This window comes from Fructilactobacillus fructivorans, from assembly GCF_000814735.1.
Classification (GTDB): domain Bacteria; phylum Bacillota; class Bacilli; order Lactobacillales; family Lactobacillaceae; genus Fructilactobacillus; species Fructilactobacillus fructivorans.
Genome location: NZ_JOJZ01000021.1, coordinates 1 through 57671, shown reverse-complemented (window position 1 = coordinate 57671; position 57671 = coordinate 1). Strand labels below are relative to the sequence as shown.

The following is a 57671-nucleotide window of genomic DNA, read 5'->3' as shown; positions in this document are numbered from 1 at the left end:
CACCATTAATTCCGATATGGCTGAATTTAAGATGGCGATTGTTGATGGCAATGAAATGAATGACGTTGATATTTTTTCAAATGATAAACATTTAGAAGAACGGGATCAATTCAATTTTATTATGCAAAATATGATCTTAAGGAAGGTTTTTCGAAGGGTTTAAGAAGAGCCGAAGGTTGCATGAACCTTATTTAATAGAGTAAGATAGTAAATACTGGAATTGCGACCTTCAAATCGTAGATTTTCAGAATCTAAAGAATGATGGTGATGTTATGCAAGATAACAGTAAAACACGTGTTGTTGTTGGAATGAGTGGTGGAGTTGATTCTTCTGTCGCTGCCTACTTACTCAAACAACAAGGATACGATGTTATTGGCGTCTTTATGAAGAACTGGGATGATACCGATGCTGACGGTGTCTGTACCGCTACTGAAGACTACAAAGATGTTGCTCATGTTGCTAACGAAATCGGCATCCCATATTATTCTGTCAACTTTGAACATGAGTATTGGGATCGTGTCTTTAAGTATTTCCTTGCGGAATACAAACGAGGACGAACTCCTAATCCTGATGTAATTTGTAATACTGAGATTAAGTACAAAGCTTTTCTCGAGTATGCCATGGATTTAGGTGCCGATTATATTGCAATGGGGCATTATGCTCAATTGAAGCGTGATAAAGATGGTCATAATCATCTTTTACGTTCCACTGATCTTAATAAGGATCAGACGTATTTCCTAAGTCAGCTTTCAGCAGACCAATTGGATCGAGTAATGTTTCCGGTTGGTGGGATGACTAAACCAGATGTCCGAAGAATTGCAAAAAAAGCAAACCTTTGGGTAGCAGACAAAAAAGACTCAATGGGAGTTTGTTTCATTGGTCCTAATAATTTTAATAATTTTCTTAGTCATTATTTGCCAGCTAAGCCCGGCAAAATGATGACCTTTGATGGCGAAGTTAAGGGTCAGCATAATGGCTTGATGTATTATACAATTGGTCAAAGAAAGGGCCTAGGTATCGGTGGAGATGGCTACGATAATCTTCCGTGGTTTGTGGTTGGAAAAGATCTTTCCAAAAACATTTTGTATGTTGGAAAGGGTTATCATAACGAACACTTATATGCAGATTATCTAACGGCTTCCGGACTATCTTGGATTGATTCCAATACGCGCGGAAATGATTTTCACTGTACCGCCAAGTTTAGGTACCGTCAAAAAGACACTGGTGTTACCGTTCATGTTGAAGATAACGATCACGTTAAGGTGGTTTTTGATGAACCGGTTCGTTCGATTACTCCTGGACAGGCCGTAGTTTTCTACGATGGTCAAGAGTGTCTAGGTACCGCTACGATTGATGCAGCATTTAAAAATGATCATCAGTTACAGTACGTATAATCAAATAAAAAGTTCGACTCATTAGGGGTCGGACTTTTTTTGATAATTTAATTCTAAACTGGCATAATAAGGCTAGATTAATGTGTGAGAGGGTTTATCATGAAACTTTATTTTGTAAGGCATGGAAAAACAGAATGGAATCTAGAAAGTCGTTATCAAGGTGCCGGCGGAGATTCCCCGTTGTTAGACGATAGCTACCATGAGATGGATCAGGCTGGAAAGTATCTGTCAGGGATTCATTTTGCGCATATTTACGCGAGTCCGATTAAGCGAGCTCGTACGACTGCATTTCGAATTCAGGATTGGTTAAAATATCCGTCTTCTATTTCACTGGATAGTCGGCTTGAGGAATTTCATTTAGGTAAGATGGAAGGAATGAAATTTACTGACGTGCAAAGGAAATTTCCAGCAGAATTCGATGCTTTTCGAAATCATCCTGAAAAATATCAGCCTGAGGCCATTGGTGGCGAAACTTTCCCAGCCTTAATCAAAAGAATGCGTAGCAAAATCGATGAAATTGCTCAAAATTACGACCGTGACGATAATATTTTAATTGTGAGTCATGGGGCAGCCCTTAACGCATTAATTAATTCACTATTAGGGATTCCCTTAAAGGATCTCAGAAAACGTGGTGGATTAGCTAATACTAGTACCACCATTATCGAGACTAATGATAGCGGTAAAACTTATCAGTTAATTGATTGGAATGATACTAGTTATTTAGATAAAAAGATTGAAAAGTCAGATTTAGTATAATAGGAGTCAAAATATGACAGATAACGAACGTAAGCAACAACCAACCGAAGATCCGCGACAAAAACAAGCTGAAGTGACCCTTCATAAGTTGGTTAAGGATATTGATGATCATCCGAAAGATTATCGAACCTACTACGATTTAAGTGTTTTTTTGGTTGAATTGAAGAGTTATACGCAGGCCGAAGAATTGTTGATGAAAGCCTTAGGATTGTTTGGTGATTCAAGTAAGAAAGCAAAAAGTACATTGTTATATGGATTAGGTAACGTATATTATTCTGCGGGTGAATTTGAAAAAGCAATTCATCAGTTTCAACAAGTTGATGATCCAGGGCTTAAAAAAGATGCCTACGTGATGCTTGCACAGAGTTACATGGGTAAAAAAGACTATAAACGTGCATTAGTGTTCTTATTAACAGCCCAAGAATTAGCGAAACAGGACCCTGAAATTAATAAAATGATGGGTGAATGTTTAATGGCCCTTGGTGACTTTGATCAAGCAGCTGATTTTTATGACCGGGTTTTAAAAAATGATCCTCATGATGGCAAGGCTAATTTTGATCGTGGTTTGATTGCAATGGTTCTTGGGGAGCCATTTGAGGATTACTTTAAAAAGGCGGAAAAGTACGATAAGAAAAACTTTGATGCCAAGCAAAGTCAGATTAAAGACATTGAGAAAGTAGTGCAATTAAATAAACAAAAAAAGGATCATCCAGATGACCCCAAACGTAATGATCCGAAATAGGAGAAGATAATTGTCTGAATCAATGGATTTGTTTCAAACCAATGAAAAATTGAATAATTCAGCTCAAGATGAACATCCCTATGTCAAAGGACAAGTTCAGACAACTTTTTTTGAGAGTTCTGATAGCTTTTATAAGGTTTTATTGGTAAAGGTTAGTGAAACTAACTTAGACTGGCACGAAGATGAAATTGTTATAACCGGGAACTTTGCGGATATTAGTGATGATGTTACTTACCGTTTTGTTGGGAAATTAGTTGATCATCCTAAATATGGAAAGCAGTTTCAAGCAGAAAATTATGAACGTGTGGGTCAAAACTCCAAAAAAGGCTTAATTAATTACTTATCTGGAAGTGAATTTACTGGAATTGGCCCCAAGACGGCTGAAAAGGTTGTTAACCATCTTGGAACTAGTTTAATTGAAAAGATTTTGGAAAATCCAGCTGTGTTAAATTCAGTTGGATTAACAAAAAAGCAAAAAGATGTGATTAGTCAAACTGTCCATGAAAATAATGGGGTTGAACAGACAATTGTTGGACTAAATAGTTATGGATTTGGTAGTAATTTAGCGTCTGCAATTTTTAAGAAGTACAAGGAACAAGCTTTAGAAGTTATTAAAACGAATCCTTATCAACTAGTTGAAGATATTTCTGGAATTAGTTTTAAACGGGCTGATCGGATTGCTAACAAAGTGGGGGTAGATTACAATGCCAAAGGTCGTCTCCGTGCTGGCTTGCTGACGGCCTTAGACTCACTTTCAATTAAAAGTGGGAACACTTACTCTGATACTAGAGAATTGATGCAAGAGAGTACCCGTATTCTGGAAACAGATCGAACCCAACAAATTGATAATAAAAAGCTTGGAGAAGAGCTGTACGATTTAGCTAAAGATCAAAAAATTGTTGTTGACGAAGATAAAATCTATCTAAAAAATCTGTATGATGATGAATTACGAATTGCTGAAAATATGAAGAGAATTGAGCAAAGTGGACAGGATAAACAACAATCTCATGATTTTTCAAAAATAATTCAAAAAGTCGAAAAAGAAGTTGGAATTGAGTACGATGAATCGCAAAAGAAAGCCATCAATGAGGCCATGATTAATCCGGCTTTCTTACTCACTGGTGGACCAGGAACCGGGAAAACTACCATTATTAATGGAATTGTACGAACGTTTGCGAAAGCTAATGACTTGTCCTTAGATATTAATGATTATAAGGAACAAGCTTACCCGGTCTTACTTGCTGCTCCAACTGGACGTGCTGCTAAAAAAATGAGTGACTCCACTAAGATTCCAGCTAGTACCATCCATCGATTGCTGGGTTTAACTGGTCACGGTGATGAAGAGGCCGCTAATGATTTAGAGGGTGGTTTATTAATTGTTGATGAGATGTCGATGGTTGATACGGACTTATTTAAGATTTTAAGCCAAGCCATTCCTAATGGGATGAAAGTTATTTTTGTCGGTGATAAAGATCAACTGCCATCAGTTGGACCAGGACAAGTTTTTTATGATTTGCTTCGATCGCATACTATTCCAAGTGTTGAGCTTAATCAGATTCATAGACAGAATGATGGATCGACGATTGTGGAATTGGCCCATGACATTAAAAATGGAGTGATGCCCCAAACACTTTTAGTAAATCAACGGGATCGCAGCTTTATTAATTGTAATACGCAACAAGTTGAATCAGTAATTAAACAAGTGGTTAATAAAGCAAAGGTTAAAGGATTCAGTTCGACTGATGTCCAAGTTCTTGCACCAATGTATCGAGGATCGGCTGGAATTGATCGTCTCAACGTAGAGATTCAGAATATTATGAATCCACCAACTTCAGAAGCACAAAAGGAAGTTGATTATCGAGGAACTAAGTATCGAATTGGCGATAAGGTCCTTCAATTGGTTAACGTACCTGAAAACAACATTTTTAACGGTGATATTGGTAAGGTTGTTGGAATTGAAATTAATAAAGAAAATAAGCATTATCTTGATAAATTGACGATCGCATTTGATCAAAATGAAGTTACTTATACGAGAAATGATTGGAACCAGCTTACGCTTGCTTACTGTACTTCAATTCATAAAGCACAGGGAAGTGAATTTAAAATGGTGATTCTTCCGATTGTTCCACAGTACCGAAGAATGCTTAAAAGGAACTTATTGTATACTGCAGTTACTCGGGCATCTAAAATGTTGATTATGTTGGGTGATCCAAATTCGTTTGAGGAATGCATTGAAAATGAATCCGTTAATCGAAAAACAACGTTGAAGCAGCGTTTACAATATGTAATTAATGAAGAATATCAGCCTAAAGTAATTGGTGCAAAAAAAGAAATGTCAACAAATTCCAAGGACAATAATCCGGCTGACTTTATTTTGTCGGAAGAGAAGATTTTGGGTAATGATATTGATCCAATGATTGGAATGCAGGGAATTACCCCTCAAAATTTTAATAATGATAAATAGTGAGATTTCGATTATAATGTACTTAGTAATTAGTTGGTTATGAGGGGAAAATTCGATGGTGAAAACTAAAAAAGAAGATAGATCAGCAAAGATCTTTGCGTTAAATTCAAATCGTCCGCTAGCAGAAAAGATTTCTGAAGCTAGTGGAATGGATATTGGTAAAGCCACCATCAATCACTTTAGTGATGGTGAAATTCAAATTACGATTAATGAAAGCATTCGTGGTGATGATGTATATATTGTCCAATCACTTTCTGATCCGGTTAATGATAATTTAATGGAACTAATGATTATGATTGATGCCGTTCGAAGAACCAGTCCGAATACAATTAATGTGGTGATTCCGTACTATGGTTACTCAAGATCGGATCGTAAAGCACGTTCGAGGGAACCAATCACTGCTAAGCTAATTGCTACTTTTCTTGAATCTAGCGCAGTTGATCGGGTCGTTACCCTTGATTTACATGCTGCTCAAATCCAGGGATTCTTTGATATTCCTGTTGACCATTTAAGGTCACTTGAATTGATGGGAAATTACTTAAAAGAGCACGATGTAAGTGATGATGCTGTTGTTGTTTCACCAGATTACAATAGTGTTGCTAAAGCACGGGGAATGGCTGGATACTTGAATCTTCCAATTGCCATCGTTGATAATCGAGATCCTGAGGACTACAGTAAAGTGCCTAGCACGATCATTGGTGATGTGAAGGGTAAGAACGCAATTGTAGTTGATGACATGATTGTGACAGGTGATAAGATGAAGATTACAGCTAAAGCAATTATGAATGCTGGGGCTAAAGCAGTCTATGTGGTTGCAACTCATCCAGTTCTTACTGAAGACGCCAAAAAGAATCTTTCGGATCCAGCAATTAAGCAAGTAATTGTTTCTGACTCAATTGTTGTTCCGCAAGACAAGAAAATTGATAAAATGGTGATCGTTTCAGTTGGCAAGCTGATTGGTAATGCCTTAAAATTAATTGAGAACGAACAATCAACAAGTAAATTGTTTGATTAATAAAAATTTGGAGGGATTCTAATGGTATTTAAAGCAAATGATAATCGTTACGATAATATGAAAGTAAGACGTGCAGGAACTACTGGATTGCAATTACCTGCATTATCATTCGGTATGTGGCATAGTTTTGGCGATGACGCTAATTTTGAAGATAGTGAAAAAGTAATGCTTCATGCCTTTAACAAGGGGATCTTTAGTTTTGATTTAGCTAATAATTATGGTCCTGGTTCTGGTGCAGCTGAAAGGATGTTTGGTCAAGTTTATCGTCGTGACTTAAAGCCATATCGTGATGAATTAATCATTACAACTAAGGCCGGTTTTCATATGTGGCCTGGAGTTTACGGAAATTATTCTTCCAAGAAAACTTTAGTTACTGCCTTAGATCAAAGTCTCCAAAGAATGGGTCTTGATTACGTAGACATTTATTACACTCATCGATTTGATCCTAATACCAGACTTGAAGAAACTGCCGAAGCCCTTGACGGTTTAGTTCGAGCAGGAAAGGCATTGTATATTGGAATTTCAAATTACGATGGTCACCAAACTGCTGAGATGATTAAATTATTTAAAGAGTTAAAGACACCATTTGTAGTTAACCAAAGTTCTTATAACATGCTTAATAGGGAACCAGAAGACGACGGAACCCTTAAAACTTTAGCCGATAACCATGATGGATTTATTGCTTACGGTCCTCTAGCAGAGGGATTATTAACTAGTAAATATCTGAAAGGAATTCCTGAAGACATTAAACTCCACAAGACAAACAAGTTTATTTTAGCTAACGGTGATGAAAGTGCTGTTAACAAATTAAACAAGTTAAATGGTATTGCTAAGAACCGTGACCAGACGCTTGCTCAGATGTCACTTGCATGGTTATTACACGATCCAACTGTAGCCAGTGTTGTTACTGGTGCTTCAAAGGTTGATCACTTAGATGATAACTTGAAGGCCTTAGATAATCTTGATTTTACCCAAGATGAGTTAGATGAAATTGATAAAATTGTTAAATACAAGTAAATAAAAAAACATGACGAAATCGTCATGTTTTTTTGTGCTTTCTACAAGAATAAATTAAAAAAGGGTGAATCCTAAGTGGATTCACCCTTTTGTGGTTTAATCATTCATAATTAACATTGGTAAAATTAGTGGACTTCTTTGAGTCTTTTCATACAAAAAGTTAGATAAATCATTGACAATGGCTTTACTAATCGATTTTTCGTCGGCGTTTTTATTTTTCATAGCACGTCGAATGGTTCGAAAGACTAACTTACGGCCTTCATCTAATAATTCACCAGACTCACGCATGTAGACAAACCCACGAGAAAGGAGATCAGGACCAGATTGAATTTCTTGGTTCTTTAAGTTGATGGTTGCGACAACCACAACAAGTCCTTCTTCAGAAAGAAGTTGACGATCTTGGAGAACTTTATCTCCAATGTTACCAACACCGTTTCCGTCAATGTAAACGTCCCCAGCATTAAAGTAACCAGCTATATGGGCACTATCCTTAGTAAGGGCTAACACTTCACCATTTTTCAAAATGAAACAATGATCAGCTGGAACCCCACATTCTTGTGCCAGTTTGGTATGAATCTTTAACATTCGGTATTCACCATGAATGGGGACAAAAAACTTGGGCTTCATCAATCGAAGCATCAATTTTTCTTCTTCTTGGCCACCATGTCCAGATGTATGAATATTATTGATCTTACCATGAATGACAGTGGCGCCGTCTTCTTCAAGCTCATTAATAACTCGGTTAACACTCAGTGTGTTTCCAGGAATTGGATTACTTGAAAAGACAACGGTATCTCCAGGTTGAATAGAAATTTGACGGTGGGTTCCGTTGGCAATTCGAGCTAAGGCTGCCATCGGTTCACCTTGTGATCCGGTACATAGGATCATGATTTTATCAGCGGGGAGGTGCTTTAGTTCTTGAGCATCGACAAAGGCACTATCGGGTACATCCAGGTATCCAAGTTTTCTCCCGTTAACAATGGCAGCTTCCATGCTTCGACCGAATACAGCAATTTTACGGTCGTGAGCAAGGGCAGTGTCAATGGCAGTCTTGATTCTCGATAGGTTAGAAGCAAAGGTAGCGAAGATAATTCGGCCCTTTACTTCATCAAAAATGTGTCTAACTGATTTTCCGACCCATTTTTCTGATTTAGTCCAGACCGGCTTTTCAGCGTTCGTACTGTCAGCCATTAAACAGAGGACACCTTCTTCACCCAACTTTGCCATTGCTTGCAAATCAGGCGGCTGGTTAGTAACAGGGGTTAGATCAAATTTATAATCGCCTGTTTCGACAATGACACCATCTGGTGTATGAACTGCTACTCCCATTGTATCTGGAATTGAATGAGTGGTTCTAAAAAATGAAACACTCGTTTTTTTGAATTTTAAAACTGATTTATCGTTAATCTCATGAAGTTCCGCCTGTTTTAGCAAGCCGTGTTCTTCCAATTTATTTTTGATTAACGCTAATGCTAGTGGACCAGCGTAGATTGGAACATTTAAGACCTTTAAAAGAAAGGGCACACCACCAATATGGTCCTCATGACCATGAGTGATAACAAGTGCCTTAATTTTATCTTTATTATCAATTAAGTACTGATAATCTGGGATGACATAATCAATTCCCAATTGATCATCTTCAGGGAACTTGATTCCAGCATCAATCAAGATGATTTCATCCTGAAACTGTACCCCATAAGTATTTTTACCAATTTCTCCGAGTCCACCAACACCATAAATAGCAGTTTCGTTATTTTTGATGTTTAATTTCTTCATAACTATTTAAACTCCGTAATTTTAAATCCGGGATCATTTTCTTCAAATTCAAGGTGCTTCCCTTCAAGCGGTTCAATGAATTCGATGTTGTGTTTCGTGTGTTTTTCCAGCATAGTTCTAACATCAGCGACCGTTTTTGCCTCTAAATAAAGGGTTTTAGTTGCTTCACGTTTAGGGTTAGAATTATTTTCGTCTTGATACAAAACTTTATAAATCAATATAATTACTCCTTTTTTGATGATTTAATGTTCTTTTTCGTACATTAGGTTGCAATAACGCAACAATTGACCACATTTTAGCATATTATGACAAATAAGTATAGAATCATGTGAATCGACAAACATGATTCATGTTAAAATAAAACTATAAATTGGATTAATTGGAGAAGAAAATTGAAAATATTTTTAGAGCTAGTTGTTGGTGTAGTAGTGGCTTTTCTAATCTATAATTGTCTCCACTATTTTTTTGTTACTTTACCAACGCGAAGGTATCAATTAAAAATGAAACATGAAGTTGATGCTGAAATTTATAAGGTAGTCAAATACTTTGAAGTTGAAGATCAACGAGAAATTATTCAAAGTTACGTCGGTTCTCAGGTTCTATCAGATTTTTGGGGAAGAGGCGTAATGGTTTTTGAGTACCGTTGTGTGGTTAAAGACGGGTATGAGGATGCCGATTTATTACGATCTTTGTTGAACCAAAAATTAGCTGAGTATGCCGTTCCTGATGGTTTCGTGGATGCCCATGAAAAGAAAACTTTGATTGTAACTGATTGTTGGCTAAACAAACGGGTATTGATATTTGATGTTGCTAATGTGGTTAATCCGGCTACGCATGAATATTTAAGTGACATTGATAAATTAAATGAAAAAGAAAGGGAAACGTAAGAACGTTTCCCTTTCGAAATAAAATCAAGTTCATTAGTCAAAAAATACTTCGTCTTCTGTTTTTGAAAATGGATCATTTTTATTGATGTGATCATAAAATAACATCCCATGAAGATGATCAATTTCATGTTGTGCAATAATGGCAGGGTAATGTTTCAATCTGATTTTGTGTTCCTTACCCTCTAAGTCCTGATATTTAACCGTAATTCGATCGGCTCTGGGAACAAATCCAGGAACATCTCGATCAACCGAGAGGCATCCTTCACCCTCGGTCAACGCACCACGTTGAACGGAATTGGAAATGATTACCGGATTAATCATAATGGCCTTAAATGGTGACTTTTGATCTTCACCTTCGGGTGGGGTTAAAACTGCTGCCATTGACTTCGATTGGCCGACTTGTGGGGCGGCCAAACCAACACCAGCTCGTAGATGATATTTTTTACATAGTTCTGGGTCTTGGCTCACTTCTAGGTATTTCATCATTTTTTCACCAAGCTCTCGATCTTCGTCACTAAGTGGAAACTTTACGGGCTTGGTTTGGTTTCTAAGGACCGGATTGCCTTCTCGTGTTATGTCTTTCATTAGGTACATAACGTTTTACCTCCTAATTCATGTCAATTACTACTAATTTATTCTATCATAAAACTTAAAACCAGTGAATTTCATGGCATAGAAGCATTTGTATTATTCATATGTGCAAAATAGAATTTGAAATGGTACTTTATTAACAAGAAAAAAATTAATAAATTCTTTAGAATAAGTGGAGGAATTAGAATGCAACCAAAGTTATTAATTAAGGGAAGCATAGACAGAATCTTAGCTCTTTTAAAAGCGCTAATCGTTTGCGACTTTCCGGTTACTATTCAAGTTGATGATAGTGAACAGATTCGATCAGCCGTATTATCCAGCAAAATGTGTCATAACCTATCAATTCAAATCGCAGATAAGCCTGAATTAAACAATTTTGATGCGTTATTGTATTTACCAGATATCGAATTTTACAATCCAAAATTAACCGATGCCAATCAAATTGCTGAGGATATGAGGCCAGAAATTGATAATTTACGTAACGTGATCAATGATTGTGTTTCAAATGGTTTTCGTGGGAAAATAGTAATTAATGCTCCACACGATGAAATTTTTGCATACTTTGCGGCGGGCTTTTCTGGTCTCGATAACCAAAATATTATCGGAGTGGGAACGCTGCCACAAGAAATGCTTTTGAAGAACGAATTATTAAGGAATTTTGATGTGAGTGCTGATGATATCAATGTCAATGTGCTGGGACTCAATACCAATAATCTAGTTGCATGGAGTCGGGTTTATATTGGTCCTGCTACCTTACTGTCTTATTTAGCTGATGATAGTAATAATTATAGTAGTGATATTATTGGTCAAGTTCAGCAGGTGATTGATGATCCAGATGTTGTGACTAATCAAATGATTCAGAGTAAAGCGTTAATTCGGTTACTAATATCAATGTATGAAGGCCAATCATTAATTTGTTCAGTTGTGAGTGTTGATAAAGAAAAAGACGAACTAAAATTAGATATGAGCCCAAAATTAATTAATCGTAATGGAGCCGCGCAAGCGATCCGATTACAACTATCAGAAGATGAGCAGAAGAAATTAAATCAAGATTTAGGTTGGGCCAATGAAATTATCACAGCTGTGATTAATGGAGGAAAAGATGCCTCAAAAAACTAATGAAAGTTATTCTTATCCAATTGTGGATGATTGGAGTCGAAAAGAGTTAATTGATGTGTGTCATTTCTTTGAAAATATTGAAATGGCTTATAATAAAAGTGGAGTTAGTCGAAAGAATCTAATGGACAGTTATCATCGATTCTGTGAGATTAATCCTGCTAAAGTGGAACAGAACAATTTACAGAGAGATTTTGAGAAGCAGTCGGGGTTGGATGTATATCACGTTATTAAATTAGCGAGAGACAATCCAGGTATGAAAACCATCAAACGAAAGGGATGATTCCATCACAACAGTAGATAATTTAAAAAGGATTGATCATGATGTCTGCCAGATTTTAACCACCGCACGTGCGTTTGTTATGGAAAGGCTTAATGGTCATTTGGATGTAAATGAAAAGACAGGTCGGAAAGATTTAGTCACTAACATTGACAAAGATAATGAGAAGTTTTTTGTAAAGCAATTAAGGGCTTTAGAACCTGGGAGTAAAGTTCTAGGTGAAGAAGGCTTAGGCGATAAGATTGATAGCTTGGATGGTCAGGTTTGGATTGTCGACCCCATTGACGGAACGATGAACTTTGTAAAACAGCGGGATCATTTTGCCATGATGATTGCTTACTATGTTGATGGAGTACCAACCCTGGGATTTATTTACGATGTAATAAATGACAAACTATATCATGGTGGTCCTGATATTGGGATTTACGTTAATTCTGAATCCATGAATCCGCCAGCAAACAATTCGCTGGAAGACGGTCTGATTGGTATGAGTGGACCCCTGATTATTCGGGATGTTCATCATATGCAAGAAATCGCGGAGGCAAGTTCTGGTTATCGAATTTATGGAAGTGCTGGGATTGAAATTGCGACTGCCATTAGTGGGAAAACGATTGGCTATATTTCTCATTTAAGACCCTGGGATATTGCTGCTGGACGTGTGTTAGCTGAGACACTTGGAATGACAGTGTCTACTATTGACGGGAAGCCCATCGATATGCTATCATCAAATACAGTTTTGTTAGCGACAAAAAAGGCGCAAAAAGATATTCTGAAAATTTCGACGAAGCGTTAATTAAAAGCTGTGATTAACTCACAGCTTTTTTATCGAAGTTGAGTTCTTTAACTTATCAAATTGCAAATTTTTGAATTGCTTTTTTGAGGAGGAAACATTTTTGAAAACAAGAGACGATATTAGAAACATTGCAATTATTGCCCATGTCGATCACGGTAAGACTACCTTGGTTAATGAGTTATTGAAGCAATCTGATACTTTGAATGATCATACTGAGATTCAAGACCGGGCGCTTGATTCTAACGCGATCGAACGTGAACGTGGAATCACTATTCTTTCAAAGAATACTGCCGTTAAGTACGGTGATAAGCAGATTAACATTTTAGATACTCCTGGACATGCTGACTTTGGTGGTGAAGTTGAGCGTATCATGCGAATGGTTGATGGGGTTCTTCTAGTGGTTGATGCTGCTGAAGGAACTATGCCACAGACTCGTTTTGTTTTAAAGAAAGCTTTGGAACAACATTTGACTCCCATTGTTGTAATTAACAAGGTTGATAAGCCAGGTGCTAGACCTGAAGCTGTTGTTGATGAAGTTCTTGACTTATTTATTGAATTAGGTGCCGATGAAGAGCAACTTGAATTTCCAGTTGTTTATGCATCAGCTATGAATGGAACTTCAAGTTATGATCCTGATGTTTCAAAGCAGGAACACACTATGAAACCTGTTTTTGACACCATTATTAAGAACATCCCATCACCAATCGATAACTCAGATGACCCATTACAATTCCAAGTTGCCATGCTTGATTACAATGATTTTGTTGGTCGAATTGGAATTGGCCGTGTTTTCCGAGGCAAGATTAAAGTCGGAGATAACGTTGTTTTGATGAAACTTGATGGTAGTACCCAAAAATTCCGTGTTACTAAGTTAATGGGTTTCATTGGCCTTCAAAAGGTTGAAATTAATGAAGCTAAAGCTGGGGATTTGATTGCGGTTTCCGGAATGGAAGACATTAATGTTGGTGAAACCGTTGTTAGTCCTGATAAGCAAGAGCCACTACCAGTCTTAAGAATTGATGAACCAACTCTTAGAATGACCTTTGGTACTAACACCTCACCATTTGTTGGGAAAGATGGTAAATACCTTACTGCACGTCAGTTAGGTGATCGTCTAAAGAAGGAACTTCATACTGATGTTTCTCTTCGAGTTGAAGATACGGACGATCCTGGTGCTTGGGTTGTTTCTGGACGTGGTGAACTTCATTTGTCGATCTTGATTGAGACTTTACGTCGAGAGGGTTATGAACTTCAAGTTTCTCGTCCTGAGGTTATCTATAAGGATGTTGATGGCGTTAAGTGTGAACCATTTGAATCCGTTCAAATCGATACCCCTGAAGAATACTCTGGTTCAATCATTGATACCTTGTCACAACGTAAGGGTGAAATGAAGAACATGGAGAACGTTGGAAACGGTCAAGTTCGAATGACATTCTTGGTTCCTTCACGTGGTTTAATTGGTTACAGTACTCAATTCTTATCATTAACCCGTGGATATGGAATTATGAACCATTCATTTAGTAAGTATCTTCCTGCGATTAAGAACTGGAACCCTGGTCGTCGTAACGGAACCTTGGTTTCAATTAATCCAGGTAAAGTTACTACTTATGCAATCATGGCTGTTCAGGATCGTGGTAAGATCTTCACTGATCCAGGTACTGAGGTTTATGAAGGTATGATTGTTGGTGAAAATGCTAGAGATAATGATATCTCGGTTAATATTACCCGTGGTCGTAACCAGACGAATGTTCGTGCTGCTGGATCTGAAGATATTGCTAAGGTCAAAGAACCTGTTCATATGACTCTTGAAGAATCACTTGAATTCTTAAATGACGATGAACTTTGTGAGGTTACTCCAAATCACATTAGATTGAGAAAGCGAATCCTAAATACTAATGAACGTGAGAAAGCTGCTAAGAAGCGTCGTCACAATTAATTAGAAATAACTAAGACTATTTAACGATGTTAAATAGTCTTTTTTTATTTGTTAATACTAGTATAATGAATGTTATTAGTTCGTGGATTTTACATAATGAGTTGGAGATTAATATGATTAAATACTTAAAACAGTTAGATTGGTATATTATGGTTCCCTATTTACTACTAAGTATGATTGGAATTGTAATGGTATTTTCATCAAGTGAGGGCTTAAGTGCTCATACAGATATGGCTTTTCGTTATTTAGTTCTGCAAATTGTATTTGTGGTAGTTGGTTTTTGTGTTCTCATATTTTTTTCTGTTCTAAGAAGTAAGGCATTTGAGGGGAACTTAAAGTTTTATATCATATTAATGGTTATAATGGTCTTTGCTTTAATATTTCTAATGTTTTTTGGTGCCACTACTAATGGTGCTGCTGGATGGATTATACTTGGTCCAGTCCACATTCAGCCAGCCGAGTTTTGTAAACCATTATTTATTTTGTATTACGCAAATGTCTTAGCATACGAAAAACCATTCTTTGAAAATGATGGGTTATCCAAAGAATTTATAACAGTAGCTAGACCTAGTCTTATTCCAATTTTTATGCTCGTATTAATTCTTTTCCAACCTGATACTGGTGGCTTTGCAATTAATTTATTTATCATTTTGATGATGATTTTAGCTGCCGGAAGTAACTTTAAATCTGCAAGGATCTGGATTGTTGGGATTGGAGCCTTATTTGTAGGATTTAGACTATGGATCAAACCCTTTGAGGGTATAATATCTCACATGCACAGTTATCAAATGCAAAGAATTATCAGTTTCTCTGATCCATTCAAGTACATTCAAACTTCTGGCCATCAGTTAGTAAATTCGTATTATGCCATTAGTAATGGTGGCTGGTTTGGAGTTGGAATTGGGAATGGAATCCAAAAGATGGGTTACTTGTCAGAACCCAATACTGATTTTATAATTGCAGTTATCGGTGAAGAGCTTGGAATTGTTGGCATTTTAGTTGTTTTAGGATTGCTTCTGTATTTAATTCTAAGGATTATTGCAGTGGGGAGTCGAACTAACGATACTTTTTATAGTACGATTTGTTACGGAACGGCCGCCTATATTTTTATTCAGACATTATTTAATACTGGTGGTGCGATTGGTATGATCCCATTAACTGGGGTTGCCCTGCCATTCATTAGTTACGGTGGTTCGAGTATTATTGCTTTAACCATTTGTCTTGGATTAGTTCTTCACATTAGTAGGATTGAGAAAAAGGAACGTAATAAAAAAGCTAAGTAAGGTGAGACTATGACTAAATTAACTGATCGAACGGAATTAATTGTTTCGACATATTCGATTCGCCAGGTTAAGAACTTAAAAAAATTTGGTGATATTCAATTTGTATCTAAAAAAATGCATTATGTTATTATTTTTGTTGATAATAAGGAACTGGATACGACGATTCAAGAAATTAATAAACTAAGATTTGTAAAAAAAGTAGATGTTTCTCCAACGGTTGACTTAGCAATTGATTTTGGCGAAGTTAACGCTGAGAACGATACTGAAGAATAAAGGATCAAAAATGAGAGTAATTTCAGGAAAATTTGGGGGACGGAAACTTAAACCCGTTCCGGGAAATAAAACGCGACCAACAACTGATAAAGTCCGAGAAGCGTTATTCAATATGATTGGTCCCTACTTTAATGGTGGTAATTTTCTGGACTTATACGCTGGCTCGGGAGCGGTTTCTTTAGAAGCCGTTTCAAGGGGAATGGACCATGCAATTCTTGTCGATAAACAGTACGCGGCTTATAAGACCATCAAAGAAAACATCGCCATGGTTTCTGATCCGAACGATTTTTCCGTATGGAAGATTAATGCGGAGTCAGCTTTGACTAAACTAAAAAAAGAAGGACAATCTTTTGATTATATTTTCTTAGATCCACCGTACAAAAAGCAACAAATGATGAAGCAGTTAGACGAGATCGCTAAAGATCATTTATTGAACAATAATGGGATGGTAATCTGTGAAACTGATAATCAGACTAACATGTCAGACGACGCTGCAAATTATCGACTGATTAAACAGAAGGATTATGGTTTGACGATTATCTCAATCTATCAAATCATGAATTAAGGTGAATAGTATGAAAAAGGCCATATATCCTGGTAGTTTTGATCCAATTACCAACGGACATTTGAATATCATTAATCGAGCTACGCAGATCTTTGATGAAATTGTGGTTGCAATTGGTGATAATGCTAGTAAAAATGGGTTATTTACACCGCAAGAGCGTAAAAGGATGATTGAAGCTTGTCTTTCTGATTATTCAAACGTAACGGTGAAAATCTATTCAAATTTAACGGTTGATTTTTTAAAGCAAGAACACGCTAATATTTTGATTCGTGGAATTCGTGATACAAAAGATTTTGAAAATGAGCAGGAAATTGCCAGTTTGAATCAAATGTTAGATCCCCAAATTGAAACGGTTTTGCTGTTTGCTAACCATGATTATGAATTGATTTCATCCTCAATGGTTAAAGAAATTAATCATTTTGGGGGAGATACATCTAAATTTGTTCCTAGGGTAGTTAGTAAGGCACTTAAGGAGAAACGAAATCAGTGAAAAAGATCTGGAAATGGATTAAACACAATCGATACTTTCTGATTTTTTTAGGGATCATTGTTTTTATACTATGGTTCCTTTTTTGGCCACTTAATGCGTTGATTGAAGCTCCTGGAGAAGCGGTCAACATTCAACCAATGGTTAAAATTCAGGGAGTTAAGCCCAACAAACAAAATAAGTTTATGATCACAGCTGTTTCAATGTCGCAGGCTCGACCGATTACTTACCTTTATTCGAAGGTGAATCCCCATGTATCACTTGAAAAGACTTCTGATGTGATGGGGAACCAGAGTAATGAAGAGTATGATAATGTCCAAAATATATACATGAAGAGTGCCATTAATAATGCTATCTACGTTGGTTATCATAAAGCCCACGCTAAGGTAAAGCAGAGTTATCATGGTGTATACGTATTAAACGTGTATCCTCATTCTGATTTTTCTAATAAACTAAAACCAGGTGATTTAGTTGAATCAGTAAATGGAAAGAAATTGTATCAGGGACCTCAGTACGTTAAGTACATTCAAGGACTTCCGAAGCATGCTGAGCTTAAAATTACCTTTAAGCGAAACGGTAAAACCAAACAGGTAAAAGGGTACAAAAAACAACTTGTAAGGGGATTTTATGGAATTGGAATTGGGATGGTTGACGATGTCAGTCTGAAAACTAGTCCTAAGGCTAATATTAATCCGGGTAAAATTGGTGGTCCATCAGGTGGACTTATGTTTGCTTTACAGGTTTATAGTGAATTGAAACATACTAATTATGATTACAAACGAATTGCGGGAACCGGCACAATTGCTTCGAATGGTCAGGTTGGAGAAATTGGTGGAGTTGATAAAAAAATTATTGCAGCTAATAAGAGTGGGGCTCAGATCTTCTTCTGTCCATACGTTAAGCCAACTAAGACGATTCTTAGAATGGAAGACGGGCATCAAACCAACTATCAGGTGGCCCAGGCAACTGCAAAAAAATATGCTCCAAAGATGAAAGTCGTTCCCGTCACATCTTTTGATGATGCTTTAAAATATTTAAATCAAAAACACAGCTAAAAAGCTGTGTTTTTTTCGTATCTAGATATGAAAGGAGAGAAAGATGGATAAGTTATATGAATGGATTGAAGAATATAAGTATCGTATCATTGGTGGTCTGGTAGTTATGGTGATTGTCTTACTTGGATGTTGTGTTTTTGCTTCCCAACACGGAGAGGGTAGTCAAGTGAACCAAGCTAATTTGTCTCGCCACACTAATTTGAGACACACGAAAAGTTCCTCTAAGGTAATGACCAAAGATGATAATCAAGCTTCAAATCAAGATCATCAGCAAGTTTATGTGGACGTGAAAGGAGCGGTTAATAAACCAGGTGTATATCAGGTGGGCAAAAGTATGCGGGTTTCAGATGCAGTGGAACTGGCAGGTGGATTCAATCGATCGGCCGATGCTAAACACATTAATTTAGCACAGAAATTATCCGACCAACAAGTGGTCTATGTTCCAATTCGTGGCGAAATTAATGGATTACCCAAAACTAATCAAGTAACTAATAATTCCGATGCTAATGCTGCGGGCGGAAAAGAATCTGATAGCGGAAAGATTAATATTAATCAAGCTGATAAATCAAAATTACAACAGTTGAATGGAATCGGAGAGAAAAAAGCAGATAAAATCATTGCTTATCGGAAACAAAGTGGTCCGTTTAAGAATCCTGATGATTTAAAGAATGTTCCTGGTTTTGGAGATAAAACCGTTGCTAATTTGAAAAGTTCAATTACAGTGTAGGGTCAACTAAAGTAGGTATTATTGTTATACTAAGTTTAAATACTCTACTGAAGGTGATTAAATTATGGAAAAGAAAAGAATTCCATGGGATCAATATTTTATGCTCCAGGCCATGTTAGTGGCCTCAAGAAGTACATGTAATCGTCGGTCCGTTGGGGCAGTCCTCGTTCGAAACAAACGAGTCATTGCTTGTGGTTATAATGGATCGGTATCAGGAGATGTTCACTGTATTGACGAGGGTTGTTATTTGGTTGATGGACATTGTCAGCGAACCATTCATGCAGAAATGAACGCAATCCTACAATGTGCTAAGTTTGGTGAGTCAACTGATAACGCGGAACTTTATGTAACAGACGTGCCCTGCCTTCAATGCACTAAAATGCTACTTCAGGCAGGAATTGTTAAAATTAAGTATTTAAGGAATTACCATAATAGTGACTATGCTAAGAAGTTGCTAGACATGAAACACGTTGCTTTAGAAAAAGTTGATGTCAATAAAGACGACATTAATAATTTACCCTTTGAATCATTCTTATCCGTTGATAAATAATTAAAAAGAATTTTTTAATATTTCCGTCCATTTTATGGATGATTAGTTCGTTTGCGTTTTTTGAAAATCATGTTATTGGAATTATTTTGTTGATTTTATGGTTAATTCGGATCTTTTGTTTAAAAATACCTCATCTTCTAATTGAAAGTGTTGTGTCTTTGTTAGTGCCAATTTTATTTTTTGTGATTTGGCAAAGTGGAATTAATCAAAAAGTAAAAATTATACCAAAGACTGAAACCCCGTTAACGTTAGTAGCAAAGATTCGTCCTGATGATTTGCAGGTTAATGGAGATTCCTATAGTGGAATCGTAGAAATTCCTCGCTTAAAACAAAGGGTATTGGTTTATGGATTTTTTAAGAATAAATCGGAACGTGATACTCTCTTGCATTTAGATCGTACTAGTTTTTTTACAATTGATGGTCAACTTAAATTAATTGATTCGGCTCCTAATTTTTCTCAGTTTGATGCTAAATATTTTAATCAATCGCGTGGGATCGTTGCTGAATTTAAATGCAACCAATTTAAATATCAAACGATTTGTAAAAATCTAAGTCTGAGTAATCTAGTGCATAACCTGAGATTTCAAATGATGAAAACAAGCCAACAACTACCACGACATTTACGGATGTACGTTTTAGGGATAATTTATGGAAATCGAACCAATGATTTCAGAGAAGAACTGGCAGGAGTTCGGCAGTTAGGACTCATTCATTTGTTTACGATTTCCGGAATGCATGTTTTCTATCTTGTGGGTCTTTTTACGTGGATCTTTTCAACTCTTCGTTTTAAAAAGGAAACTATCGATTCATGGTTAATCATACTGTTGCCTGCTTATTTTGTAATTGCTGGGGCGGGTGCAAGCCTTCTACGAGCTGTCTTAATGGCTGAAGAGCGTCTGGGATTAAAGAAATTAAATCTGAGTTTTTCGGCCTTAGATGGATGGTCATGTGCAGTGATGATTAATCTATTGATTAATCCGTTATTTATTTTTCAGTTTGGATGTCAACTTTCATATTTATTATCTTTAGGTCTTATTCTGACGAAGAATTGTGGGTTTTTGAAGCGAACCATTTTACTTAACCTAATTAGTATGCCAATTATTTTATATCATGTGTACGAATGGCACATCTTATCATTATTAGCGAACATGTTATTTGTTCCTTTTTTTACTGTTTTCATATTTCCCTTGGTGTTAATTGGATACAGCTTGTCCTTTTTCAAATTAAATTTATTTGTTTCGTGGATTGATAAAGGATTGGGATTATTTGATCAATTTTTAAATTTGCTTGCGGGTCTGCCAGGTAATTTGGTAATTGGAAAGTTGAACGTATGGATTGTTTTAGTGATGGTAGTTACGGTATTATTTCTCATTGAGGAAGTTACTGTTAAACGGATTTTATTCTTATTAATGTGTTTTAGTCTTGGCTTTATCATGATTCATTTTCCACTTAGTGGTGAAGTAGATGCTTTTGATGTGGGACAAGGAGACAGTTTCCTTGTGAGAGAGCCATTTAACCGATCGATTACGTTAATTGATACTGGCGGGAAACCCAATTTTTTTGGCAAATCAAAGCGGAAGCCAATTTATCAAGCAAATAATACATCAATGAGTTACTTGAGAAGCATTGGAGTTTCTCGAATTGATAATGTATGTTTGAGTCATCAAGATGCTGATCATGTTGGGGATTTACCGGCTTTTTTAAGCAAAATGAACGTTAGTCGAGTATATGTTCCATGGGGAATGACAAATAATCAGAGTTTTTTAAGGCGAATTAAACCGTATCGGGGTCAATTTCAGTTAATTAACGCTAAAGCTGGTGATCACATTAAGAATTCACCATTTCAAGTAGTTCATCCCATGAAAAAAGGGCTAGGAGAAAATCAAGATTCACAGGTTTTATTGGGTAAAATCGGGGGATTAAATTGGATTTTTATGGGTGATTTGAATCGAGAAGAAGAGTTGAAAATTATCCAAAAATACCCGCATCTTCGTGTTGATGTAATTAAATTAGGACACCATGGAAGTAAGACTTCATCTGATCCAAAATTTATTCGGGCAATTGATCCTAAAATTGCTCTTATTTCAGCTGGAAGACACAACCGTTATCATCACCCTAATCAGGAGACAATCGATACGATGCATAGGCAACGTATCACAATTATTAGTACTCAAAAAAATGGTATGATTAGGTACAAATTTAGAAATAATAAAATTGGAAAGTTCGAAACTAAGTGGAAGGTGGCACATCAGTGAGTGTCGTAGAACAAGTTAGTCAAATTAATAAAGAGCCTCAAGCGGTGTATTTAATTTTGGGAAATGATAATTATTGGATTGATACAATTCAAAAGAAGCTTAAAGCCCTAATTCCTGAAGAAGAAAGAACCATGAACTTTGCTACGTATGATATGGAAGAAACGCCTTTATCAACAGCGTTGGATGATGCAATGTCAATTCCCTTTTTTGGTGAAAAAAGACTGGTATTTGTTAAAAATCCATATTTTTTGACGGGGGAAAGAAATAAAAGTAAGGTTGTTCATCATCCCGAGGAGTTAGTAAATTATTTAAAAAATCCGCCACAAGAAACAGTACTAGTTTTTTTCGCTCCTTATCCTAAGTTAGATGCACGAAAAAAAATTAGTAAAGAATTAAAGAAGCAGGCAGAAGTAATTGATTTAAATCAATTTTCAGAGCGTGAAACAAAACAATTGATCCAAAAAAAGATTGAAGAAAAGAAGTATGTAATTGATCAAGATGCACTTAATGAACTTCTTACCCGAACATCAGATGATTTAGCCAGTGTGATGAATGAATTGAATAAACTTTTTTTGTATAAAATTAATGATAAAAAAATAACGCTTGAGGACGTTGACTCCCTAGTATCGAAATCAATGGATCAAAACGTTTTTGATTTAGTTAATTATTTGATGAGTGGAAATACCACGAAGGCAATTGAATTTTATCATGATCTGATTGCACAAAAGCATGAACCCATTCAAATTAATGCCATTTTGGTTAGTCAATTTCGTCTTTTACTACAGGTTAAGATTTTAGAGCAGTTGGGGTACAGCCAAGGAAATTTAGCAAGTGCACTTAGAGTTCATCCTTATCGAGTGAAATTAGCAATGAGAAGTGATCGTAAGTATTCAAGAAAGTATCTGCGAAATGCTTATGTTGACCTAGTAAAAATTGAGGAACAGCTTAAAAGTACTAGTAGTAATCCAGAATTATTATTTGAGATGTTTGCGGTTAAACTAAATCAGAGTATAAAAAAAGAACCCAATTAATGGGTTCTTTTTTATTAATTATCATTTTTAGCAAGTCGATTTGCTAAATGAGATTTCTTACGGTTAGCGTTATTAGCTTTAATAAGGCCCTTTGATTTTGCATGATCGATTGCTGCAACAGCATCGCGGTATGCACTGTCTAAATCATCAGCACCAGAAGCTTCGGCTTTTTCGAATTTCTTGATTGCGCTTCTCATTTCGTTCTTTTGAGATGCGTTTTTCTTTCTAGCTTCTTCGTTAGTTCTCATACGTTCGATAGCAGATTTAATTACTGGCATTAAGTTCACCTCCACTTTGTGAAATAAATTCAATTTATTCACATCTTTTAACATTCTTAATTATACAAAATCCATTGATTAATTGCAATAGCACTAAAAACTGGACTCATTTATTAATGCTGACTTGAATAACACCTGATTTTAGGTTATATTAGTTTAGTAACTTAATCTTAGTTTTACGAGTCACTGACGTATTACTCAGATTAAGGGATTATATATAGAAAGGTGGATATAATAATGGCTTTAAGTAAAGAACGAAAAAATGACATTATTAAGAAGTTTGCTCAACATGAAGGCGACACTGGTTCAACTCAAGTACAAATTGCTGTATTAACTGCTGACATCAATGAAATCAATGGTCATATGAAGACTCATAAGAAGGATTTCCACTCACAACGTGGACTTATGAAGAAAATTGGTCACAGAAGAAACCTTCTGGCATACTTACGTAACAATGATGTACAAGGTTATCGTAAATTGATCAAAGAATTAGGATTACGTCGTTAATCTTAGTTTTGGTAGAGCGGATTTTTACCGCTCTTTTTTTATACATAAATAATTTAGTGCTTAAGATAAATATGTTACACTGTTAACAGATATAATGAGCGGTTTGAGGCAAAAGCTTCGTATAATAATAGTATGAATTAAAAGTAAAATTTTGAGGTGAACGAGTAATTATGAAAAATAACATCAAAATCATTCCATTAGGTGGAGTGAGGGAAAATGGAAAAGATTTATATGCCATTGAAATTAACGATAATAGTATTTTTATTTTAGATTGTGGGTTAAAATATCCTCAAAATGAAATGTTAGGGATTGACTTTGTGATTCCAGATTTTTCGTATCTGAGGGATAATGCTGACAAGATTGTCGGAGTTTTTCTTACCCATGGACATGCAGATGCCATTGGGGCATTACCTTATTTTCTAAGTGAATTTAATGTTCCTGTATTTGGGACCGAATTGACCATTGGATTAGCAAAGTTGGCAGTTGCAGACAATAAGAAAACCAAGAAGTTTAATGATTTTCACGTTATTAATAGTAAGAGTGAGATTGTTTTTGAAGATGGAACCGTTAGTTTCTTTGATACCACTCATTCAATTCCCGACTCAGTTGGAATTGTGATTAGTACGGAACTTGGTAACATTGTTTATACTGGTGATTTTAAGTTTGATCAGACCGCTGCAGACGGATACAAAACTGATTATGCTGCTTTAGCTGATATTGGTAAGGAACACGTTTTGGCACTGCTAAGTGATTCAAGAAATGCTGACAATCCCGAAGAGAGTACCGATGAAAAAGAAATTAGAGATTATCTATATGAAACCTTCCATTATCAAAAGGGTCGTGTAATTGTTGCATGTCTTGCCAATAATATCTTGCGAATTCAGGAAGTCTTAAATGCGGCTGCTAAAGCAGGTCGAAGAGTATACCTGACAAGCAAGGGTCTAGAAGAAGTCATTGACACCGCCCTTAAGCTTGGCAAGTTAACTTTACCTTCTGACGATTTATTTATTAAGTCCGCTAAAGAAATGGAAAAGATGGATCCGCACAACATTATTATTTTACAGACTGGTAAAAATGGGGAACCAATGGAATCGCTTCAGAGAATGGCTGACAACCGTGATCGCTACGTTGACATTCAGCCAGGTGACCTGGTTCTGATTGCTACGAGTCCTTCGCGTGCCATGGATACGCCATGGGCGAAAACCCGTGATATGATCTATAAAGCCGGTGGAGAGGTTATGAGCATTGCCGATGAAAAGAATATTTCTGGTGATGCTAGTAAGCATGATTTGCAATTGTTGCTGAACCTAATCCATCCTGATTACTTGATTCCGATTCAGGGTGAGTACCGTTTGATGGAAGCACAAAAGGAACTAGCTGAAGAAGTGGGAATGAAACCATCTCATATTATTCTACCTGCTAAGGGGGATGTAATTGAGTTTGATGGTGAAAACATGTTCCTATCGGAGGCGGTTCCTGCTTCAGATACTATGATTGATGGAATTGGTGTTGGAGATATTGGTAATATTGTTCTACGAGACCGAAAGGTATTATCTGAAGACGGTGTTTTTGTAGCAGTTGTTACCATCGACCGCAAGAAAAAGAAGATTATTTCAGAACCTAAAATCATGGCACGTGGCTTTGTTTACGTGAATTCAGATAAGTCTTTATTAGGTGAAGCGGCTGAGATTGTTACTAAAGCTGTTCAGAATAATTTGGATAATAAAGAGTTTGATTGGGGTCATTTAAAGCAAGATGTTCGAGAGGACCTTGGACAATTCTTATATAAGAAAACCGGAAGAAGACCGGTGATCCTTCCAGTTATCATGGAAGTTAATCAGCATCATAGAAGAAAAAAATCTAACAATAAAAATGATCAAGAAGATAACTAAAAGAGTTGAGCTTAGGCTCAATTTTTTTGTTTTCTAAAGTGGAGATATAATTTTGAATGATAATCAAAAAATAAGGTTTAGACGGGCTCAGAATAATTTTAAGAAGCATGCATATCAAAAGAGTTGCCAAGAGTTACTGGCTTTGTACGACGAAGTTGATGACGATCAGGTAGTTGATTTGTTAGGGCACTCCCTCTTTAATGAGAAAAAATACGTTGAATCATATCGTTTAGTTGAGGACAATTTTAACTACTTAGTTGAAAATGATATTGAGCTTGTGGTTAATATTTATTTAAAAAATCGCAAGTTTATTCCTTTACGAATCATTGTTGATACGATTAATGTCCCTAATAAGAAGGATGTAGAGCAAGAGATTGAATCCCTAGAGAAAATTAACAATGCACAACAGGTTGAATCAAATCGAGCGAACTTGAAGCACTTTATGCATATGGGCGGTGAATCAGGAATTACTCAACGTGATATTATGGAGAAAGCTGAGGAACTCCCATATAACCAGTATTTAAAGGGGGCTCAATTTAATTTAGTTGATCCTGATGTTAATCCAATATGGAGAAATCAATTACTCAATAATTTAGCTAAGTTGAAGTTCAATCAGCCCGTTAAATTTGTTTGGATGGACGGAAAGACTTATACTGTTACTCCAGAACAATTGGTAGATGAGTTAGATTCACCAGCTTATCAAGAAATGCAGAAAATTATTAATAATCGTTATGGACAAGAGGATCCCATTCGTTTTCAGCAGATTTCTCAGGCCGCTGAATATGATGCTCAAGTCTTGTATCCCTTCATTGATAAAACAATTCAAGATCCAGAAGTCTGGGTAACCGCTATTCACCGTCATATCATTAATCCCAACATGGTAGTTGATAATAATAAATTAGGACCAGTCGATCGTTGGCTAGAAAAAATCGATAAGATAATGAACTTATTATTAAAGTAATTTAAGAAATTGATGATATTTGGTTTACAAATAATTTGTCAGTGGATATAATATGAAAGTGAATTCCAAAAAAGGTGAGCATTTGGCCTTTTACGGAAAATGTAGTATAATTACTGACAAAGAGACATTGGTGTTTTTACTGATGTTTGTCTTACGAAAATGACAGGAGGGTTTCATAAATGGCAAAAGAACATTATGAAAGAACAAAGCCCCACGTTAATATTGGTACTATCGGCCATATTGACCATGGGAAGACTACTTTAACTGCAGCAATTACTAAAGTATTATCAGAAAAGGGTTTGGCTAAGGCTGAAGACTTCGCTGATATCGATGCTGCACCAGAAGAAAAAGAACGTGGTATTACTATTAATACTGCGCACGTTGAATACGAAACTGAAAAGCGTCATTATGCACATATTGACGCCCCAGGACATGCTGACTACGTTAAGAACATGATCACTGGTGCTGCCCAAATGGATGGTGCTATTCTTGTTGTTGCCGCAACCGACGGTCCTATGCCACAAACTCGTGAACACATTTTGCTTGCTCGACAGGTTGGTGTTGATCACATTGTTGTCTTCTTAAACAAGACTGACATGGTTGATGACGACGAATTGATCGACTTAGTTGAAATGGAAATTCGTGAGTTACTTTCAGAATATGGTTACAATGGTGACGATGTTCCTGTTATCCGTGGTTCAGCTTTGAAAGCACTTCAAGGTGATAAAGAACAAGAAGAAAACATCATGAAGTTAATGGATGTTGTTGATGAATATATCCCAACTCCAGAACGTGATGACAACAAACCTTTCTTGATGCCTGTTGAAGATGTATTTACTATCACTGGTCGTGGAACTGTTGCTTCTGGTCGTATTGATCGTGGTAGCATTAAAATCGGTGACGAAGTTGAAATCGTTGGTTTAGTTCCTGACGTTTTGAAGACTACTGTTACTGGTCTTGAAATGTTCAGAAAGACTCTTGACAAAGGTGAAGCTGGAGATAACATCGGTGCTTTGCTTCGTGGTATTAACCGTGACCAAGTTGTTCGTGGACAAGTTCTTGCAGCACCTGGTTCAATTCATACCCACAAGAAGTTTACTGGTCAAGTTTACATCTTAACCAAAGAAGAAGGTGGACGTCATACTCCATTCTTCTCAAACTATCGTCCTCAATTCTACTTCCATACCACCGATGTTACTGGTGTTATTGAATTAGACAAGGGAACTGAAATGGTAATGCCTGGTGACAACGTTACATTCCACGTTGACTTAACTAAGCCAGTTGCCATTGAAAAAGGTACTAAGTTCACTATTCGTGAAGGTGGACATACCGTTGGTGCCGGTGTTGTAACCGAAATCGATGATTAATTAGTATTTTATTTAGAGATTGAAGACATTGTCTTCAATCTCTTTTTTATTGATACCACTGTTTTAGCGTCGATGTTTACTTTTGATGGCGCTTAAGTTAGAATACTATTTGAATACTATTACTTGAAAAAGTGTGTAAATATTTTTCATGTTGGAGGAAATGTTATGGCAGATTGGAAGAAAAAAGGCACCAATGATGGTGAACTAACCTTTGAAATTGGTCTTGATAAGATTAAAGAAGGATTAGATCGAGCTTTCAAGAAGAATAAGAAAAACATTAAAGTTCCTGGATTTCGTAAGGGTAAGGTTTCACGACAAGTATTTAATCAAATGTACGGTGAAGAAGCCTTATATCAAGATGCTTTAAACTTATTGCTACCAGATGCTTATAGTGAAGCAATTAAAGACGCTGGAATTGAACCAGTTGGTCAACCAGATGTTAGTGTTGAATCAATTGAAAAAGGCAAGCCATGGGTTCTAAAAGCTACTGTAAGTGTTAAGCCTGACGTTAAGCTTGGCCAATACAAAGGGTTAAGTGTTCCGAAGGAAAGCACTCGTGTTTACAAAAAAGACGTCGATGCTAAGTTAGATAAAATGCGTCAATCACAGGCTGAACTTGTTTTGGTTGATCGTCCTGCTAAAAAGGGTGACACTGTTACAATTGACTTTGAGGGATTTGTTGACGACAAGCCATTTGAAGGCGGAAAAGCTAACAACTATTCTCTTGAACTTGGTTCAGGTTCATTTATTCCTGGCTTTGAAGACCAATTGATTGGTAAAAAAGCTGGCGATGATGTTGATGTAAAGGTTACTTTCCCTAAGGACTATCAAGAAAAGTCATTAGCTGGGAAAGAAGCTACTTTTAAAGTTAAGCTTCATGAAGTTAAGGAAAAACAATTACCTAAACTTGATGATGATTTTGCTAAGGATGTTGACGAAGACGTTGACACACTCTCTGAGTTAGAAGACAAAATCAAGAAAGAGCTTAAAGAACAAAAGGAATCAGCTGCTCATGATGCTAAAGAAAATGCTGCAATTGGCGAAGCTGTAGATAATGCTACTGTTAAAGATATTCCTGAAGTAATGATCAATGATGACGTTCAACGTCAAATGGATCAATACCTCGCTGGAATGCAACAACAAGGCATCAACGCTGAGACGTATTATAAGTTAACTGGTACTAAACCAGAAGACTTAAAGAAGCAGTTTGCTGATGGTGCTGATCGTCGTGTTAAGACGAACTTGGTCTTAGAAGCAATTGTTAAAGCGGAAAAGATTAATCCAAGTGAAGCAGACATTCAAAAAGAAGTTAGTGATCTTGCAAAACAATACGGAATGGAAGAAACTGCCGTTCGTAATGCATTATCTGATGACATGTTAAAGCATGATATTGGAATTCAAAAGGCTGTTGATATTGTTGTTGACAGTGCTAAAGAAGAACCAAAATCAGCTGCTAAGAAGTCTTCTGAAAAGAAGGATTCCAGTAAAGAAAACAAGAAATAATTTATACAAGATGGGATCCGCTTGTTAGGGCGGGTCTTTTTTTGTAGAGCAAATTATTTTAAAAGATTCTATTAGTATGGTATAGTTTCAAATTGCAGGCAACGAAACGAATTTAACAAAAAGGAGAGATATCATGTATGATGATTCAGATCAAAATGAGACCATTACTTGCTCCTTTTGCGGAAAGTCACAGGATCAAGTAAAGAAGATCGTGGCTGGACCAGGCGTATATATTTGTAATGAATGTATTGATTTGTGTGAACAAATCATGAGCGAGGAATTAAACAAGACTACCACTGAGGACATTAATGTTCTTACTCCAAGTGAAATTGTTAAAAAGCTTGATGAGTATGTGATTGGTCAAGATGAAGCTAAGAAAACCTTAGCGGTCGCTGTGTTTAACCATTATATGAGAATTAAAGCTTTAAATGATTCTGAAAATAGTGATGAAAATGATAATGAAGAAAGGGATCAAACTCATCATTCTTATGATGATGCTCAGATTCAAAAGAGTAATATTGCCATGATCGGACCAACTGGATCCGGTAAAACTTATTTGGCACAAACGCTTGCAAAGATTTTAAATGTACCGTTTGCAATTGCTGATGCTACTACTCTTACTGAAGCAGGATATGTTGGTGAGGATGTTGAAAATATTCTTTTAAAACTTCTTCAAAATGCGGATTATGATGTTGATAGAGCCGAAAAGGGTATTATCTATATTGATGAAATTGATAAGATCGCTAAGAAAGCTGAAAATGTCTCAATTACGCGTGATGTATCCGGTGAAGGAGTTCAGCAGGCACTTCTGAAGATCTTAGAAGGAACTACTGCAAACGTCCCACCAAAGGGTGGCAGAAAGAATCCTAGTCAGGAATTTATTAAGATTAACACCAAAAACATTCTCTTTATTGTTGGTGGTGCTTTTGATGGTATTCAGGATATTGTTAGACGACGTTTGGGTGATAAGACCATTGGTTTTGGCGTTGATAACCATGAAACCCAAGATGTTGCTGATGAGGATATTATGCAGAAAGTAATCCCTGAAGATTTAATGAATTTTGGTTTAATTCCAGAGTTTATCGGTCGTTTACCAATTTTAACTGCATTAAACAAATTAAGTGAGGATGATCTGGTTAAAATTCTTACTCAACCTAAGAATGCGTTAGTTAAGCAGTATCAAAAGCTACTTTCACTTGAGGGAGTTAACTTGACGTTTGAAGATGATGCACTCAAGGCAATGGCAAAAAAGGCAATTGCTAGAAATACTGGTGCTCGTGGACTACGTTCGATGATTGAAAGTGTTATGCGTGATATTATGTATTCACTTCCAAGTCGTGATGACGTGAAAGAAGTAATTGTTACGCCTGAATCAGTTAACGGTGGCAAAGAACCAAAAATGGTATTAAACCGTAACTAAGTAATCGAACGGAGATAATGATGGATGTAAATGATGTTGAACTAGTAATGAGTGCTGTTGATCCTAAACAGTATCCCACTACTGGTTATCCTGAAATTGGTTTTTTAGGACGTTCTAATGTTGGTAAATCTTCTCTAACAAATGTCTTAATTAATCGAAAGGACTATGCGCACACCTCTGGACAACCAGGTAAGACCCAAACCCTTAATTTTTATCGGGTTAATGATGCACTATACTTTGTGGATGTTCCTGGTTACGGATATGCTAAAGTATCAAAATCAGAGCGGGAAAAATGGGCTCAGATGATTGAAACCTATTTAACTCAGCGTGAACAACTCCGGGGTGTGGTTAATTTAATCGATGGAAGACACGCACCGAGTGATTATGATATTCAAATGCGTGATTGGTTAGATTACTATGGGATCCCGGTACTTTATGTGGCTACTAAGGTAGATAAAATTCCTAAAAGTAAACGAAAAAAGCAAGAACAGATCCTGCGTAAAGGATTAGAATTAGAAGATGATGAACCATTGGTCATGTTTTCTGCGAAGACAAAAGTGGGAGCTGATCAAGTATGGGATTGGATTGAACAACAAATTAAGTCATAAAAAAATCAGCTGTGTGAACAGCTGATTTTCTGTTTATTTGGTTTTATCTTGATCCAAAATTTTATTCTTTTTTGATTCGCGTTGGTCTTCTTTATTCTTATGATTTAAAAATTTAGCACGGTTAGGATCTTTCGGATTTTCTTTAGCGAATTTACTGAACATGGCATCAAGATCTTCATTTCTTCTAATTTTTAGTCCCATATTGATCGCTCCTTTAACTTCATCATAGCAAAAAAATCACTTAATGTCAGTTTGTTATACAAACTGTAACTAATTCATTATAATTGTAACAGTGACACTTATGGGAAAGGAGGGAGTTTTATGGCATCCGATTTAATTGAACGAAAATTAACGTTGCTTCCTGATCAACCTGGTTGTTATATTATGAAAGATAAAGATGGCAAGATTATCTACATTGGGAAAGCTAAAAATTTAAAAAATCGAGTTCGATCTTATTTTAAAAGTACTCAGTATGGTCGACGAGCAAAGTTGGTGCGAAATATTGCTGACTTTGAAACCATCATTACTTCAAATGATAAGGAAGCCTTTTTACTTGAGATTACTTTAATTCAGAAACATCGTCCCTACTATAATGTACGCTTGAAGCAGGGGCATAGTGGTTATCCATACATTAAAATTACCAACGAACGTGATCCCAGGATGCTGATTACCAATACCGTTAAAAAAGATGGCGGGTACTACTTTGGACCATATCCTAACGTTTATGCGGCGGATGAAACGTTGAATTTCTTACAGAAAATGTATCCATTAAGGCGTTGTAATGGTTATCAAAAGCGGGCTTGCTTGTATTACCACATGGGCCAGTGTTTGGGAGCTTGCTTTAAAGAGGTTCCTAAATCGGAGTATGATGCTCAAATTAAAAAGATTAAATCCTTCTTAAATGGTAGCGTTGGACCTGCCAGACAATTATTAACTAAACGAATGAATACGGCATCAAATAACATGGAATATGAACGGGCAGCCGAACTGCGTGATCAATTACATTACATTGATGCTACCGTTGAGAAACAAAAGATTATTTCCCATGATAATACTCCCCGCGATGTATTTAATTTTTATGCTGACAAGGGCTGGCTTTCAGTTCAAGTTTTCTTCATTCGTCAGGCTCGTCTAATGAAGCGTGAGAAAAAATTATTTCCAATTATTAGTACCTCTAATGAAGAAATGACTAGTTACATTGTCCAATTTTATAATGATTCTGATCGAATTCCACCAAAAGAAATTTTGGTACCAGCATCAATTGATCATGAGGTTCTTTCAAAAATGATCGGAGTGCCGGTTAGAACTCCACAACGAGGGCAGAAAAGGGCTTTACTAGATATGGCTGAGCATAACGCTCGATTAGTCTTAAATGAGAAGTTTAAGTTAATGGAGATGGATCGCAGGAAGACCACTGGTGCGATGGATGAACTCGGTAATGCTTTAGGAATCGGTCATATTGGTCGAATTGAGGCTTTTGATCATTCCCACATTTCTGGTGCCGATTTGGTTTCTGCTATGGTAGTATTTGAAGATGGTAAGCCAAATAAAAAGAAGTATCGAAAGTACAAGTTACGGACCGTTGATCATGCTGATGAAGCAGCTAGCACGCGTGAAGTTATTAGAAGACGTTATACACGTTTATTAAAAGAACACGCTGAGATGCCTGATTTAATCCTAATGGACGGTGGCGAGATTCAGATGAATGCCGTGAAGGATGTTCTGGAAAACGAACTCGACCTTCACATTCCGGTAGCTGGAATGGTCAAAAATGATAAGCACAAAACGGCTGATTTATTATTTGGTAGTAATGATCATCACATTAATTTAAATCCAAAAAGCCAAGCCTTTTATCTTGTTCAGCGGGTGCAAGATGAGGTTCACCGTTTTGCCATTAATTATCATCATCAGCTCCATAACAAGAATTCGATGACTTCAAGGTTAGATAGTATTAAAGGGGTTGGACCGAAGACAAGGAATAAATTATTGAGAAAATTTGGTTCAACTAAAAATATCGCAGATGCTAGTGTAGATGACATTCAAGCGCTTGGAATCTCAAAGAAGGTTGCTCAGACCGTTAAGTTTACTTTCGAAAATGATGTGCCAGTAGCTAAAATGATGAAAAACTAGCTAGAAAATGGAGAAATTATGTTTGTAGATCAAGTAAAGTTTAAAGTCAAAGCTGGTAAAGGTGGCGACGGAATGGTTGGCTTTCGTCGTGAAAAATATGTTCCCAATGGTGGACCATCTGGAGGAGATGGCGGACACGGTGGAAACGTTGTTTTTAAAGTTGACACTGGGATGTCCACTTTGATGGATTTTAAGTATAAAAAACAGTTTAAAGCTGAAAATGGTGGCAATGGTGCAAATAAGAAAATGACGGGTGCCAGTGCTCCGGATTTAGTCGTAAGTGTACCAGATGGAACCACGATTTATAATTCGGAAACTGGTGAACCGATTGCGGATTTGACTAAGTCCAATGATGAAGTTGTCATTGCCAAAGGTGGCCGTGGTGGAAGAGGAAACGTTCACTTTGCTACGCCGAAGAATTCAGCTCCTGAAATTGCTGAAAACGGTGAGCCAGGCCAAGAAATGGAAATTGAACTTCAGTTAAGATTGTTAGCCGACGTTGGATTAGTGGGCTTCCCATCAGCAGGGAAATCAACCTTATTGAGTGCAATTACTTCTTCGAAACCTAAAGTAGCTCAATACCATTTCACGACCATTGTTCCTAATCTTGGAATTGTAAGAAATCATGATGGAAATGATTTTGTGATTGCCGACTTACCCGGTCTAATCGAGGGAGCTTCTAAGGGAGTTGGATTAGGCTTTGAATTTTTACGACACATTCAAAGAACACGAGTCATCCTACATGTGGTTGACATGAGTGGAATTGAGGGTCGTGATCCGTACGATGATTATCAAAAGATTAATCATGAGTTAGCTAACTTCGATGAAAGTTTATTGAAGCGGCCCCAAATTATTGTGGCCTCAAAAATGGATATGCCAGACGCGAAGGCAAACTTAGAGTTATTTAAACAGGAGTTAGCCGATCACAATGACCACGTTGCAAGTGAAATTGTTCCGATTTCATCAGTAACTCACACGGGGCTAAAAGAGTTAATTAGAGAAACCAGTCAAGCCCTTGATAAATCTCCTAAATTTCCAATTATGGGAGCTGAAGAAGCTAAGGAAAACAAAGAAGTGGTTTATCATGCGGATGAGGATGAGAAGCCATTTACCTTAACTAAAGATGAAGATGGGACCTGGGTTCTATCTGGAGATAAGATTGAACGAGTGATTCAAATGGCCAATACGGAACATGAACAGGGAGTCTTAAGATTGGCTCGTAAGCTCCGTGGAATGGGAGTAGATCAGGCCCTTAGAGACGCTGGTGCTAAGAATGGTGACCTTGTTTCAATTTTAGATTTCACTTTTTCGTATGTTGAATAATTCTAATAAAAAGGATGGTCCAGTTAAGGACCATCCTTTTTTATCCAAATATCAATTGATCATTTTTTAAACGATAGCCAAATAGTTTTGGAATTTCATTGGTTTTACAGAATAAGGATAAATGATCATCTAATTGACTGGTTCTTGTGTTAAATTGACTTAATGTTAAGGGATGCTTATATTTATTTGGTACTAGTAGTATTTTTTGGTCAGAAAATTCAATATCAAAAATTGGAAAAATATCTTTGTTAATCTCAACGTAGATCTTATATGAGTTACTTAAATCTTCTGATGAAACGTAGAATTCGTTTAATCTCAAAATAGTCACCTAGATTTCAGCTTATTATTGCCAATGTGATATGCTACAATTATATGGTAGTTCTTCACGAGTGTAAAAATTTGAGTGTCAAAAAGGAACGATAGAATATGCAATTAGAGTTTTTTGGAACTGGTGCTGGAGTTCCTGGTAAGTTTCGCAACGTATCCAGTGTCGCTTTAAGGTTATTAGATGAGATTAATTCCGTATGGTTGTTTGATGCTGGTGAAGGAACCCAGCAACAAATTTTGCGATCAACCTTAAAGCCACGTAAAATCAATAAAATCTTTATTACCCATCTTCATGGTGACCATATTTATGGTCTACCAGGATTGTTATCAAGTCGTTCGTTTCAAGGTGGCGATGATCCAGTGACCATTTATGGACCTCATGGAATTAAAAACTACGTTCAGACTAGTTTGCAAGTGACTCAGACTAAGTTAGGGTATAGAATAAAATACGTTGAACTAGGTCAGCCTGGCAAAATTTTTGAGGGTAGAAAATTCACGGTTTATGCTGAAAAACTTGATCATCAAGTTCAAAGTTGGGGATTTCGAATTGTTGAACATGACCATCCCGGCGAGTTGCTTGTTAATAAACTTCGTGAAAATAATATTCCAGCAGGACCATTGTATGGCCAACTTAAGCAGGGGAAAACCGTACAGCTTAATGATGGGAGAATCATTAATGGAAGCGACTATATTGGGAAAGCTCAGAAAGGAAGGATTATTACTATTCTGGGAGATACAAGAAAAGTTGATACCATTAATGAATTAGCTCAAGATGCAGATGTTTTAGTACACGAAAGCACTTTTGGAAAGGGTGAAGCTAAATTAGCCCATAACTATTATCACTCTACTAATATTCAGGCTGCTAATACGGCCAAAGAAGCGAACGTGAAGCGGTTACTATTAACCCATATCTCGGCAAGATATACTGCTAAGATGGCACATGAATTACAGAAACAGGCACAACAGATTTTTCCAAATACTAAGGTAGTTAAAGACTTTGATTTTATTGATATTCCCTTTGATAAGGGAGAGGAGAGTACAAAATGAAAAAGCAAATTTCAATGATTCTAAGCATGGTTTTGATTGTAATTGTGGCTATTTTTGTTCTATTGAACATGTCAAGTGCTGAAATTAATTTTGGTTTTACTACGGTTAAAATGCCTTTAATTCTTGTACTCCTACTAACTTTATTAATTGGGGCATTAATTATGTTCCTGTTATCAATGATTAGTTCATTTAAAAATGGATCTCAACGGAAGAAAGAGAACCGTAATTCGCAAAAAGTTATTGACGGATTAAAGGATCAGGTTACTGATCTAAACAAGCAAGTTGATTCACTGCAAATGCAACTTAAGAATTCAATTAGTAAACAAAAAGTTAATCAAGATAATCGCAACGTAGAAGATGTAATTAATAAACAACAAAAAGACGACGAAAAATAGTGAAAAGAGGATCCTTATTTGCTTTCTTCAAAGTATAATTGGAAGTTAAAACAAAATAATATTAATGGCGATGCTGTTAATCAGTTAGCAAGTGAATTGGGTCTGGAACCATTGGTCGTTAAGTTGATGTTTGAACGTGGCTATGATGATGCTGATAAAATTAAGCACTACTTAAATCCTGATACATCCGATTTAAACGATCCATTTTTAATGCATGATATGCAAAAAGCGGTTGATCGAATTGACGCTGCGATTGAAAAGGGCGAACAAATTACTGTTTATGGCGATTACGATGCCGATGGCCTGACTAGTACGTCTATTCTTTATGAGACATTGGTAGAGATGGGAGCAGATGTGCGGTACTACATTCCCAATCGTTTTAAAGATGGCTATGGTCCAAATATTAAAGCCTTTCAAAAAATAATTGATAGTGGAACTTCTTTGATTGTAACGGTTGATAATGGAGTTGCTGGTTTTGATGCGATTGAAGAGGCCAACAAATTAGGCTGCGACGTAATTATTACGGATCATCATGAATTACCTCAAAAGTTGCCAAATGCATATGCCATTGTGCATGCTCAATTAGGGGAGCACACTTATCCCTTTCAGTACTTATCTGGTGCAGGGGTTGCCTTTAAGCTTGCTACGGCACTGATGGATGAGATCCCGCAAGATAAGCTAGATCTAGCTGCGATTGGAACCGTGGCTGATTTAGTGTCCCTTACAGGAGAGAATCGAGCACTTGTTCAGTTTGGCTTAAATGTGATTCATTTAACGGTTCGACCAGGATTAAAAGCATTAATTAAAAGAGCTGGAATTGATTTAGATCAAGTTGATGAACAAGACATTGGTTTTAATATTGCTCCACGACTAAATGCTCTTGGGAGAATGGGCGATGCTAATATGGGCGTTGACTTGTTGACAACGGTTGATGATGATCAAGCCAATGAATTAGCCAAGAAAACCGAAAAGAAGAATGATCAACGAAAGTTATTGGTTAGTTCGATTACCGACGAGGCGATTGAACAGGCTAGTTTACCTAAGAATCGTGACCGAGAAACCCTCCTAATTGTAGGCAAAAATTGGCATACCGGTGTGTTAGGAATTGCTGCTAGTCGGGTTAAGGATAAATTTCATAAGCCAACTGTGGTAGTTAGTATTGATGATAAAAATCAGACGGCTAAGGGTTCTGGACGAAGTGTAAAGGGATTTGATCTTTTTAAAGCTTTAGATGGTGAGCGTGATCTAATGGATGCGTTTGGTGGACATGCCATGGCCGTTGGATTGACGGTTCCAGCTGCTAACCTTGATAAGTTGGCTAAGCAGTTTGAACAATCAGCAGCTAACCAACAGGTTGATTTGACACAGAAGCCAACTCTTAAAATTGATTTTAAAGTTACACCGGATGAGATTGATCAAAAGTTATTTCAACAAATTCAAACTCTCAGTCCATTTGGTACTGATAATGAATGTCCCAGATTCGATGTTGAACCAGTTACGTTAACAAATGTCCAAGCCATTGGTAAATCGCAAGATCACCTTAAATTTCAGTTGGTAGGAGAGCACTCTCGAATTCCTGCCATTGATTTTGGAATGGGAGAGACCGCTTCAGAAGTATCTTTATTATCCGCTAACGTAAATGTTGCTGGGACCTTAAATGAAAATGAATGGAAGGGCCATACTAACATTCAGTTGATGGTTGATGATCTTAAGGTAGATGGAACGGTAGTATTGGATAAAAGGACTACCAGATTAACCAAGTCCATGTTTGCAAATGACGGGACGTATATTTTCTTTAACTCGAAATTATACCAGCAATTAAAAACCTATGTGGGTCCTCATTCTCAAACTCTTCTAGCATCTAGTGTCAACAAAGATATTAGCGATGGAGCTGTTTACATTGTTGATTGTCCTGAGACATTGGATGAATTCAAAAAATTAGTTAATCACCTTAAAAACCCTAAGATTATCCTATATTTATATAAAAAGAATCATATTTTGTCTTTAGGGATGCCAGAACGTTCTCAGTATGCTAAACTATTTAAGTTCGTTGAAACTAATAAAAATGTGAAGATTTCTGATAATATTAGATCTGTGGCCCAACATCTGCAGGTTCCTGCGAATATCCTTGTGTTTATGCTACAGGTTTTTAATGAACTTGGTTTTATTACCATTCAAAACGGGATTTTGAATGGGATCAGTAACCCAGACAAACAGAACTTGTCAACTTCTCCTACCTATCAATTGCGTGAAGAACAGTTAAAGGTGGAGGATGCCCTGTTCAATGTTTCTCCAAGTGATTTGGTTAAAATTGTTAATGGGATTGGGAACTGATAATAAGAAAGGAAGTATTTTTTATGGCTCTTAATTTAAAAGATTATGTAGCAAGTTATCCTAATTTTCCAGAACCAGGAGTGACTTTTCGTGATATTTCGCCGTTACTAGAAGATGGAGAAGCATATCGCCAAGCAACTGACGAGATTGTTAACTATGCTAAGGGGAAAAATGTTGACATGATTGTTGGTCCTGAAGCTCGTGGCTTTATTGTTGGATGTCCGGTTGCATATGAACTTGGGATTGGCTTCGCTCCTGCAAGAAAAAAGGGGAAGTTGCCAGGCAAGACGGTTAAAGCTACATATGGACTAGAATACGGACAGTCATCCCTTTATTTGCATGAAGACGCCATTAAACCGGGGCAACGGGTTTTAGTGACTGATGACTTGTTAGCTACTGGTGGAACCATTGAAGCAACCATTGAATTAGTGAAAGATCTTGGTGGAATTGTGGTTGGAACGGCCTTTATTGTTGAGTTAATGGACCTAAAGGGTCGCGACAAAATTAAGGATTACGATATTCTGAGTCTCATTAAATACAATTAAATTAAGGGCACTACTCGTGTTGATTGTTGTACTTTTTACGATTATACTTGAGTAGTGTTAATTATGGCGAGTTGGCAGAGTGGTAATGCACCGGACTCGAAATCCGGCGAACCGGTTTATAGCCGGCGCGCAGGTTCAAATCCTGTACTCGCCTTATATAGACAATTCGTTATCAAGGTGTTAGTTGGTAATGTAGATGTTTGGTCTTGCTGTCTTAAATAGGCAGTAGGACTTTTTATTTTGTTAGATGATTGATCAATTATTTTGTCACATAAAATGGTATTCTTATGTAAATAAGATAAAGAAGTGATAGATCATGACTAATACTTTATGGACCCCATCAATGTCACAATATTATAAGCTGTTAAATCAAATTTCACATGTTTATGGTATAAGTGAGTTTCATTGTAACAACAGTAATTTATTAATTTGTGTAAAGCCATCGTCTAAACAAGAGGGTTTGGATGATGTGGTTCTTAGAGATCATGAAGAAAATAGCAGTTTAAGTTCTGAATCAAGCACCGTTACTAAGCGATTAAAATTTACACCAAAAACCGATGCCGAAAGACAAGCGATAGCTTTTCGTAAGGGAATGGGCACGCCGAATGTGGATATGGCATATAATGTCACTACAAAAGACGTTGACTTAGGCAATGTGATTTTACAATTGAGCCAATTTTTCAAGCGACCCACTGTCAAGAAACCATGCTTTATTTACTATCATGGTGGTGATTTTGTTGGAAATGGTCCCGCGGTATCGCGTAATTTTTGTCGTAAATTAGCAGAATTAATCGGTGGTACGGTTATTAATGTTGACTATCGTTTAGCTCCTGAAGTAAATGCTGATGATTTATTGGCAGATTGCTGGCAAGGGTTGAAATTTGCTCATGATAATGCGAAAAAGCTTGGAATCGATCTTAACCATTTATATGTTGCTGGTGATAGTGCTGGTGGAAATATTGCAATTGAGATGGCTTACCTAGATTTACAGAAGGACACCCATTTAGTTAAAGGAATAGTTCCAATTTATCCGATGGTGCAAAATGACTTGGCACCTAGTTATCAAAATTTGTCAGATTTACCAAAGTCACAACAGAAATTAATTAATGATATGGACAGTGGGAATATTCAAGCTTTGGGTTATTTGGGAGGGGTTTATTCTGAACCACATTCGATGAGTGAAACATTAATTTCACCAATTAACATGGCTACTAGTGAATTAAAACAAATGCCACGTACGTTAATTGTTACTGCCGAATATGATTGCTTGAAAAGCCAAGATGACGAATTTGCTAATAAACTAGCAGTTTTTCATAACGATGTTCAATTGATACGTTACGAAGGTATGATGCATGGATTTTTAGATAAATTCGGCATTGTGCCACAATCCGAGGATGTTTGTAGGCAAATGAGCGCCTGGACATTTGAAAATGAGTGATCGGATTGCTTCATTTCATTAAATAAAAAGAGGGAATTCCATTCAATGGAATTCCCTTTTAATTAAATATTTTTATAGTTCCGATTGCATGCGAATTGCTTTCCCAATAATTTTTCCCGGATTATCTTTGTTCAAGATAATTGGTGGATATTGCTTGTTATCTGGAATTAAGACAGTCTGATCTTTTTGGGTACTAATCCGTTTAAGGGTGGCATCCTCATCGTCATTTAGTAAGACGGCTGCAATGTCTCCATTTTCAACTTCTGGTTGGTAATGGATTAGGACGTAAGCACCATTTTTAATGGTAGGATCCATTGAATCGCCGTCACATTTAAGCCAAAAATTATCCCCACTTGGAAGATCGTTTTTTAGGGTAGGAAAGTATCCTGTGACGTTTTGTTCCGCAAAAATAGGTTTCCCACAAGCAATACTACCAAGAATAGGAAGATCAACAGCTTCATTAACTTTTGATTTGTCTTTATTATCATTTGGGTAGTTCAGTTTATCAGTGTTCCCCAATAGATAGTCAATTGAAACCCCAAGGACCTTAGCCACTTTATCTAAACTCTTAGTGCTCGGTGTTTTCTTGTTCCATGTATAAATATTGTTGATCCCGATTCCGGCTTTCTGTGCCACTAGCTGAAGTGACCATCCCCGCATTCTCGCAAGGCGCTTAATTCGTTCAATTGTTGTCAAAATTGTTTCTCCTTTGTACTGAAATGGTTGGTCCAAGCGTAGACTGACGATTTTAGTTGGTCTACGTTTTTTATTTTAAATTGAGTACTGCTAATTAATTAATTTACAAGTGGTTCAATACAATTGTGTACAAATAATTTGTTAAATATGGGTCATTTTATGGTACGGAAGGGTGATTGCGTGGTAATATAAAAATGTTCACAGAGAACGACAATTTTAAATATTGAAGGAGGAAGCAGATATGAAAGTAGCTGTAATTGGATCATCACATGGTGGATTCGAAGCTGTTAGAGGAGTTTTAAAAGATTTCCCTGATGCTGACATCGAATGGTATGAAAAGGGAGATTTCGTATCATTTCTATCTTGTGGAATTGAATTATATCTTCAAAACGTTGTTAAGAACGTTAACTCTGTAAGTTATGCAACTCCAGAGGGAATGGAAAAACTAGGTGTAAATGTTCACATTAACACTGAAATTACTGATGTTGATTCAGAAGCCCATACATTAACTGCTTTAAACGTCAATGATGGTAAAGAAAGCACTGAAAAATACGACAAATTAATTTTGAGTGTTGGTGCTAACCCATTCCAACTTCCAGTTCCTGGTAAGGAATTAGGTAACATTTACGCAATGCGTGGACGTGATTGGGCCATCAAGTTGAAGGAAGCTGAAGTAACTCCTGGAATCAATAACGTTACGGTTGTTGGTTGTGGATACATTGGGATTGAAGCAGCTGAATCGTTTGCCAAAGCCGGTAAGAACGTTACTTTAGTTGATACTGGTAAATCCATTCTTCCTACTTATCTGGATCCTGAATTCACTAAGATCTTGGAAGCTGAATTTAAGAAACATGGTGTTAAATTAGCACTTAACCAAAGTGTTAAAGAATATGTTGGTGACGATGACGAAAACGTTTCATCAGTTATTTCAACTAATGGCGATCAGTGGGATGCTGATTTGATTATTGAAACAGCTGGAATTCGTCCTGCTACCGATTGGCTTAAAGGAAAAGTTGATCTTAATGAAAAGGGTATGATCAAGACTGATGAATACCAACGTACCAATCAGCCTGATATCTTCGCCATTGGTGATTCAACCGAAGTTACCTTTGCACCTACTGGCAAGAAGCAAATCATTGCCTTAGCTACTAACGCTAGACGTCAAGGACGTTCAGCTGCCATGAACCTTAATGATGAGAAACGAAAGACTACTGAAGTTTCTGGTTCATCAGGATTGCATGTTTTTGACTACAAGTTTGCTTCAACTGGTTTTAAGGACGTTACTGCTGAAAAAGCTGGCGTTGACGTCGAATCAGTCTTTGTCGTTGATACTGCCGTTCCTCCATTTGTCCACGATGATAAGTTGAACGCTGAAGTATACTTCAAGTTGACCTTTGATCCTAAGACTCGTGAAGTTGAAGGTGCTCAAATTATGTCAAAACGTGATGTAACAGCTAACATCAATACTATTTCATTAGCAATTCAACAACACATGACTGTTGATGACTTAGCATATGCTGACTTCTTCTTCCAACCTAGTTTTGATCGTCCATGGAACATCATGAACATTGCAGCTCAAAAAGCTCAAGATAAACTAGATCACAAATAAAATCAAAAAAGGCCTGTTGACTAGTCAACAGGCCTTTTTTTACATACTTTTTGTAACTAAAATATCTCCATTTGATAATTTAAACGTTTGGTCAAATCCATTTAAGTAAATCGTGGTTCCACGTTCGGGAAAATCCTCACTTGTACCGGGAAGAAATTTGATCTCAAGTGAATGTCCGTCAGGAGCTAGATTTTCTAAAGTAGTTAATTCCATGACGTATTGGTTGTTATGGTCCACTTTAATGGTTTTGGTTTCTGATTTTCCAGGTGCTGGAAATGTGACTGTAATTCGTTTCATGTTATCCCTTCTTTCTTAGTTATTATACTCCCAATTAATTTTAATTCGTTAGCAGTGTACTTACACCAGAAGTGCTAGTATATAAGGTAAATCTTAAAGAAAATGGTGTGATAATAATGAAATTCTATACTTCTGATAATGTTGAACTGGATTATGATGACGAGGGAGAAAAAGATGCTCAACCTGTAATGATTTTGACGGGAATTGGGGGTTATAAAGAGATTTGGACGCTTACCGTACAAAAGTTAGTGCAAAACGGTTTTAGAGTGGTTAATGTTGATGCTAGAAATCAGGGCATGTCTGAACGAACTAGTAAAGATGAGAGGATGTCTCGTCATGCCATGGACTTATATGAAATCAAGCAGGCACTAAATTTGAAACGTCCTATCTTGTTAGGCAATTCGATGGGAGCAGCTACAATGTTTGCGTATGTTTCCTTATTCACTGATAAGGGAATCAAAGCCATCGTTGACGTTGACCAGAGTCCTAAAATGATTGCAGATCAGTCATGGCCATATGGATTTAAAGCCTTGGATTGGAGCAATTTTCCTGAATTTTTAAAACAACCATTTGGGCGATCGACATATAATAAAATTAACGACGATTTGTATAACAAGATTCAAGCCTTAAAGCAAGAATATCCATATGATGCAGATTTAAACTATCCGTTACTGGTTGATCATGCGTTTCAGGACTGGCGTGATGTTTTAAATGATTTGACGGTTCCTTTAATGATTATTGCTGGACGAAAGTCACCATTTTTTGACTATCATTTTGCAAAAGTTGCGGCTGCAATGGCAAAAAATGGTCATTATCAAATTGTCGATGATGCCGGTCATATTATCATGGCTGAACAACCAGCAGTTTTTAACAAAATCTTGCTAGACTTTGTGAAAAAAATTTAAGAAATCACAATGGCAATAAATATCATTGTGTGAATTATTAGATTTAATCTTTTGATAGTGGTCTCACATTGGTAAGATCGCTATTTATTTTTGCTTGTTAACGGACGTTATATGGGTTGACTTTGCGCATTTTAGTTAATATAATCACAATGTAAGTAGATGCGGTCACCGTCGTCTACGTGAAAATAAAAACAAATGGAGGGGTTTACGTGGCTGATAATATTTATTCCATTCATTCCAAGCACACTGGAATGCTCGAGATGGAATCAGAGTTTCCCGTAAAGAACCGTGAAGAACTTAGCGAAGCTTATACACCAGGTGTTGCTGAGATTTCCAAGGCGATTGAAAAGGATCCTAGTTTAAAGGATAAGTACACAATGAGTGGAAAATTGCTTGCTGTTGTTACTGATGGGTCAGCAGTGCTGGGCTTAGGTAACATTGGACCTGCTGCTGGTTTACCGGTTGTGGAAGGCAAAGCATTATTGTACAAAGATTTGGCAAGTGTCAATGCGCTTCCCGTTGCTATTGAACAGGAAGATGCAAGTAAAATGGCTGCTCATATTAAAAGCATTCAGGATACTTTTGCTGGAATTCATCTGGAAGACATCGCTGCTCCAAAGTGTTTTGAACTAGAAGATATTTTGAGTAAAAACTTAGACATTCCTGTCTATCACGATGATCAGGAAGGAACTGCGATTGTGGTATTAGCTGGTCTAATTAATGCAGCTAAAGTTGTTGGTAAGAAGCTCAAGGACTTAAAAATCGTGATTAACGGTGTTGGAGCGTCTGGCGTTGCAACTGCTACATTACTTGAGCATGTTGGAATTAAAGACATTACCCTAGTTGATATTGATGGAGTAGTTAAACCTGATAGTCAAAATTACAACTCTTATCAAACTGGACTTGCCAAAGCTTTAAACGGCAAAGAAGGCCAAACATTAGATGATGTAATTGACGGACAAGATGTCTTTATCGGCTTATCTGATGCAAACGTTTTAAGCACCAGTCAGGTTAAGAGAATGGCAAATAATCCAATTATTTTTGCTCTGGCTAATCCAGTTCCAGAAATCATTCCTGAAGATGCTAAAGCTGGTGGAGCAAAAGTTGTGGCTACTGGATCAAGTAAATATCCTAATCAAGTTAATAACATCTTAGTTTTCCCAGGCTTATTCAAGGGACTTTTAAAGAGCGGAATCAAAAGGGTTACATACCAAATTGAGGAAGTCGTTGCCGACGCTTTAGCCAGCATGATTCCCGATCCTACTCCGGATAAAATTGTTCCTGGTGTTTTTGATGAAAACGTTGTTAAAACGGTTACGGATTCCATTATGAAATATAGTGAAAAGGGATAAGAGGTGCAATTATGGCAATATTTATCACGTCAATTCAAAGTGTGTTAGCGATTGTAATTATGATTGCCGTCGGTTACATCACACAAGGACTTGGATGGTTTAAAGAATCATTTTCTGGCTCAATTTCAAAAATTATTATGAAAGTAGCTTTACCATGTTCCATCTTTGTGGCCATGTTGAAGTATTTTCATCCTGAACAACTGGCTAATCTCTCAACGGGATTAATTTACGTTGTTTTAGCAATTCTTTTGGGATACGTCGTTTCATGGATTGAAGTTAAGTTATTTAGAGTTAAAAAAGGCCGAAGAGGTCTTATGATGACTGGTATTAACGGTGCTAATACTGTTTTCATCGGGATGCCATTAAACATTGCCTTGTTTGGTGAAATCTCAGTACCTTACTTACTGGTTTACTACATTGTTAACACGATCATCATTTGGACCCTGGGTGTTTGGGTAATTGCTGCCGATGATCCAACTGCTAAGGATGGCTCAAAGGCTAAGTTTGATTGGCATCATTTGATTCCAGCTCCATTATGGGGATTTATTGTTGCCATTCCATTTTTGTACATCCCATGGCTTCAAGAACACCTATTAGTTAACTTTGTTCAGACGACCTTAACTGACCTAGGTGCACTTGTTACGCCGTTGGCTTTAATATATATTGGTATTATGCTTAGATCATTTGGTCTCAAGAACATGCATTTTGATAAGGATGTTATTTTGACCCTGGTTGGTCGTTTCGTTATTTCGCCATTGATCATGGCGGCAATCATTTTCGTTGGATTCAAAGTTGGAGTATCAATGGTACCAACTTTCTCCAAGACTTTGATTGTACAAGCGGCAACTCCATCACTTGCAGTTCTTCCAATTTTGGCTCAAACTTATCATGGTGATGTTAAATTTGCGACAAACATTGTTGTTTCTACCTCAGTTCTCTTTATCATCGTAATTCCAATTATTATGTTAATCATGGGTTAGTAATAACGTAGGAGAATATTAAGTAATGGATATTGTAACTAGAGAAATTAATTTAGACGTTCCAGACCAATTTGAACAGTGGAAAACCTTTCTGGAATTACTTGGAATTGCTAATTTTTCTGGTGATGAAATTGATCCGTTAGATTACACCATTGGGCTTTTTGACGGGGACCAATTAGTGGGTACTGGTTCATATTCTGGTAACATCTTGAAATACATTGGGGTCAGTCATCAGCACTCAGAAGATGGCGTTTACTTTAATAAAGTTGTTTCCAACCTTCTGACGAATCTTGGCCAGCATGGAGTATTTCATGTTTTTGTGTTTACGAAGCCAATGTATGCTAAAAGTTTTGAACACGTCGGATTTAAAGAGTTAGTTCAAAGTGATGATGCTGCCTTTCTAGAAACCGGCGATTATAGTATTACCGACTATCTTGAAAGTTTGCCTAAGGTAAATAAATCTGAAAATAATGCTGGAATTGTCATGAATGCTAATCCGTTTACTGACGGACATCGCTATCTGATTGAGCAAGCGTCACAAGCTAGTGATAATGTTTATGTATTTGTTGTAAGCACTGATAAGTCGTTATTTACGTCTAGCGAACGGCTGAATCTTGTTAAGGCAGGAGTCTCAGACTTAAAAAATGTAATGGTGGTTCCTGGTGGTGATTACCTGGTAAGTTATGCAACTTTTCCTTCATATTTCTTGAAGGCGCAGGCTGATAAGGTACGGTACCAAACAACTATTGATGCTTTAATATTTAAAGATTGGATTGCTAAGCATCTCGGGATTAACGTTCGTTTTCTTGGCACAGAACCCAACTCAAAGACAACGGCGATTTATAATCAGATTTTAGAAAAGATTTTGCCGCCACAGGTAGAAGTTAAAGTTATTAAACGTGATCAAAATGATGGCAAAGTAATTTCTGCTCGGACGGTTCGTCAAGCAATTAAAGATAATCAAATTTCATCAATTAAGAACATTGTTCCAAAAACAACTTATCAATTTATTGTGGATCACAAGGACGATCTGCAAGAAAGAATTAAGAAGGGAATGAAGATTAGTGGGAATTAATAAAACTGCAATGGATGGAACCTTAGAATCTTCTGACATTCAAATTACGGTTAGTAAGGGTACTGATGGTGTCCAAATTAGCCTTGAGTCAGATGTTAAGAAACGTTTTGGTGATGACATCATTGCTACCATTAAAGAAGTTGTCAAGAAGTTTGGATTAGACAACGTTAATATTAAAGCGGTTGATCAAGGAGCACTTGATTGTGTAATCAGAGCGAGAACAATTACTGCAATTCAACGTGCAATGGATGACAGTGAGCAACCAGCATGGGAGGCACTATAATGGCTGAAAATGGTGAACGACTTAGAAGAACGATGATGTTTGTTCCGGGTAATAATCCTGGCATGATTAAAGATGCCGGAATTTATGGTGCCGATTCCATCATGTTCGATCTTGAAGATTCAGTTTCTTTAGCAGAAAAAGATTCAGCAAGAAACTTAGTTTATGAAGCTTTAAAGTCAATTGATTATGGTGATGCTGAATTAGTGGTTCGAACTAACGGACTTGATACTGATTTCTTTGAAGCCGACGTTAAGATGATGGTTAAAGCTGGAATCGACGTTATTAGAATTCCTAAAACTGAAAGTGCCGCTATGGTTGAAGAAATGGAAAGCCTAGTTGCTGATGCAGAAAAGGAATTTGGAATTCCAGTTGGAACCACTCATTTGATGGCTGCCATTGAAAGTGCGGAAGGTGTTATGAACGTGCTTGAGATTGCTAAGGCTTCTGACAGAATGATTGGAATTGCTTTATCAGCTGAAGATTATACAACTGATTTAAAGACCCATCGCTATCCTAATGGCCTCGAACTTCGTTTTGCGCGAAACATGATTTTAAACGCTGCTCGTGCTGCAGGGATTGCCGCATTCGATACGGTTTATACTGATGTTGATAATGTAAAGGGATTCTTAGCAGAAACCGAATATATTCATGAACTTGGATATGACGGAAAATCAGTTATTAATCCTCGTCAAATTCCGCTGGTTAACCAAGTTTATGCTCCAAGTGAAGATGAAATTAAGAACGCTGAAAACGTACTTGCTGCGATTGAAAAAGCTAGAAAAGCTGGTTCAGGAGTTATCTCAATGAACGGACAAATGGTTGATAGACCAGTTGCACTCAGAGCTGAGAGAGTTATGAAACTTGCCAAAGCTTCTGGATTGATTGATAAGGAGGGTCATTACATTGGAAAATAAATTAGGTCGTAATTTACCCGATAAATTAATGAATGAACTGCATTTTAAACCATTTGAAACTACCAAAATTGGTAATCCTGTTTTTCAAAGAACCGCACCTAAGGTTCAGGTTCAAAATGGTCATGACAAGCTTAAGGATGACTTAAAACAAGTTGTCAAAAAGAATGTTAAAGATGGGATGACCATTTCATTTCATCACCATTTGCGAAATGGAGATTATATTTTTAATCTCGTAATGAAAGCCATCATGGATCTAGGAATTAAAGACTTAACCCTGGCACCTTCATCACTTACTGGTGTCATGAATGATATGGTAATTAAAGCCATTAAAAATGGAACGGTCACAAATATTACGACTTCAGGGATGCGTGGCTCACTAGGTGATGAAGTATCTCACGGAATTCTTAAGAATCCCGTTATCTTCAGGTCACACGGTGGTCGTGCCCGTGCCATTGAAAATGGTGACATTAAAATTGACGTTGCCTTTTTAGGAGTGCCTAACTCAGATCGTTGTGGAAATGCCAACGGAATGGAAGGTCCAGCTGCCTTTGGCTCACTAGGATATGCCTTGATGGATGCTGCTTATGCTAATAAGGTTGTCTTATTAACCGATAACGTAGTTGATTATCCTAATACTCCCGCTTCAATTCGTCAGACTCAGGTTGACGATGTCGTAAAAGTTGATCAAGTTGGTGATCCAAACAAAATTGGTTCAGGTGCAACTCGTTTTACGAAGGATCCGAAAGATTTGACCATCGCTCGAGCCGTTAACCAAGTAATTGTTAACTCTCAATACTTTAAAGATGGGTTTTCATTTCAAACTGGTTCCGGTGGAGCAGCGCTTGCGGTTACTCGTTACCTTCGACAGGCCATGCTTGATAATCACCTTCATGCTTCATTTGGTTTAGGTGGAATAACCAAGCCCATGGTTGATTTACTTGAAGAAGGCCTGGTTGATAAGTTGATGGATGTCCAAGACTTTGATAAGGCTGCGGCCGATTCAATGAAGAATAACAAGAATCAACAAGAGATTGATGCTTCATGGTATGCTGACCCAGATAACAAGGGTTCAATGGTGGCCCAGTTAGACATTGCGGTCTTAAGTGCTCTTGAAATCGATACTGATTTCAATGTCAATGTTTTAACTGGTTCTGATGGAGTTATTAGAGGAGCAGTTGGTGGACATCAAGATGCAGCCACTGCTAAGATGACAATTATCTGTGCTCCATTGGTTCGTGGAAGAATCCCAACGGTGGTTGATCATATCAACACTGCCGTTACTCCCGGCCAATCAATTGATGTTTTAGTAACTGAATTTGGAATCGCAATTAATCCAAATCGGCCTGATTTGATTAAGCAATTTCAAGATGTTCCAAGTCTTCACGTTTACACGATTGAAGAATTGGCTAAGAAAGCTGAAAGCATTGTTGGTAAGGAAGAACCACTTCAATATACTGATAAAACGGTTGGTCTGGTTGAATATCGTGATGGTACTATCATTGATTCAATCCGCCAGGTTAAAGATTAAGTTAAATTCGGTGCTATCTGTTGGAAAATGGGTAGAACCGTTTTTTTGAGGAGTAAGTTAATTTGGAAGACAACATTTTTTTGAACGGAGAACCGCTGGGGATCCCTGAGGTACTTGCTAATAAGGATAAGCGGGCTCATTTACAGATCCAATTAGAAAAAAAGTATCCTGAAGCCACCATTGTTTCAATCAAGTTAAACATCCCTGGTCCCATTAAAAACAATCAAATGATTAATCACTTATTTGATGTTGGATATCGGCGACTTTTAAGGACTCAGTTGTACAATATTAAAATTATCGATAAAATGGGATGGAACACTAATACGGGAAAAGAAGAATTTTTGGTAATGAACAAAAATGGAAGTGCTTTGAAAAAGTTGGCAATTCAATTTGAAGATCATGATCGGTTGGGAAGATTGTTTGATGTGGACGTAATGGACGCCCATCATTCTCATTATTCAAGAACTGATCTTGATATGGCTCCCAGGAAGTGTCTGATTTGTCATCATAACGCTAAAGAATGTGCCAGAAATCGAACCCATTCCGTGGAAGATCTTCAAAAAAAGATCAGCGAGATATATTTTAAGGACGCAAAAAATGAATGATGGTGTGTTGGGACTCCCAATTGTACATGACGAGAAAGTGACGGTTGTAAATGATGCCATTGAATCAATGTTGTATGAAGTGGTTACTAATCCGAAGCCGGGATTAGTTGATCCAGTCTCTCATCATTCTCATCCAGACATGGATGTTTTTACTTTTATTGATAGCACCGTTACCATGAGACCGTACTTTGAAATGGCATTTAAGCGGGGACAGACTTTCGTTGATAATGATTTAAGACAATTACTTGGGTTGATTCGACCTGATGGAATGGACGCAGAAAAAACGATGTTCCGCGTTACTGATGGTGTCAATACACATAAAGGTGCAATCTTTGTGATGGGCATTATGTCAGCGGCTCTGGGATATCTTTCGCAAACAAAGAAGCATTCACTAGGGGATCTTATTAGAACCGAAAAGAAGATGACGGGTGGACTGATTCACTCCGACTTTGCCGATGTGAAAAGCAAATCGAGTAAAGAATTAACCGCAGGAGAACGTCAATTTTTAAAGTATGGTAAAACTGGCATTCGTGGGGAAGCCGAAGAGGGCTTTCCCACTGTAATTAATGATGGAATGCCAACACTTCTTAACTCTAAGGGAGACAAGAATGAAATCATTTTAACGACTTTGCTAAACATTGTTGCCCATAGTGAGGACAGCAATTTAATTAAGCGAGCTGGTTCTCCTAAGATTGTTGACCTGGTTCATCAGGACGTTAACTTGATTTTGGGTGATAGCGATCTTTCGGACCCAAAAGCCAAAGAGAAGCTTAAAAAAATGTGTCAAGAGTTTGACGATCAGAATTTAAGCTTAGGTGGATCGGCAGATTTGTTAATCTTGACCATCTTTTTGGGGAAGATAACCGGTAATTTTTAATTATAAGTGTCGTTGATTAAATTAAATTTAAATGGAGTGGTCAAAATGAAAGTTGGAATTGATAAGATTGGTTTTTATACTCCCGGTTATTATATTGATATGGTAGATTTGGCCAATGCTCGTAATGAAGATCCGAATAAATATTTAATTGGAATTGGACAAACCCAACAGGCTGTGATTCCTCCCACTCAAGACTCTGTGACTTTAGCTGCTAACGCGGCGGCACAGATCATCGATCAGGAAAATAAAGATAAAATTGATCTAATTATTTTTGGTTCCGAGAGTGGGATCGATAATTCTAAGTCAGGAGCAATCTACATTCAAAATCTGCTGGGATTAAGCGCACACGCTCGGGCATTTGAAATTAAGCAGGCTTGTTATGGGGCTACTGCCGGACTTCAGATGGCAAAGGACTATGTTCATTTACACCCAGGGAAACAAGCGTTAGTGATTGGATCAGATATTGCTCGATATGGGATTAAAACGGCTGGTGAGGTTACACAAGGTGGGGGAGCAGTGGCAATGACGATTGCTTCTAATCCGGATGTAATGGCTTTAAGTGATGATAGTAGCGTTTATTCTCAAGATATCATGGATTTTTGGCGTCCAGTTGGTAAAACAGAAGCGCTTGTTGATGGACATTATTCAAATGATATTTATGAGAAGTTCTTTAATGAAACAATTCATGATTATTTAAAGCATCATGATCTGTCCTTTGATGATTTAAAAGCAATTGTTTTTCACTTGCCATACACTAAGATGGGTTTGAAAGGACTTCGTCAGATCCTACCCGAAGTTACGGTTGAAAAGCAAAAATCATTGCTAGATGAATTTGAGGCAAGCCGGATTTATAGTAAGCGAGTTGGAAACTTATACACTGGGTCGCTCTATCTGAGTTTACTTTCACTCTTAGACAATTCATCAGATTTAAAAGTTGGGGATCAAATTGGTGTATTTAGTTACGGCTCTGGAGCTCAAGGAGAGTTTTATACCGGAATTCTCCAAGATCATTTTAGAAATCCCAAGCGAAAAACTTTGATAAACAAAATGCTAGATAGCAGAGAAAAATTGTCCATCAAGGAATATGAAACGGTGTTTAATAGTTTGCCAAGCATAACCGCTAATGATTATGAATTAAGTATTGATGACGATCATGCTCAATTTGTTTTTGGTGGGGTTAAGTCCAACAAACGTCAGTATTTGAAGCAAGAAAAAACCCATTCACATTAATGTGAATGGGTTTATTTAATTCCGATTCGGTATAATCCGACGACTTTACCTAAGATTGTGACATTTTTTAGGATGATTGGTGCCATTTCATCGTTCTCAGGCTGAAGTCGGAAATGATCACTTTCTTTAAAGAATCGCTTACAGGTCGCTTCATTATCTTCATTCATAGCAATTACAATATCACCGTTTTCAGCAATATTTTGACGTTTGACAATGACTTGATCACCATCAAGGATGCCAATATTAATCATACTGGTTCCGCTAATTGTCAGCATGAATAATGAATCTGAACTGCGTTGAAGCTCGGAAGGAATCGGAAAGTAGTCTGTGGCATCCTGGACTGCCAAGATTGGTTCACCAGCAGCTACGGTCCCGAGTAGGGGCATCTCATCTGGTTCTGCCTGTTGGGAAACGCCTAAGTAGTTCATTCCCTCAGAAGTTACTTCAAGTGCCCGTGGCTTGGTAGGATCCTTAATAAGGTAACCCTTCTTTTCTAATCGGGCTAGATGTCCATGAACCGTTGACGTTGATGAGAGGCCGACTTGTTCTCCAATTTCGCGAACGGTTGGTGGATATCCTTGATCGCGGACTTGTTTCCAAATGTACTCTAGGATATCGTGTTGTTTTGTTTGTGATGCTTGTGACATAAGGCACCTCGGAGTCTTTTCGTAGTTTTTTTAGTCAAAATAAGCATACCATAAAAAAGCCGCTTTGCAAACGTTTGTTCGTGTACAAATCCTTGTTTTCACGCTTTATTTCATGATATTATAATTGTAAGTGAAAGGAGCGATTAAGATGACTGAAGACAAAGAATTAGAGAAACTTATTCCAAGAATTAACGAATTATCCAAAAAGTCAAAGCAAGAAGGCTTATCTGAAGACGAAAAAGAAGAACAAAATAAACTTAGAAAAGAATATTTAGAGCGTTTTAAAGCTAATTTTAAGAGTCAGATTGAGATGACTAAAGTCTACGATAAAAAGGGAAATGAAATTACCTCAGATAAGGTGAAGGATTCACAACGTAAGAAAAATCTAAGAGACGATTAATTCGAATCTTTTCAAAGCACAGTTAATTGTGTAAAATAACATTGAAAGGTTCGAAGGGAGGTCCACGATTTGTCTACATGGATTTGGATATTAATAGTAATCTTGGCTTTACTAGCTGGTGCCTTGATTGGTTTCTTTGGTGCTCGTAAGTACATGGAAAAGTATTTGAAGGACAATCCTCCAATCAACCAGGATCAACTTAAAGCAATGATGCTTCAGATGGGTCAGAAGCCATCACAAAAGAAGCTTAACCAAATGATGAATGCTATGAAACATCATCAAAACTAAAAAAACGTCGAATTATTTCGACGTTTTTTTATTATGCGGTTTTGACTCATCGACATAAACGTAATTAGGATTGACTTCATTATCAAGTTGATCAAAAGCCGTCTGCATTTGTTTTTCAACTAACTTCTGATTATTGTTATCCAATTTTTCAGCTTTACTGATGTAAATGGGATTGCCAAAGTTAATGGAGACTTTTTGACGTTTAAAAACTTCTTTTAAAGTAAGCGGTCCTTGATAGACAACGGGGACAAGTGGAACTCCGGCTAATTGAGCAATTAAGGCCGCCCCTCCTTTAAGTTTCTTTGAATGTCTGGTTCCTGATGGGAACATCATTAACGATAAATTAGTTTTTCTCAAAGCTTTTACCGGAATCTTGATTGCTGAGATACCTGGATTAGCCCGATCGACTGAAAAAACATTAACGTGGCGTAAAAACCAACCTAACATGGGATTTTTAAATAATTCTTTTTTGGCCATAAAGCACAACTGTTTTGGACGAATGACGGTGGCAATGAGAATCATATCGAACCAGCTTCGGTGAGGTGCGATTAAGACGTAGTTACCCTTTGGTAGCCGATTCTTGTGCATCACGTTCATTGGTCCGTTAACGATTCTTAATAGGAATTGTCCAACCGTAAATAAAAATGAGTACCACAAAAGATTTCTAGCTCCTTTTTTAAGATGTATAATTTAATAGTATATTATTGATGGTGAAACTGACAAGCTAAATTTAAGAAATGAGTGGTGGCAGTGGTGAAATTAAAGGGCGATGAACGGATTGATCAGTTATATAGTCAAGACATCAAAATTATTCAAAGTCCTAGCGTTTTTTCCTTTTCTTTAGATGCTGTAATGCTGGCAAATTTTGCTGAACCGAAGATAAGTAAGAACAGTCTCCTAGTGGATTTGTGTGCTGGAAATGGAGCGGTGGGGCTTTTTTTAAGTCATAAGACTCATGGCAAAATTGCAGAGGTAGAGATTCAACCGAAGCTAAGTGATATGGCTAATCGAAGTGTACTGCTTAATGGATTGGAAGACCAAGTGACCGTTTATAACGATGATTTAAGTCAGGCATCCCAAATCTTTGGGAAAGATTCGGTGGATGTGGTGACCGTTAACCCGCCATACTTTTCAAATCTTTCTACCAGTAAAAAGAATCCCAACGAGTACCTAGCCATTGCAAGACATGAAATTAAAACTGATCTTAGGAGTGTCATCCAAACCAGTAGTGATCTTTTAAAGACGGGTGGGAAACTATACATGGTTTATCGCCCTGATCGACTTCATGAATTAATGAACGTAATGACGCATTTTAGACTGGCCATTAAGCGTATCCAATTTATTTATCCTAAGGTTGACCGAAAATCGAATATGATGCTGGTTTCGGCCATTAAAGATGGAAAAGAAACTGGTCTTAACATTGATTATCCGATCACTGTATATCAGAATGGTGAATACTCGAAAGAAGTTAAGAAGATGTTATATGGTGAATAAAAATTATTATATGTATGTTTTGCTTTGTAGTGATGGAACTTTTTATGGTGGTTTTACCAATAATGTATATCGGAGACTAGCTGTGCATCAGGCAGGTAAGGGTGCCAAGTATACTAAGACGAGGCGACCATTAAAGTTACTGTATTTTGAAGAGTTTGCTGATAAAAGTACGGCTTTAAAGGCTGAATATGCGTTTAAACACCAAAGCAGGAGTAAGAAAGAAACTTTTTTAATTAATCATGGAATTAGTCCATCTCTTTGGGGGAATTAATGGTTGGGTGTTATAATTATATTGAATATAAAAGGAGGACTAAGTTATGAAAATCATTGCATATGGAATTAGAGACGATGAAAGACCATACTTAGAACAATGGGACAAGGCTCATCCAGACGTTGAAGTAAAGGCTGAACCAAAATTGTTAGATAATGACACTGTTGATGAAGCTAAGGGATTTGATGGTGTGGTTGCATACCAACAAAAACCTTATACTGCTGACATTTTAGATAAGTTAGCTAGTTTTGGAATTAAATCACTTTCACTTCGAAATGTCGGTGTTGATAATGTTGATGCTGATGCCGTTAAACGGGATGGAATTAACGTTACTAATGTTCCAGCATATTCACCAGCTGCAATTGCTGAATTAGCTGTTACAGAAATGATGCGTTTGCTTCGTAACACTAAGAAATTTGAGGATAAAGAGCGTCATGGTAATATGACCTGGGCTCCAGATATTGCCGACGAAATGAATAAGCAAACCGTTGGAGTTTATGCTACTGGACGCATTGGTCGTCAAGTAGTTAAGATTCTTCAAGGTTTTGGTGCTAAAGTAATTGCATATGATCCTTATCCAAATCCAGAATTGAAAAAAGAGGGCATCTACGTTGATACCCCTAAAGAATTGTACGCAAATTCTGACATTATTACCCTTCATGCTCCAGCATTGAAGGAAAATGATCATATGATTAACGATGATTCAATTGCTCAAATGAAAGACGGAATTAAAATTATTAATGCCGCTCGTGGAAGCTTAATTGATACTGATGCTTTAATTCGTGGACTTGACAGTGGTAAGATTTCTGGTGCTGCACTTGATGTTTATGAAGATGAAGTTGGAGTCTTTAACGTTGACTTTGGAAGCTTTGATAAGATTCCAGATGATCGATTGAAGAATTTAATGAAACGCGATAATGTTTTGATTACACCACATATTGCGTTCTACACGAAACCAGCTGTTAAAAACATGGTTCAGATTGCGCTTGATTCAAACGTTCAATTGATTCAAAATGGTAAATCTGATAATTCAGTTGAAGTTAAATAAATAAGAAAAAAGAGCACTTCATTATGAAGTTGATATGAACCCCTTAAGTTGGACAAGAAAATCAACTTAAGGGGTTTTATTATGACGAAATTTAGTTACAAATT

61 protein-coding genes and 1 tRNA gene (1 of these 62 running past the window's edge) are annotated in these 57671 nt (G+C 37.0%); 52 read left to right on the top strand and 10 right to left on the bottom strand.

The genetic code is table 11. The annotated features are described in order from the left end of the window. From LfDm3_RS05585 to LfDm3_RS05555, 7 genes are all read left to right on the top strand, one after another. Positions 1 to 163, top strand: the 3' portion of a protein-coding gene (locus LfDm3_RS05585) for a hypothetical protein (RefSeq protein WP_039144888.1). It extends 182 nt beyond the left edge of the window; the window shows 163 of its 345 coding nt (coding positions 183-345); its start codon lies off the left edge, out of view; its stop codon occupies positions 161 to 163. A gap of 109 nt (positions 164 to 272) precedes the next feature. Further along, positions 273 to 1394: a tRNA 2-thiouridine(34) synthase MnmA gene (gene mnmA, locus LfDm3_RS05580; RefSeq protein ID WP_010021223.1), complete on the top strand. Its 1122-nt coding sequence runs from the start codon at positions 273 to 275 to the stop codon at positions 1392 to 1394. Positions 1395 to 1490: 96 nt separating this feature from the next. Further along, positions 1491 to 2150 carry a histidine phosphatase family protein gene (locus LfDm3_RS05575; protein WP_039144932.1) on the top strand — a complete coding sequence of 220 codons (660 nt, stop codon included), beginning with the start codon at positions 1491 to 1493 and terminating at the stop codon, positions 2148 to 2150. 13 nt (positions 2151 to 2163) lie between these two features. Further along, positions 2164 to 2892 carry a tetratricopeptide repeat protein gene (locus LfDm3_RS05570; protein WP_039144885.1) on the top strand — a complete coding sequence of 243 codons (729 nt, stop codon included), beginning with the start codon at positions 2164 to 2166 and terminating at the stop codon, positions 2890 to 2892. A gap of 22 nt (positions 2893 to 2914) precedes the next feature. Then, on the top strand, positions 2915 to 5356 hold the full coding sequence (recD2, locus tag LfDm3_RS05565) for an SF1B family DNA helicase RecD2 (protein ID WP_039144930.1): 2442 nt from the start codon (positions 2915 to 2917) through the stop codon (positions 5354 to 5356). Between the two features lie 55 nt (positions 5357 to 5411). After that, positions 5412 to 6371 (top strand): ribose-phosphate diphosphokinase, encoded by a 960-nt coding sequence (locus LfDm3_RS05560; protein WP_010021228.1) that lies wholly within the window; start codon positions 5412 to 5414, stop codon positions 6369 to 6371. A gap of 21 nt (positions 6372 to 6392) precedes the next feature. Then, on the top strand, positions 6393 to 7388 hold the full coding sequence (locus LfDm3_RS05555) for an aldo/keto reductase (RefSeq protein WP_010021230.1): 996 nt from the start codon (positions 6393 to 6395) through the stop codon (positions 7386 to 7388). 96 nt (positions 7389 to 7484) lie between these two features. Here LfDm3_RS05555 and rnjA read toward each other — a convergent pair whose 3' ends face one another. Both rnjA and LfDm3_RS05545 read right to left on the bottom strand, forming a co-directional pair. Beyond that, entirely contained in the window at positions 7485 to 9164 is a 1680-nt protein-coding gene (gene rnjA / locus LfDm3_RS05550; protein WP_039144884.1) for a ribonuclease J1, read from the bottom strand. Between the two features lie 2 nt (positions 9165 to 9166). After that, positions 9167 to 9382 carry a DNA-directed RNA polymerase subunit epsilon gene (locus tag LfDm3_RS05545; protein WP_010021232.1) on the bottom strand — a complete coding sequence of 72 codons (216 nt, stop codon included), beginning with the start codon at positions 9380 to 9382 and terminating at the stop codon, positions 9167 to 9169. Positions 9383 to 9556: 174 nt separating this feature from the next. Here LfDm3_RS05545 and LfDm3_RS05540 point away from each other — a divergent pair, with 174 nt between their 5' ends. Beyond that, positions 9557 to 10051, top strand: coding sequence for a hypothetical protein (locus tag LfDm3_RS05540; protein ID WP_147299359.1), 495 nt, complete (start codon positions 9557 to 9559; stop codon positions 10049 to 10051). 33 nt (positions 10052 to 10084) lie between these two features. Here LfDm3_RS05540 and def read toward each other — a convergent pair whose 3' ends face one another. Continuing rightward, positions 10085 to 10645 (bottom strand): peptide deformylase, encoded by a 561-nt coding sequence (def, locus tag LfDm3_RS05535; RefSeq protein ID WP_010021236.1) that lies wholly within the window; start codon positions 10643 to 10645, stop codon positions 10085 to 10087. Positions 10646 to 10828: 183 nt separating this feature from the next. Between def and LfDm3_RS05530 the strand changes: the two genes are divergently transcribed. The 13 genes from LfDm3_RS05530 (at position 10829) to holA (ending at position 22993) form a co-directional block, all read left to right on the top strand. Beyond that, on the top strand, positions 10829 to 11761 hold the full coding sequence (locus LfDm3_RS05530; protein ID WP_039144882.1) for a Rossmann-fold NAD(P)-binding domain-containing protein: 933 nt from the start codon (positions 10829 to 10831) through the stop codon (positions 11759 to 11761). Then, complete coding sequence (locus tag LfDm3_RS05525; RefSeq protein ID WP_039144880.1) at positions 11745 to 12041, top strand: UPF0223 family protein; 297 nt, start codon at positions 11745 to 11747, stop codon at positions 12039 to 12041. The genes LfDm3_RS05530 and LfDm3_RS05525 overlap by 17 nt, the downstream gene beginning before the upstream one ends. A 4-nt stretch (positions 12042 to 12045) precedes the next feature. Further along, entirely contained in the window at positions 12046 to 12831 is a 786-nt protein-coding gene (locus LfDm3_RS05520) for an inositol monophosphatase family protein (RefSeq protein WP_039144879.1), read from the top strand. A gap of 100 nt (positions 12832 to 12931) precedes the next feature. Beyond that, a complete protein-coding gene (gene typA / locus LfDm3_RS05515) occupies positions 12932 to 14767 on the top strand; it encodes a translational GTPase TypA (protein WP_010021242.1) in 1836 nt (611 codons plus the stop codon). Between the two features lie 113 nt (positions 14768 to 14880). Further along, a complete protein-coding gene (locus LfDm3_RS05510; protein WP_039144877.1) occupies positions 14881 to 16050 on the top strand; it encodes an FtsW/RodA/SpoVE family cell cycle protein in 1170 nt (389 codons plus the stop codon). A 9-nt stretch (positions 16051 to 16059) separates the two neighbouring features. Then, positions 16060 to 16323 (top strand): YlbG family protein, encoded by a 264-nt coding sequence (locus tag LfDm3_RS05505; protein WP_010021247.1) that lies wholly within the window; start codon positions 16060 to 16062, stop codon positions 16321 to 16323. Positions 16324 to 16333: 10 nt separating this feature from the next. After that, positions 16334 to 16888, top strand: coding sequence for a 16S rRNA (guanine(966)-N(2))-methyltransferase RsmD (gene rsmD, locus LfDm3_RS05500; RefSeq protein WP_039144876.1), 555 nt, complete (start codon positions 16334 to 16336; stop codon positions 16886 to 16888). 10 nt (positions 16889 to 16898) lie between these two features. Continuing rightward, the gene (coaD, locus tag LfDm3_RS05495) at positions 16899 to 17378 is read left to right on the top strand and encodes a pantetheine-phosphate adenylyltransferase (protein ID WP_039144874.1); all 480 of its coding nucleotides are present in this window, start codon (positions 16899 to 16901) and stop codon (positions 17376 to 17378) included. After that, positions 17375 to 18430, top strand: a complete 1056-nt coding sequence (locus tag LfDm3_RS05490) for a SepM family pheromone-processing serine protease (RefSeq protein ID WP_052236625.1) — start codon at positions 17375 to 17377, stop codon at positions 18428 to 18430. The genes coaD and LfDm3_RS05490 overlap by 4 nt, the downstream gene beginning before the upstream one ends. A 43-nt stretch (positions 18431 to 18473) precedes the next feature. Next, positions 18474 to 19157, top strand: a complete 684-nt coding sequence (locus tag LfDm3_RS05485; protein ID WP_039144872.1) for a helix-hairpin-helix domain-containing protein — start codon at positions 18474 to 18476, stop codon at positions 19155 to 19157. Positions 19158 to 19221: 64 nt separating this feature from the next. After that, positions 19222 to 19707, top strand: a complete 486-nt coding sequence (locus tag LfDm3_RS05480) for a ComE operon protein 2 (protein WP_039144870.1) — start codon at positions 19222 to 19224, stop codon at positions 19705 to 19707. 182 nt (positions 19708 to 19889) lie between these two features. Then, the gene (locus LfDm3_RS05475) at positions 19890 to 21962 is read left to right on the top strand and encodes a DNA internalization-related competence protein ComEC/Rec2 (protein ID WP_191978927.1); all 2073 of its coding nucleotides are present in this window, start codon (positions 19890 to 19892) and stop codon (positions 21960 to 21962) included. Beyond that, the gene (gene holA, locus LfDm3_RS05470; protein WP_039144869.1) at positions 21959 to 22993 is read left to right on the top strand and encodes a DNA polymerase III subunit delta; all 1035 of its coding nucleotides are present in this window, start codon (positions 21959 to 21961) and stop codon (positions 22991 to 22993) included. The genes LfDm3_RS05475 and holA overlap by 4 nt, the downstream gene beginning before the upstream one ends. A 14-nt stretch (positions 22994 to 23007) precedes the next feature. Here holA and rpsT read toward each other — a convergent pair whose 3' ends face one another. Next, the gene (gene rpsT / locus LfDm3_RS05465; protein ID WP_010021259.1) at positions 23008 to 23271 is read right to left on the bottom strand and encodes a 30S ribosomal protein S20; all 264 of its coding nucleotides are present in this window, start codon (positions 23269 to 23271) and stop codon (positions 23008 to 23010) included. A 237-nt stretch (positions 23272 to 23508) separates the two neighbouring features. Between rpsT and rpsO the strand changes: the two genes are divergently transcribed. The 7 genes from rpsO to yihA all read left to right on the top strand — a co-directional run bounded on the left by rpsO (position 23509) and on the right by yihA (position 31529). After that, a complete protein-coding gene (gene rpsO, locus LfDm3_RS05460; protein WP_010021261.1) occupies positions 23509 to 23778 on the top strand; it encodes a 30S ribosomal protein S15 in 270 nt (89 codons plus the stop codon). A gap of 170 nt (positions 23779 to 23948) precedes the next feature. Next, positions 23949 to 25670, top strand: a complete 1722-nt coding sequence (locus LfDm3_RS05455) for a ribonuclease J (RefSeq protein ID WP_039144867.1) — start codon at positions 23949 to 23951, stop codon at positions 25668 to 25670. Between the two features lie 52 nt (positions 25671 to 25722). Next, positions 25723 to 26631, top strand: a complete 909-nt coding sequence (locus LfDm3_RS05450) for a hypothetical protein (RefSeq protein WP_039144865.1) — start codon at positions 25723 to 25725, stop codon at positions 26629 to 26631. A 179-nt stretch (positions 26632 to 26810) separates the two neighbouring features. Next, positions 26811 to 27998 (top strand): elongation factor Tu, encoded by a 1188-nt coding sequence (gene tuf / locus LfDm3_RS05445; protein ID WP_010021264.1) that lies wholly within the window; start codon positions 26811 to 26813, stop codon positions 27996 to 27998. A gap of 165 nt (positions 27999 to 28163) precedes the next feature. Further along, positions 28164 to 29501, top strand: coding sequence for a trigger factor (tig, locus tag LfDm3_RS05440; RefSeq protein ID WP_039144863.1), 1338 nt, complete (start codon positions 28164 to 28166; stop codon positions 29499 to 29501). 133 nt (positions 29502 to 29634) lie between these two features. Continuing rightward, positions 29635 to 30921 (top strand): ATP-dependent Clp protease ATP-binding subunit ClpX, encoded by a 1287-nt coding sequence (gene clpX, locus LfDm3_RS05435; RefSeq protein ID WP_039144862.1) that lies wholly within the window; start codon positions 29635 to 29637, stop codon positions 30919 to 30921. A 20-nt stretch (positions 30922 to 30941) separates the two neighbouring features. Next, entirely contained in the window at positions 30942 to 31529 is a 588-nt protein-coding gene (gene yihA / locus LfDm3_RS05430; RefSeq protein WP_039144860.1) for a ribosome biogenesis GTP-binding protein YihA/YsxC, read from the top strand. 33 nt (positions 31530 to 31562) lie between these two features. Here yihA and LfDm3_RS06875 read toward each other — a convergent pair whose 3' ends face one another. Then, positions 31563 to 31730: an SPJ_0845 family protein gene (locus LfDm3_RS06875; RefSeq protein WP_010021268.1), complete on the bottom strand. Its 168-nt coding sequence runs from the start codon at positions 31728 to 31730 to the stop codon at positions 31563 to 31565. Positions 31731 to 31850: 120 nt separating this feature from the next. Between LfDm3_RS06875 and uvrC the strand changes: the two genes are divergently transcribed. Both uvrC and obgE read left to right on the top strand, forming a co-directional pair. Beyond that, on the top strand, positions 31851 to 33659 hold the full coding sequence (gene uvrC / locus LfDm3_RS05425; RefSeq protein WP_039144858.1) for an excinuclease ABC subunit UvrC: 1809 nt from the start codon (positions 31851 to 31853) through the stop codon (positions 33657 to 33659). Positions 33660 to 33677: 18 nt separating this feature from the next. Then, complete coding sequence (gene obgE, locus LfDm3_RS05420; RefSeq protein WP_039144856.1) at positions 33678 to 34982, top strand: GTPase ObgE; 1305 nt, start codon at positions 33678 to 33680, stop codon at positions 34980 to 34982. A gap of 40 nt (positions 34983 to 35022) precedes the next feature. On the opposite strand, the gene LfDm3_RS05415 is transcribed toward obgE, so the two are convergent. Further along, the gene (locus LfDm3_RS05415; RefSeq protein ID WP_010021273.1) at positions 35023 to 35301 is read right to left on the bottom strand and encodes a hypothetical protein; all 279 of its coding nucleotides are present in this window, start codon (positions 35299 to 35301) and stop codon (positions 35023 to 35025) included. A 107-nt stretch (positions 35302 to 35408) separates the two neighbouring features. Here LfDm3_RS05415 and rnz point away from each other — a divergent pair, with 107 nt between their 5' ends. The 6 genes from rnz (at position 35409) to LfDm3_RS05385 (ending at position 41068) form a co-directional block, all read left to right on the top strand. Continuing rightward, positions 35409 to 36356: a ribonuclease Z gene (rnz, locus tag LfDm3_RS05410; RefSeq protein ID WP_039144854.1), complete on the top strand. Its 948-nt coding sequence runs from the start codon at positions 35409 to 35411 to the stop codon at positions 36354 to 36356. After that, complete coding sequence (locus tag LfDm3_RS05405; RefSeq protein WP_039144852.1) at positions 36353 to 36751, top strand: lipopolysaccharide assembly protein LapA domain-containing protein; 399 nt, start codon at positions 36353 to 36355, stop codon at positions 36749 to 36751. Before rnz ends, LfDm3_RS05405 begins: the two co-directional genes overlap by 4 nt. Positions 36752 to 36769: 18 nt before the next feature. After that, positions 36770 to 39085 carry a single-stranded-DNA-specific exonuclease RecJ gene (recJ, locus tag LfDm3_RS05400; RefSeq protein WP_039144850.1) on the top strand — a complete coding sequence of 772 codons (2316 nt, stop codon included), beginning with the start codon at positions 36770 to 36772 and terminating at the stop codon, positions 39083 to 39085. 23 nt (positions 39086 to 39108) lie between these two features. Further along, positions 39109 to 39630, top strand: a complete 522-nt coding sequence (locus LfDm3_RS05395) for an adenine phosphoribosyltransferase (RefSeq protein ID WP_010021279.1) — start codon at positions 39109 to 39111, stop codon at positions 39628 to 39630. Positions 39631 to 39695: 65 nt separating this feature from the next. Continuing rightward, positions 39696 to 39784: transfer RNA gene (locus tag LfDm3_RS05390), tRNA-Ser, on the top strand. 189 nt (positions 39785 to 39973) lie between these two features. Continuing rightward, positions 39974 to 41068, top strand: coding sequence for an alpha/beta hydrolase (locus tag LfDm3_RS05385; RefSeq protein WP_225349324.1), 1095 nt, complete (start codon positions 39974 to 39976; stop codon positions 41066 to 41068). 72 nt (positions 41069 to 41140) lie between these two features. On the opposite strand, the gene LfDm3_RS05380 is transcribed toward LfDm3_RS05385, so the two are convergent. Next, positions 41141 to 41764, bottom strand: coding sequence for a helix-turn-helix domain-containing protein (locus LfDm3_RS05380; protein WP_010021282.1), 624 nt, complete (start codon positions 41762 to 41764; stop codon positions 41141 to 41143). Between the two features lie 241 nt (positions 41765 to 42005). Here LfDm3_RS05380 and LfDm3_RS05375 point away from each other — a divergent pair, with 241 nt between their 5' ends. Next, positions 42006 to 43373 carry an FAD-dependent oxidoreductase gene (locus LfDm3_RS05375; protein ID WP_039144845.1) on the top strand — a complete coding sequence of 456 codons (1368 nt, stop codon included), beginning with the start codon at positions 42006 to 42008 and terminating at the stop codon, positions 43371 to 43373. A 39-nt stretch (positions 43374 to 43412) separates the two neighbouring features. On the opposite strand, the gene LfDm3_RS05370 is transcribed toward LfDm3_RS05375, so the two are convergent. Beyond that, a complete protein-coding gene (locus tag LfDm3_RS05370) occupies positions 43413 to 43670 on the bottom strand; it encodes a hypothetical protein (RefSeq protein ID WP_010021286.1) in 258 nt (85 codons plus the stop codon). Positions 43671 to 43786: 116 nt separating this feature from the next. Between LfDm3_RS05370 and LfDm3_RS05365 the strand changes: the two genes are divergently transcribed. The 10 genes from LfDm3_RS05365 (at position 43787) to LfDm3_RS05320 (ending at position 53419) form a co-directional block, all read left to right on the top strand. Then, entirely contained in the window at positions 43787 to 44575 is a 789-nt protein-coding gene (locus LfDm3_RS05365; RefSeq protein ID WP_039144843.1) for an alpha/beta fold hydrolase, read from the top strand. Between the two features lie 251 nt (positions 44576 to 44826). Next, a complete protein-coding gene (locus tag LfDm3_RS05360) occupies positions 44827 to 45927 on the top strand; it encodes an NAD(P)-dependent malic enzyme (RefSeq protein ID WP_052236630.1) in 1101 nt (366 codons plus the stop codon). Between the two features lie 11 nt (positions 45928 to 45938). Next, positions 45939 to 46907 (top strand): AEC family transporter, encoded by a 969-nt coding sequence (locus LfDm3_RS05355; RefSeq protein WP_010021291.1) that lies wholly within the window; start codon positions 45939 to 45941, stop codon positions 46905 to 46907. Between the two features lie 25 nt (positions 46908 to 46932). Then, positions 46933 to 47982, top strand: coding sequence for a [citrate (pro-3S)-lyase] ligase (gene citC, locus LfDm3_RS05350; RefSeq protein WP_039144839.1), 1050 nt, complete (start codon positions 46933 to 46935; stop codon positions 47980 to 47982). After that, positions 47972 to 48265 (top strand): citrate lyase acyl carrier protein, encoded by a 294-nt coding sequence (citD, locus tag LfDm3_RS05345; RefSeq protein WP_039144837.1) that lies wholly within the window; start codon positions 47972 to 47974, stop codon positions 48263 to 48265. The genes citC and citD overlap by 11 nt, the downstream gene beginning before the upstream one ends. Next, positions 48265 to 49179 carry a citrate (pro-3S)-lyase subunit beta gene (gene citE / locus LfDm3_RS05340; RefSeq protein WP_010021295.1) on the top strand — a complete coding sequence of 305 codons (915 nt, stop codon included), beginning with the start codon at positions 48265 to 48267 and terminating at the stop codon, positions 49177 to 49179. The genes citD and citE overlap by 1 nt, the downstream gene beginning before the upstream one ends. Further along, complete coding sequence (citF, locus tag LfDm3_RS05335; protein WP_010021296.1) at positions 49169 to 50707, top strand: citrate lyase subunit alpha; 1539 nt, start codon at positions 49169 to 49171, stop codon at positions 50705 to 50707. The genes citE and citF overlap by 11 nt, the downstream gene beginning before the upstream one ends. A 62-nt stretch (positions 50708 to 50769) precedes the next feature. Beyond that, positions 50770 to 51312 carry a citrate lyase holo-[acyl-carrier protein] synthase gene (gene citX / locus LfDm3_RS05330; protein WP_039144833.1) on the top strand — a complete coding sequence of 181 codons (543 nt, stop codon included), beginning with the start codon at positions 50770 to 50772 and terminating at the stop codon, positions 51310 to 51312. Next, positions 51305 to 52189 carry a triphosphoribosyl-dephospho-CoA synthase CitG gene (citG, locus tag LfDm3_RS05325; RefSeq protein ID WP_052236623.1) on the top strand — a complete coding sequence of 295 codons (885 nt, stop codon included), beginning with the start codon at positions 51305 to 51307 and terminating at the stop codon, positions 52187 to 52189. Before citX ends, citG begins: the two co-directional genes overlap by 8 nt. A gap of 45 nt (positions 52190 to 52234) precedes the next feature. Further along, positions 52235 to 53419: a hydroxymethylglutaryl-CoA synthase gene (locus tag LfDm3_RS05320; protein ID WP_039144831.1), complete on the top strand. Its 1185-nt coding sequence runs from the start codon at positions 52235 to 52237 to the stop codon at positions 53417 to 53419. An 11-nt stretch (positions 53420 to 53430) separates the two neighbouring features. On the opposite strand, the gene lexA is transcribed toward LfDm3_RS05320, so the two are convergent. Beyond that, entirely contained in the window at positions 53431 to 54066 is a 636-nt protein-coding gene (gene lexA, locus LfDm3_RS05315) for a transcriptional repressor LexA (protein WP_039144829.1), read from the bottom strand. Positions 54067 to 54214: 148 nt separating this feature from the next. On the opposite strand from lexA, the gene LfDm3_RS05310 reads away from it, so the two are divergent. Together LfDm3_RS05310 and LfDm3_RS05305 are read left to right on the top strand one after the other, a co-directional pair. Next, entirely contained in the window at positions 54215 to 54466 is a 252-nt protein-coding gene (locus LfDm3_RS05310; protein ID WP_010021302.1) for a DUF896 domain-containing protein, read from the top strand. A gap of 69 nt (positions 54467 to 54535) precedes the next feature. Then, on the top strand, positions 54536 to 54754 hold the full coding sequence (locus LfDm3_RS05305) for a YneF family protein (protein ID WP_010021303.1): 219 nt from the start codon (positions 54536 to 54538) through the stop codon (positions 54752 to 54754). A gap of 12 nt (positions 54755 to 54766) precedes the next feature. Here LfDm3_RS05305 and LfDm3_RS05300 read toward each other — a convergent pair whose 3' ends face one another. Further along, positions 54767 to 55411: a lysophospholipid acyltransferase family protein gene (locus LfDm3_RS05300; protein WP_039144826.1), complete on the bottom strand. Its 645-nt coding sequence runs from the start codon at positions 55409 to 55411 to the stop codon at positions 54767 to 54769. 96 nt (positions 55412 to 55507) lie between these two features. On the opposite strand from LfDm3_RS05300, the gene LfDm3_RS05295 reads away from it, so the two are divergent. From LfDm3_RS05295 to LfDm3_RS05285, 3 genes are read left to right on the top strand one after another with little or no spacing between them, the layout of a single operon-like run. Next, positions 55508 to 56248: a tRNA1(Val) (adenine(37)-N6)-methyltransferase gene (locus LfDm3_RS05295; protein WP_039144823.1), complete on the top strand. Its 741-nt coding sequence runs from the start codon at positions 55508 to 55510 to the stop codon at positions 56246 to 56248. Continuing rightward, positions 56238 to 56519: a GIY-YIG nuclease family protein gene (locus LfDm3_RS05290; protein WP_191978926.1), complete on the top strand. Its 282-nt coding sequence runs from the start codon at positions 56238 to 56240 to the stop codon at positions 56517 to 56519. The genes LfDm3_RS05295 and LfDm3_RS05290 overlap by 11 nt, the downstream gene beginning before the upstream one ends. A gap of 46 nt (positions 56520 to 56565) precedes the next feature. Then, positions 56566 to 57567, top strand: a complete 1002-nt coding sequence (locus LfDm3_RS05285; protein WP_039144821.1) for a D-2-hydroxyacid dehydrogenase — start codon at positions 56566 to 56568, stop codon at positions 57565 to 57567. Positions 57568 to 57671: the final 104 nt, after the last annotated feature.

Bases quoted from the DNA above. Each gene is read 5' to 3' on its own strand.
- recD2 (WP_039144930.1), top strand. From the start codon at position 2,915: ATGGATTTGTTTCAAACCAATGAAAAATTGAATAATTCAGCTCAAGAT.
- LfDm3_RS05525 (WP_039144880.1), top strand. From the start codon at position 11,745: ATGCCTCAAAAAACTAATGAAAGTTATTCTTATCCAATTGTGGATGAT.
- LfDm3_RS05320 (WP_039144831.1), top strand. From the start codon at position 52,235: ATGAAAGTTGGAATTGATAAGATTGGTTTTTATACTCCCGGTTATTAT.
- LfDm3_RS05485 (WP_039144872.1), top strand. From the start codon at position 18,474: ATGGATAAGTTATATGAATGGATTGAAGAATATAAGTATCGTATCATT.
- rnjA (WP_039144884.1), bottom strand. From the start codon at position 9,164: ATGAAGAAATTAAACATCAAAAATAACGAAACTGCTATTTATGGTGTT.
- LfDm3_RS06875 (WP_010021268.1), bottom strand. From the start codon at position 31,730: ATGGGACTAAAAATTAGAAGAAATGAAGATCTTGATGCCATGTTCAGT.
- LfDm3_RS05385 (WP_225349324.1), top strand. From the start codon at position 39,974: ATGTCACAATATTATAAGCTGTTAAATCAAATTTCACATGTTTATGGT.
- LfDm3_RS05375 (WP_039144845.1), top strand. From the start codon at position 42,006: ATGAAAGTAGCTGTAATTGGATCATCACATGGTGGATTCGAAGCTGTT.
- LfDm3_RS05285 (WP_039144821.1), top strand. From the start codon at position 56,566: ATGAAAATCATTGCATATGGAATTAGAGACGATGAAAGACCATACTTA.
- LfDm3_RS05355 (WP_010021291.1), top strand. From the start codon at position 45,939: ATGGCAATATTTATCACGTCAATTCAAAGTGTGTTAGCGATTGTAATT.
- LfDm3_RS05395 (WP_010021279.1), top strand. From the start codon at position 39,109: ATGGCTCTTAATTTAAAAGATTATGTAGCAAGTTATCCTAATTTTCCA.
- LfDm3_RS05405 (WP_039144852.1), top strand. From the start codon at position 36,353: ATGAAAAAGCAAATTTCAATGATTCTAAGCATGGTTTTGATTGTAATT.
- LfDm3_RS05555 (WP_010021230.1), top strand. From the start codon at position 6,393: ATGGTATTTAAAGCAAATGATAATCGTTACGATAATATGAAAGTAAGA.
- LfDm3_RS05505 (WP_010021247.1), top strand. From the start codon at position 16,060: ATGACTAAATTAACTGATCGAACGGAATTAATTGTTTCGACATATTCG.
- LfDm3_RS05365 (WP_039144843.1), top strand. From the start codon at position 43,787: ATGAAATTCTATACTTCTGATAATGTTGAACTGGATTATGATGACGAG.
- uvrC (WP_039144858.1), top strand. From the start codon at position 31,851: ATGGCATCCGATTTAATTGAACGAAAATTAACGTTGCTTCCTGATCAA.
- LfDm3_RS05290 (WP_191978926.1), top strand. From the start codon at position 56,238: ATGGTGAATAAAAATTATTATATGTATGTTTTGCTTTGTAGTGATGGA.
- tuf (WP_010021264.1), top strand. From the start codon at position 26,811: ATGGCAAAAGAACATTATGAAAGAACAAAGCCCCACGTTAATATTGGT.
- LfDm3_RS05360 (WP_052236630.1), top strand. From the start codon at position 44,827: ATGCTCGAGATGGAATCAGAGTTTCCCGTAAAGAACCGTGAAGAACTT.
- def (WP_010021236.1), bottom strand. From the start codon at position 10,645: ATGTACCTAATGAAAGACATAACACGAGAAGGCAATCCGGTCCTTAGA.
- rpsO (WP_010021261.1), top strand. From the start codon at position 23,509: ATGGCTTTAAGTAAAGAACGAAAAAATGACATTATTAAGAAGTTTGCT.
- rsmD (WP_039144876.1), top strand. From the start codon at position 16,334: ATGAGAGTAATTTCAGGAAAATTTGGGGGACGGAAACTTAAACCCGTT.
- rpsT (WP_010021259.1), bottom strand. From the start codon at position 23,271: ATGCCAGTAATTAAATCTGCTATCGAACGTATGAGAACTAACGAAGAA.
- clpX (WP_039144862.1), top strand. From the start codon at position 29,635: ATGTATGATGATTCAGATCAAAATGAGACCATTACTTGCTCCTTTTGC.
- rnz (WP_039144854.1), top strand. From the start codon at position 35,409: ATGCAATTAGAGTTTTTTGGAACTGGTGCTGGAGTTCCTGGTAAGTTT.
- citC (WP_039144839.1), top strand. From the start codon at position 46,933: ATGGATATTGTAACTAGAGAAATTAATTTAGACGTTCCAGACCAATTT.
- LfDm3_RS05310 (WP_010021302.1), top strand. From the start codon at position 54,215: ATGACTGAAGACAAAGAATTAGAGAAACTTATTCCAAGAATTAACGAA.
- LfDm3_RS05480 (WP_039144870.1), top strand. From the start codon at position 19,222: ATGGAAAAGAAAAGAATTCCATGGGATCAATATTTTATGCTCCAGGCC.
- LfDm3_RS05370 (WP_010021286.1), bottom strand. From the start codon at position 43,670: ATGAAACGAATTACAGTCACATTTCCAGCACCTGGAAAATCAGAAACC.
- citE (WP_010021295.1), top strand. From the start codon at position 48,265: ATGGCTGAAAATGGTGAACGACTTAGAAGAACGATGATGTTTGTTCCG.
- LfDm3_RS05510 (WP_039144877.1), top strand. From the start codon at position 14,881: ATGATTAAATACTTAAAACAGTTAGATTGGTATATTATGGTTCCCTAT.
- LfDm3_RS05570 (WP_039144885.1), top strand. From the start codon at position 2,164: ATGACAGATAACGAACGTAAGCAACAACCAACCGAAGATCCGCGACAA.
- lexA (WP_039144829.1), bottom strand. From the start codon at position 54,066: ATGTCACAAGCATCACAAACAAAACAACACGATATCCTAGAGTACATT.
- yihA (WP_039144860.1), top strand. From the start codon at position 30,942: ATGGATGTAAATGATGTTGAACTAGTAATGAGTGCTGTTGATCCTAAA.
- mnmA (WP_010021223.1), top strand. From the start codon at position 273: ATGCAAGATAACAGTAAAACACGTGTTGTTGTTGGAATGAGTGGTGGA.
- LfDm3_RS05530 (WP_039144882.1), top strand. From the start codon at position 10,829: ATGCAACCAAAGTTATTAATTAAGGGAAGCATAGACAGAATCTTAGCT.
- obgE (WP_039144856.1), top strand. From the start codon at position 33,678: ATGTTTGTAGATCAAGTAAAGTTTAAAGTCAAAGCTGGTAAAGGTGGC.
- citG (WP_052236623.1), top strand. From the start codon at position 51,305: ATGAATGATGGTGTGTTGGGACTCCCAATTGTACATGACGAGAAAGTG.
- tig (WP_039144863.1), top strand. From the start codon at position 28,164: ATGGCAGATTGGAAGAAAAAAGGCACCAATGATGGTGAACTAACCTTT.
- LfDm3_RS05455 (WP_039144867.1), top strand. From the start codon at position 23,949: ATGAAAAATAACATCAAAATCATTCCATTAGGTGGAGTGAGGGAAAAT.
- coaD (WP_039144874.1), top strand. From the start codon at position 16,899: ATGAAAAAGGCCATATATCCTGGTAGTTTTGATCCAATTACCAACGGA.
- LfDm3_RS05560 (WP_010021228.1), top strand. From the start codon at position 5,412: ATGGTGAAAACTAAAAAAGAAGATAGATCAGCAAAGATCTTTGCGTTA.